A 54736-nucleotide genomic window follows, 5' to 3' on the forward strand; every position below is an offset into this window, starting at 1 on the left:
TCCGCGCACTACATCGCTCATCCCGGCCTGCGCAACGCCGTTGCCGATTATCTCAGGCGTGAACGCCGCGAGGTGGAGCGGATGAGCGAATATCTCGAGGGGCACACCCCGTTCCGCAAGGATCTGGAGGAGTAGCAACAGGGCTGCCTGACGAGCAGGGCTGACTTCGCCCAATCGTCTTGTCGATTTTCCACCGTTTCGCTACACGAAAGGCACAATCCGGAGCGTTCACCATGACAGAGGCCGCCTACGATACCGACAACATCTTCGCCAAGATCCTGCGCGGCGAAATTCCTTCGCACCGCGTCTACGAGGACGAAGCGGTCATCGCCTTCATGGATGTGATGCCGCAGGGGCCGGGCCATACGCTGGTGGTGCCGAAAGCGCCGTCGCGCAACCTGCTCGACGCCGATCCGTCAATTTTCGGCCATCTCTTGGGCGTCGTTCAGAAAGTGGCGCTGGCAGTGAAAAAGGCCTTCGACGCCGACGGCGTCACCATCATGCAGTTCAATGAGCCGGCCTCGGGGCAGACCGTGTACCACCTGCATGTGCATGTGATCCCGCGCTTCAACGGCGTCCCGCTGAAGCCGCACACGGGCGGGATGGAGAAGCCGGAAGTGCTGGCGCAGAGCGCCGAAAAGATACGGGCGGCGCTGCAAAGCTGACGCCGCAATCGCCGGCCATGCAACACCTCATATTCCAATGAAAAAGCCCCGTTTCCGGGGCTTTTTCGACTTTCATAAGGCTCAGTTCTTTCGGGGCAGTTGCGGCACGAGGCTGCGCTTGCCGCCGTCCTTGCCCTTGGCTTCGGGCTTCTGCGCCACCAGCTTCTTGGCCGCGGGCTTTTTCGTCACGGCCTTTCTGGGCTTCGGTGTTTCTTCCGGCTCTTCCTTCTTCGGCTTCACCGGCGCCTCGTCGGCGAGTGATTCGAGCTTCAGGCCGGTCTCGCCGGTTTCCTTCTTCTCGACGGTGACACGCACCGTGCCGCCCTTCTTGAGCTTGCCGAACAGCACCTCGTCGGCCAACGGCTTTTTGATGTGCTCCTGGATCACACGGCCGAGCGGCCGCGCTCCCATGCGCTCATCATAGCCCTTGTCGGCGAGCCAGGCGATCGCATCCGCCGACAGGTCGAAGGTGACGCCACGCTCGGAAAGCTGGGCCTCGAGCTGCATGACGAACTTCTGCACCACCTGATGAATGACCGGCACCGGCAACGAGCCGAACGGGATGATCGCATCGAGACGGTTGCGGAATTCCGGCGTGAACAGCCGGTTGATCGCCTCGACATCGTCGCCTTCGCGCTTGGTCGAGCCGAAGCCGATCGCCGCGCGCTGCGCATCCGACGCGCCCGCATTGGTGGTCATGATCAGGATCACATTGCGGAAGTCGATCTGCTTGCCATTGTGGTCGGTCAGCTTGCCATGGTCCATAACCTGCAACAGGATGTTGAACAGGTCCGGATGCGCCTTCTCGACCTCATCGAGCAACAGCACGCAATGCGGATGCTGGTCGACGCCGTCCGTCAGAAGACCGCCCTGGTCGAAGCCGACATAGCCGGGAGGAGCGCCGATCAGCCGCGAGACGGTGTGGCGTTCCATATATTCCGACATGTCGAAGCGGATAAGCTCGACGCCGAGCGAGGCGGCCAACTGCTTGGCCACTTCGGTCTTGCCGACGCCGGTCGGGCCGGAGAACAGGTAGGAGCCGATCGGCTTCTCCGGTTCGCGCAGGCCGGCACGTGCCAGCTTGATCGCCGAGGTCAACGCGGTGATCGCGGTGTCCTGGCCATAAACGACGCGCTTCAGCTCGATATCGAGACCCTGCAGCACCTTCTCGTCATCGGCCGAAACCGTCTTCGGCGGGATGCGGGCCATGGTGGCGATCGTCGCCTCGATCTCCTTGATGCCGATCGTCTTCTTGCGCTTGGCTTCCGGAACCAGCATCTGCGAGGCGCCGGTCTCGTCGATCACGTCGATCGCCTTGTCCGGCAGCTTGCGGTCGTTGATGTAACGTGCCGACAGCTCCACCGAGGCCTTGATCGCCTCGTTGGTGAACTTCACCTTGTGGAACTCCTCATAATAGGGCTTGAGGCCCTTCATGATCTCGATGGCGTCCGCGATGGTCGGTTCGTTGACGTCGATCTTCTGGAAGCGCCGCACCAAAGCACGGTCCTTCTCGAAGAACTGGCGGAATTCCTTGTAGGTGGTCGAGCCGATGCAGCGGATCGCACCCGATGACAGCGCCGGCTTCAACAGGTTGGACGCATCCATGGCGCCGCCTGAAGTAGCCCCTGCGCCGATGACCGTATGGATCTCGTCGATGAACAGCACGGCACCGGGATAGTCCTCGAGTTCCTTGACGACCTGCTTCAGCCGTTCCTCGAAATCGCCGCGATAGCGCGTGCCGGCGAGCAGCGTGCCCATGTCGAGCGCGAAGATGGTGGCGTTGTGCAGCACTTCGGGAACGTCGCCCTCGACGATGCGCTTGGCCAGACCCTCGGCGATCGCCGTCTTGCCGACGCCGGGATCACCGACATAGAGCGGGTTGTTCTTCGAGCGGCGGCACAGCACCTGAATGGTGCGGTTGATCTCGGACTCGCGGCCGATCAGCGGGTCGATCTTGCCGGCCTTGGCCTTGTTGTTGAGATTGACGCAATAAGCCGTCAGCGCATCCTGCTGCTGCTTCTTCTTGCCGCCTTCATCTTGTGGCTCGGCGCCGTTCTGGCCGCCCTGCTCGTCATCGGCACCGCGCGGCGAGCGTGTCTCCGATGCGCCCGGACGCTTGGCAATGCCGTGCGAGATGTAGTTGACCGCGTCGTAGCGGGTCATCTGCTGTTCCTGCAGGAAATAGGCGGCATGGCTCTCGCGCTCGGCGAAGATGGCGACGAGGACGTTAGCGCCCGAAACCTCCTCGCGGCCAGACGACTGCACATGGATCACCGCGCGCTGGATGACGCGCTGGAAACCGGCGGTCGGCTTGGAGTCCTCGTCGTAACCGGTGACGAGGTTGTCGAGCTCGGTGTCGATATAGGTGAGAACCGTGTGCTTGAGCTCATCGAGATCGACATTGCAGGCGCGCATGACGGCGGCCGCCTCGGTGTCGTCGATGAGCGCGAGCAGCAGATGTTCTAGGGTTGCATATTCATGGTGCCGCTCATTGGCGAGCGTCAGCGCCTGGTGAAGCGCCTTTTCCAGGCCTTGGGAGAAAGCCGGCATGTTACCTCACTTCTTCTCCATCACGCATTGCAGCGGATGCTGATTCTGTCGGGCGAAATCCATGACCTGGGACACTTTGGTCTCGGCCACCTCGAATGTATAGACCCCGCACTCGCCCACTCCATGATTGTGAACATGAAGCATGATGCGTGTGGCGGCTTCGCGATCCTTCTGGAAAAAACGCTCCAGCACGTGAACCACGAACTCCATCGGAGTGTAGTCGTCGTTGAGGATGAGGACCCGATAAAGGCTGGGCTTCTTGGTCTTGGTTTTGGTGCGCGTGATGACGGCCGTCCCACGGCCGGCCCCATTGCCGTTACCGTCGCCGTCTTGCATCCGCACCACTTGTCTCGTGGCAGTCAAACCGATCGTCACGTATTCCTGCCTCTTTCGATTCCCCATGCGAGTTCGACATGTAGGTGTTCGATGTACGATTTTAAGCCCTTCTGGTTAGCTGACAATATGGCTAGGTCACCAAACTTGGACGATTTTCGCAATCGTGAAGGGGCGCGAGGCTCTGGAACGGAAATTGACACGAAAAAGCCCGGCCGCGTTTCCGTGGCCGGGCTTTTTCTCGGGTTCAAAGGCTGAATCTGGGGTCACGTCAGGCGAAATCAGTTCGCCCGGGCAAAATTACTTTGCCTTGGCAACGATCGATTCGAATGGCTTGTAAGCTTCCTTGGCGAGTTCGGCATAGAGATCGCCGATCTTGGTGGCCTCGGCGACGAACGCCTCATAGGACTGCTTGGCGTAGTCCGACTGGATCTCGATCGCCTTTTCCAGCGACTTGGCTGAAAACAGCTTCTCCACAGTGGCGCTGCCGGTTTCAAAACTCTTCTTGGTGTATTCACCAGCTTCGGTGGCAATCGCCTGCGCGCCCTTGGACAGCGACGCAAAGCTCTTCAATCCGGTGTCGGCGAACTCTTTGCCGTATTTGCTGAAGTCCTCATAGGTCTGGGTCATTTCACGATTCCCTTGACGGTTGAAGCGTCCTTCTTCGGGGCGCCCTTGTGCGATGCAAGATAATATATTGTGCGCCGCACAAAAGTCAAGATTTCGGGGGCTTGCGGACCCGCCTGCGCAGCCAATGGCTAAAAATCGAATAAAGAGAGCTTCAAGCCCGAAGAAAATGGTGAACGCGGCGGTTACCATAAACGGATTGGTAACGCTGCGCCGGTAGCTTGACCGGAAGCGAGGCAGGACCCTTTGCCGCCTCCAACGCAACGAAGAAATCCAAGGGAAGTACCAGTGCGTAAGGCGTTGTTGGGCATCGTTTCCAAATCCACCTCCCCTCTCAAAACGATGATCATCATCGCCCTGGCGATGACATTCGTTTTTGGCGACGTTGCCTCGTCGCTGGCGGCCAGGCAGGCGGCCATCGTCGTGGATGCCAAGACCGGCAAAGTGCTCTACTCCGCCGACGCCAACGGCAGGCGCTATCCGGCTTCGCTGACCAAGATGATGACGCTGTATCTGACCTTCGAAGCGATGGCGAAGGGCAAGATCAGCAGGAACACGCCAGTGGTGTTTTCCGCCAAGGCCTCCGCCGAGGCGCCGACGAAACTTGGCGTGAAGCCGGGCGGTTCCGTCACGGTCGAGACCGCGATCCTGTCGATCGTCACCAAGTCGGCGAATGACTCGGCCACCGCGCTCGGCGAAATGCTAGGCGGCAATGAAACCACTTTTGCCCGCATGATGACCGCCAAGGCGCGTGCGCTGGGGATGAACGGCACCGTGTTCCGCAACGCCAATGGCCTGCCCGACCCCGGCCAGTTCACCACCGCGCGCGACATGGCGACGCTCGGCATCGCGCTGCGCGAGCATTTTCCCCAGTATTACGGCTACTTCTCGCAGCGCTCCTTTCTCTACGGGCGCCAGCGCATCAACGGCCACAACCGTCTGCTTGGACGCATCAAGGGCGTCGACGGCATCAAGACGGGCTACACCCGCGCCTCCGGCTTCAACCTCGTCTCATCGGTTTCCGATGGCAATCGCCGCATCGTCGGCGTGGTCATGGGCGGCACCTCGGGCGGCAGCCGCGACAATCAGATGGCCAGCTTGATCAACACCTATCTGCCGAGGGCGTCGACTCGCGGTGGTGGCGATCTGGTCGCCAAGGCCGGTGGCAACAACCCGATCACCGCCCTTGCCAAGGTTCTCCTGCCCAAGCATGACGCTCCGACACCGGACGACAAGCCTGTCATAGCGCAGGACGATGCCACCGTTGCCGAGGACGCCACGGTCGCGGAAGACGATACCGCGCAGGCCGAAGAAGCAGCCCCCGTCGTCAAGACCAGAAAGGTCAAGACCGTCATCGTTTCAGCCCCCCAAGTCGCGACGGCCCAGGTTGTAGCGGCCTATGCCGAGCCGACGCCGGCGGCTGTCGACCCGGTCAACACCGCGTCGGTGCCTTCGGGTTGGGCCATTCAGGTCGCCTCGTCGCCCAAGCAGTCCGAGGCCCAGGCCTTTCTCGACAAGACCACCAAGCAGGCGCCCAAGGTGCTGGCGGACGCTTCCGGTTTCACTGTCGCCTTCGACAAGGATGGCGTCACCTACTACCGCGCCCGCTTCGGTGGCTTCGGTTCGAAGACCGCCGCCTGGAAGGCCTGTACCGCTTTGAAGAAGAAGAACATCGAGTGCTACGCCGTCCAGCAGTAGGACGGCGTGCAAGCCATCTCCCGGAAAAATTCTGCGTCGAAGGAGACTAGTTGTGATTGGAGAGCAAGACGTCCTTGGCTTCGTTAATCCGCGCCGCCAGGAAAGACGTGCCGCCGACATCGGGGTGCAGGCGCTGCATCAGGCGGCGGTGCGCCTTGCGGACATCCGCCGCGGCGGCCCCCGCTTCAAGACCAAGGACCTTGTAGGCCTCCTCCTTAGTCATGGCGCCCGGACCTGGCGCAACACCCAGCCCTTCGCCACCGTTCGTCTCAGCGTTTTTGCGCCAGACGGGAAATCTGCCGTCAAGATACGTCTCTAGCAGCTGTCGGCTCTCCGGATCGCCGGAGAGTTCGCGGTAGAGGTGTTGCAATTCCGCCAGCCCCATCGCGCCAAGCATCTTGCCTTCGTGGCGGCCAGCCAGGACCAGTCCTTCGAGGCCGCCGGTATCGTGATCGAGTTCCATTTCCAATGCCGCTGTGCGCACCGTCGAGCGTTTGCCCGGTGCAAGCCCGGCCGGCTGGCGTTTCATGCGCATGGAACCATACCAGGCAATTGCGCCGGTGAGAATCATGCCGCCGATGCCTTCCCGGCCGACCACAAGCACGGCGACGCCGACAAGTGCCAGAAGAGCCGGCCCGAGCGTTCGCAGCGTGCTCGCCAGTTTCGCCGGCTCGGCACGCAGAAAGATCGTCACCGCGCCGAGGAGCAGCAGAAGCAACGCTACAAAAGCGATGATTGCGCCCATTATTTTCCGCCGCCCCGCAGATGCTCGATCATCAGCCGGTCTTCCGGCCTGCCCCTGGCTTCGAGCGCCTTCAACCCGCCGGTCGCAAACACGGCGACGGCCGAAAGCAGTCCTGCCAGGGTCGCGGCAGCCCGCCGATCAAATCGGAACCAAGCCCCCTTGGACAGCCGCGCAATCTCTTTGAACGCCTTTTCTGCACCGGAATCATGGCCTTCCTGAAACACGAAGACGGGAACGCCATGAAGGCCGAGGCTGCCGGCCTTTTCGGCCAGATCGTCGATATTCTCTTCCATCGCATCGCCGATGTAGACCAGCGCATTGACCTTGGCGGCCGCCGTCTGTTTCAACGCATGCGTCAGGACCTTGCCGATCTGGGTGTGGCCGCTGCGGCATTCGATCCGCGTCATCAGCTGCTTCAAGGCATTGGTGTCGCTCACGAAAGCGGACGAACGGCACTCGCCGAGACCACGAAAATAAACCAGTTGCACGCTGAGGGTTCCGGCCTTGCCGACAGCGTCGAACATCTGGCCCTGCAGCGTGCAGGCCAGATCCCAGGTCGGCTGGCGGCTCATCGTCGCGTCGAGGGCAAGGATCAGCCTGCCCGAACCGGTCGCCGACGCGGCAAGTGTCCTCGCCTGACGAATGAAGGCGTCGATCTCGCCGGCGTTGGATTGAGGCTTGATCGGCGCAGGATTGGTCCTCGCTGGCACAGGCTGCTTCTTATCGCTCATGAAAAACAAGATGTGGCGTTGCCACATCGCTTGCAAGCCCCACATCGGGCAGTGCAAAGGGCCAGGCGGTGATGCCACCTGGGGTCAGAGCAGACCGAGATCGGCCAGCTCGCGCCTGAGTTTCGGCGGCATCTCGATCAATCCGGCCTTGCCCTTACCCAGATCGAGCGGCGCGTCCGCCGGCTTCAGGTAGCGCCAGCCCTGAAAAGCCCGGCGCGGCTGCCAGTCGGTGCGTACAACCTCGGGGTCGAGTAACAGATAGCAACGGCCTATGCCTTCACTGTCGGTGAACGGCCGGATTTCGGTGATCAACTGGCGGCACTGCACATTGCCTTTGATCACCCAATAGAGCGAACCGCCATCGGTAACCTCGGCGCCGCGCGTCGGCATCATACGGGTGGTGTGATACTGCTCGACCGGCTCACCGGCGCGCCGCCGCTCGTCGAGGCGGAAGGCGATCCACTCTTCGAGATCCTCGACGCTGTCGCAGCCGACACAAAGTTTTATGAGATTGAGAGACATCGCTTAAGGTTAGTCCTGCACGCGAACGCGTCAACGACCGGATCGACTTCTCCACAGTGGCGGTTTAGGCCAGCCTTCAGCACTCCACGACGTTGACTGCAAGCCCGCCAAGGCTGGTTTCCTTGTACTTCTCGTTCATGTCGAGGCCGGTCTGGCGCATGGTCTCGATCGCCGCATCGAGCGGTACGAAATGGATGCCGTCGCCCTTGATGGCCAGTGACGCTGCCGTCACCGCCTTGACCGCGCCCAGCGCATTGCGTTCGATGCACGGCACCTGCACCAGCCCGCCGACCGGATCGCAGGTCATGCCGAGATGATGTTCGAGCGCGATCTCGGCGGCATTCTCGACCTGCTCGGGCGTGCCGCCCATGACGGCGCACAGGCCGGCCGCCGCCATCGCCGATGCCGACCCGACCTCGCCCTGACAGCCGACCTCGGCGCCCGAGATCGACGCGTTGGTCTTGATGATGCCGCCAACGGCGGCAGCCGTCAGCAGGAAATCACGAATGCTCGGCTGGTCCGCCTCGGGATGGAAATGCAGCCAGTAGCGCAGCACCGCCGGCAGCGTGCCGGCAGCGCCATTGGTCGGCGCGGTGACGACGCGGCCGCCGGCGGCATTTTCCTCGTTCACGGCCATGGCGTAGATCGACAGCCAGTCATTGGCGAGCAAAGGATTGGGCTTATTCTGCTGCCACTGCTCCTGCAGCTTATCGTGCAGCATGCGGGCACGGCGGCGCACCTTCAGCCCACCCGGCATGATGCCATCCTGCGACAGGCCACGGTCGATGCAGCCCTTCATGGCGCTCCAGATTCCGTCGAGGCCGGCGTCGAGCGCCTCGCGCGTCATCTGCGTCTCCTCGTTGACGCGTTTCATGTCGGCGATGGAAAGGCCGCTTTTGCCGGCCATGGCCAGCATCTCGACCGCATTCTTGAACGGATAAGGCACTTTCTTGCCTTCGGTTGTCACCGAACCCCTGGCTTTCATCCGCTGCAGTTCTTCTTCGGAAACCACGAAGCCGCCGCCGATCGAATAATAGATGCGCTTGAGCAGCAGGCGGCCGCCGGAATCATAGGCGTAGAACGCCATGCCGTTGGCGTGACCGGTGAGCGGCGTTTTGCGGTCCAGCACCAGATCGGTGGCCGGATCGAAGCGATAGGCGGGATGGCCGGGCGGCGAAATGCGCTTTTCGGCGGCGATGCGGCTGGCAATGCCATCGGCCTGGTCGGGATCGACCGTCTGCGGCGTCAGGCCGGCAAGGCCGAGCATGACGGCGCGATCACTGCCGTGGCCAATACCGGTGTAGGCGAGTGACCCGTGCAGACTTGCGCCAAGCCGGTCGACCTTGACGCCCGCCGGACGCGGCCAGTCATTTCCCGCGACCTCGTCGAGAAACCGCGCAGCGGCGGTCATCGGCCCCATCGTGTGCGAACTCGAGGGTCCTATGCCGATCTTGAACAGGTCGAAAACCGAAAGGAACACGCGGCGTTGTCTCCTGGCGTCAGGTCGATGACTACATATAGGAATTCCCACGATGTTTCCGCTCTTTTGGAAATCGCGGCGCTGCATCCGCCGACCTTGTTTGCTCCGGCAGCGACATTGGTGCCTATCGCTGTAGGCGGACATCGAAGCGATCGCGCTGAATGTGCTAAATTCAGGCCATGGGCGATTCCCTCGATCTTTCGACAGCCGATCTCGCGGCGCTGGCCTTCTTCCTCGTCGCGTGGCTGCTGCACACGTTCGCCTCCGACGGCAAGCTGGTCAGCCGCATGTCGCTGACGACGGCGATGAATGCACAGCGGCAAGCCTGGATGCGGACCATGGCCGAGCGCGAGATCCGCATCGTCGACACCGCCATCATGAGCGGGCTGCAGCAAGGCACCGCCTTCTTCGCCTCCAGCTCGCTGATCGCCATCGGCGGCTGTTTTGCCCTGCTCGGCGCATCCGACCGGGTTCTTGAAGTGCTCAGCGACCTGCCCCTGGGTGGCGCGCCGTCGCGCGCGGCCTTCCAGATAAAGGTGTTCGGGCTGGTGCTGATCCTGGCGTTTTCGTTCTTCAAATTCGGCTGGGCGTACCGGCTGTTCAACTATTGCACGATCCTGATCGGCGCCGTGCCGATCCCGCATGGCGAAGCCTCACGCAATCCGGTCACCGAAACGGCGGTGTGGCGTGCGGCGCAAATGAACATGCTGGCCGGAAAGCACTTCAACTCCGGCCTGCGCGGCGTGTTCTTCTCGATCGGTTATCTCGGCTGGTTCGTCGACCCGATGGTGTTCGTGTTGTCGACGCTGTTGCTGCTGGCGGTTCTGGTGCGGCGCCAGTTCTTCTCGGCCGCCAGGCAGGCGGTGATCGGTCAGCCGCCTGGAAAAGGCTGATCGATCCGGCCTGACAGCCAGTAGGCAAAAAGCCCGATCCATTCGCGGATGGCCATGGTGGTGGCCTGCAGCGAATCGGCTGGATTGTCGCGGAACAGGCCGATGCCTTCTTTGCCCGAGGTGCGATAGTCGACCGGCCAGGGAACAGTCGCAAAGCCGGCCTTGTCGAACAGCGCCTTGGCGCGCGGCATATGGAAGGCCGAGGTCACCAGCAGCCAGGTCTCGCCGGGCTTCGGCGTTAGCAACTCCTTGGTGAAGACCGCGTTCTCATAGGTGTTGCGGGACTTGTTCTCCAGGATCAGACGATCGGCGGCCACGCCAAGCGCGGTGAGCAGGCGCGGCGCGGTTGCGGCATCGCCCTCGCCATCGAGAAACAACGCGCCGGTGCCGCCGGAGACGACCACCTTGGCGGTAGGAAAGCGCCGGGCCAGAACTGCGGTCTCGACCATCCGATCTCCGCTGCTGTTCAACTCATAGCCGCCGCGCGCCAGATTGATGGCGCCCTCGAAGCCGCCGCCGAGCACGACGATGCCGTCGACCTTTGCCGGCAGCGGCGGGCGCGCGAAGCGCTCTTCCAGCGGATTGAGCATCATGGCGCCGAGCGACGTCCACGCTGACAGCGCAAGGACCAGAAATGCCAGCACGCTGCCGGTCGCCGCCAGCCGCCGGCGCCCGATCATGGCCGCGAGCAATCCCGCCAGCAGCAGGAAGATCGCCAGGTTCAGCGGCTGGATGAAGAACCAGAAAATCTTGGACAGGTAGAAGAACATCGCTCACCCCATTGCAGCGCCGCACGGGCGTGGGTGCTCAAAGGACGCTAACACTTTGATTTTGCGCAGGATCCTTTCGAAAATCGATCCGACTTTCAGGGCACGCGCTAGACGAGCGACGTCCCTACCACCACTTCTCCGGCTGGAACGTGCCTGCGGCCTGCTCGATGACGGCAGCGGTTTGGAAAAGGGTTTCCTCATCGAACGGCCGGCCGATCAGCTGCAGGCCGAGCGGCAGGCCCTTGGCGTCGAGCCCGGCGGGCACAGCGATGCCCGGCAGGCCCGCCATGTTCACAGTGACGGTGAAGATGTCGTTCAGGTACATCTTGACCGGATCGGCAGCCATGTCCTCGTCGGCGACGCCGAAGGCGGCGGACGGCGTTGCCGGGGTCAGGATGACATCGACGCCGGCGGCGAAGACAGTCTCGAAATCCCGCTTGATCAGATTGCGCACCTTCTGCGCCTGCAGATAGTAGGCGTCGTAATAGCCGGCCGACAGCACATAGGTGCCGATCATGATGCGGCGCTTGACCTCGCGGCCGAAACCGGCGGCACGGGTCTTCTCATACATGTCGACGATATCCTTGCCCGGCACGCGCAAGCCGTAGCGGACGCCATCATAGCGGGCGAGGTTGGACGAAGCCTCGGCCGGCGCCACGATGTAATAGGCGGGCAGCGCGTATTTCGTATGCGGCAGGGAAATGTCGACGATCTCGGCGCCGGCGTTCTTCAGCCAGGCAATGCCCTTCTGCCACAGCGCTTCGATCTCTTCGGGCATGCCGTCGACGCGGTATTCCCTGGGAATGCCGACCTTCATGCCCTTGATCGGCTTGCCGATCACCGCCTCATAATCCGGCACCGGCCGGTCGACCGACGTCGTGTCCTTCGGATCGACGGAGGCCATCGACTTCAACAGGATCGCGGCATCGCGTACGTCGCGCGCGATCGGGCCGGCCTGGTCGAGCGACGAGGCGAACGCGACGATACCCCAGCGTGAGCAGCGGCCATAGGTCGGCTTGATGCCTACCGTCCCGGTGAAGGCGGCCGGCTGGCGGATCGAGCCGCCAGTGTCCGTCGCGGTCGCGCCGGCGCACAGGAAGGCGGAGACTGCCGTGGCCGACCCGCCAGAAGAGCCACCCGGCACCAACTGCGCATTGTCCAGGCTGCGCACGGTCCTCGTGCCGCCGGCCGAAACGAAGCCGCCGTCGCCCTGATGCGTCGTCGGCATCACCGCAGTATCGAGGCGCGAGCGCCGCCACGGATTGATGACCGGGCCATAGTAGGACGTCTCGTTGGACGAGCCCATGGCGAACTCGTCCATGTTGAGTTTGCCGAGCATAACGGCGCCGTCGGCCCACAGATTTGACGTAACGGTCGATTCGTAGCGTGGCTTGAACCCGTCGAGTACATGGCTGCAAGCCTGCGTGTGGACGCCTTCGGTGCCGAACAGGTCCTTGATCCCCAACGGAATGCCTTCCAGCGCACCGCCCTCGCCCTTGACCAGCCTGGCGTCGGACGCCTTGGCCATGTCGCGCGCCTTGTCGCCGGTCACGGCGACATAGGCATTGAGCGCCGGATTGGCGCGCTCGATAGCGCCGAGATAGGCCTCGGTGATCTCGGTCGCGGTGATTTCCTTGTCGCGCAGCTTGGCGCGGGCCTGTGAAATCGTCAGCTGGGTCAGGTCGCTCATCAAAGGCTCTTTTCGTAAAACACCGACCACTCAGAATCGGGATAATCCAGCACCGGGCCGCAGCGCGAAAACCCGGCGCGTTCGTAGACTGTCCACGCCGCGGGATGACGATCGCCCGTCTCCAGCACCAGGCGCTTCAGCCCCTCGTTGCGCGCCAGCGATTCGACCCGCTCAACGATTTTCGCGCCGATCCTCTGCCCGCGATGCGAGGGCCTGATATACATGCGCTTGACCTCGCCAATGGCGCCGTCATGACGCTTCAGCGCGCCGCAGCCAATGGCCAGGCCATTATCGCGGGCGATGAAAACCGTCGTGTCCTCACCGGCCATCTGCTCGACCGTCAAATGGTAGCAATGCTCCGGCGGCGTCAGTTCGAGCAAGGTCTCGTTGAGTTCCGTGACCAGCCTGCGCACGTCGTCCTGGAGCGGCTTCTCAATGGCGATCTCGATTGCCATCGGCCGGTTTACTCCACGACCTTCGGAACGAGGAAGAAGTTCTCTTCGGTCGCCGGCGCGTTAGCGACGATGTCGGCCGCCTTGCCGCCGTCGGTAACGACATCGCTGCGCTTCTTCATGTCCATCGGCGTCACCGAGGTCATTGGTTCGACACCGGAAACATCGACCTCGTTCAGCTGCTCGACGAAGCCCAGAATGGCGTTCAGCTCGCCGGTCATCCGTTCGGCATCTTCTTCGCTCACCGCGATGCGGGCGAGATGCGCGACGCGCTTCACTGTCTGAAGATCTACGGACATGTTTTTGCCTCGGGGAAAACCAGTTCGGGCTATAGCGGCGCCGCGCGCGCTGCGCAACATGCATCGTGCGAGAGACCAGGCTGTGCCGGCGGCCCGCCCGTGGGCCCTCAGAATACGTCTATGGCAGAGCAACGCCTTCGCACAGATAGTAGCTGCCGCTGTTGCCGCTTGCTTCGCTTTCGTCGTCGACGGGCCGAACCGACACGAGATCGATCTGCTTGGCGTTCATTTGCGTCACGGAGAGAACGTCGGGAAAGACATAACCCGGTTCCTGGCAGATGGCCGTCACCGCCCAGCTCGGCGAAGCCGTGGCCTTGCTGATCTGCAGAAACTCGCAATTGTATTCGACGCTCTGCAGGCCGTGCGCCGAAAGCACGATGTTGCCTGCGTCGATCAGCGTTTGCAGCGTGTCCTTTTTGGCCTGTTTGCAAAGCTCCTCGGATTGCAGGTAGAGGCCCTCGATGAAATCATCCGCAGCGAGCGCGGGCGACGCCGCGACCAACATCGATACACAAAGAGATTTCCTCAAAGCCATGGTCTTATTCCGCTTTCGCCACGCCTAGATCGTAATCGTCTCACCGATATCAGGCGATGCCACCGTCACGCCGGACCCTTCCATGCCGGCCTCGAACTTGTCGGCGGTGGGGTCGATCATCGGAAACGTGCCGAAGTGACAGGGAACCACGGTATCGAATTTGAAGAAGCGCCGGCAGGCAAGTGCAGCCACAGCGCCGCCCATAGTGAAGCGGTCGCCGATCGGCACCAGGCCGACCTTGGGTTCATGCAACTCGTTGATCAGCGCCATGTCGGAGAAGATGTCGGTGTCGCCCATGTGATAGAGCGTCTTGTCTTCCGGGAAATGCAAGACGAGGCCGCCCGGATTGCCGAGATAGGTGTTCTGGCCGCCCTCGCCGGGGAACGAGGATGAGTGCAGCGCCTGGACAAAAGTGGTGGTGAAGCTGCCGCAATCGACGGTGCCGCCGATGTTGCCCGGGTTGATCTTCTTGTCGCTGACCCCCTTGCCGACCAGATACATGCAGATCTCGAAATTGGCGACCAGCTGCGCGCCGCTTTTGCCGAGCACTTCCACGGCGCCGCTGATGTGATCGCTGTGGCCATGCGTCAGCAGCACATGGGTGATCCCCTCGGCCGGTCCCTCCCAGCCGCCCGTCCAGGACGGATTGCCGATCAGATAGGGATCGATAAGGATCTTGGCATTAGCGGTCTCGATGCGAAAGGCCGAGTGGCCGTACCAGGTCAGTTTCATGAACGCATTCCTCGATTTTTGGCTTGCCAAAGGATAGAACGCCGATGGCCCCGAGATCAAAGGGTACTTGTCCGCCACGCGTTTGACAAAACACCTGGTGGTGAAAGGCGAAGGACGGCCGGTGGGCATTATCACGATCGAGGAATTGCCGGCGCGGTTGACCGGCGGCAAGACGCTGGCGGGGCTTGACCTCGGCGACAAGACGATCGGCGTCGCGGTCTCGGACCAGAGGTTTTCCTTCGCCCATCCGCGCCCGGTGATCATGCGAAGGAAATTCTCGCTCGATGCGGCGGTGCTGCTCGCCTTGCTGCACAAGGAGAATGCCGGCGCGGTGGTGATTGGGCTGCCGATCAACATGGACGGCTCGGAAGGTCCGCGTGCGCAGAAATCGCGCGCCTTCGTCCGCAACATGGCCCAGATGAGCGACCTACCGTTCGTGCTCTGGGATGAGAGACTATCGACGGTCGCGGCCGAAAGGACGCTGATCGAGATGGATTTCTCGCGCCGCAAGCGCGCCGGCAAGATCGATTCGGCGGCTGCCGCGTTTATTCTGCAGGGAGTTTTGGACCGGCTTCAGTCGCTCCACGCATCCGCTCGAACGGAACCGGACCCGCCCAGCGCTGTCTGACCCAGCCGGCGATTTCGCGGCGACGGCGGAAGGCCCAAAGCGCCATCAGCAGCAACCCGTCGAAGACGCACGTCTTCGCCACCATGCCGGGAATGATCGCCGGATCGATGCCGAGCATCTGACCATAGAGCTGGAAGAAGAAGTCGTGCATCTGTCGGCTGAGCATCGTGTAGCCGAAATTGATGTCATTGGCCGACAGATAGAACCAGCCCCAGAAAATCGCCATCGGCGCCGCCCAGAATCCGAAGATGTAGCGCATCAGCGGCCTCCCCTGGGATGGGAGCCGGTCTTGGACACCGTTCGGCCTGATATGAGTGAAAGCAGCGAATTGTGGGCCGCGGCTTTTGCCATGCCGTGCGCGATGGCATGGATCTCGCCTTCGCCCGAAGCCGCTGTCGCAACCAAGGATCGCCGTTCGGCAAGCATGGCGACATAGGACGCCAGAAGTGCCGCCAGTTGCACGGCGACAGCCATGAACAGCCCGTTGATGCCTTGTGCGGCGCCACCGATGACGATCAGCGACAACACGCCGGACGCGCAGATGAAGGCGATGCGGGCGACGCTGTCGGCGCCCGCGCTGGTCGCGTCGTTGACCAAGGCTTCGACAAAGGCCCAGAAAAACAGAACCGCGACGACAAGCAATGCGGTGGCGAGCGGCGCCACGACGACGAAATTGTCGAGGTCGACGAAGCGGGTACTCTCGATCGTGGCACCCAGCACGCCGAGCGCCGCCGCCACACCCCGGTTTCCGTCGATGCAGATGAGCGCAAGCAGGGCGAAAACTATCGCCCAGTGCAAGGCCAGAAAAGAGGTCAGTACCTGTCGCATCGGCGTTCCTGCTTCGCAGAGCAAGAGACGGCCAATCTGAACCATTCCCTGCTTGTACTGGGACAGTGGGCCTTGCCGTCCGCCATCGCAACGGAAACCATTTGTTAAGGTTAACGGCGATTAGCCATACGCGTGAAGATGCCCGCCAACGCGTCAAAACTGTGGATGGCGCCGGTTTTTGCGATGCTCGCGGCTCAGTTCACCGGCGGATAGAGCGTGTCGATGATCATGCGTGCATCGTGGCGCGAATCGATCATGCCATAGGTGTTGCGCCATTGGCCGGCCAAACGCGTCTCGACGAAAGCGTCGGCGATCCGCCCTGCCCCCAGACGGCGCAATTCCGCCGCCGCAGCCGACAGCGCCAGCTGCTCGGTCAGCAGCCGGGCAGAACCTTCGTCGGTTGAAGCAACCTGCATCGCCGCCTTCAGCACGCCGATCGTACCGCGTCCGCCGGCGCCGAGATCACGGTCGATGCCGGCCAGCACATCCTCGAACAGGCCGGGCGCACGGCCGAGCACGCGCAGCACATCAAGCGCCATGACATTGCCCGAGCCTTCCCAGATCGCGTTGACCGGGGCCTCGCGATAGTAGCGGGCGAGTGGCGCCTCCTCGACATAGCCGTTGCCGCCGAGGCACTCCATCGCCTCATAGAGCAGCGGCGGCGCGATCTTGCAGACCCAGTATTTGACGACGGGCGTCATGGCGCGGGCAAACGCCGCCTCGCCGCGATCGCTGGCCGCCTCGTCGAAGGAGCGCGCCAACCGGAACGACAGCGCGGTGGCGGCGGCGACATCGAGCGCCATGTCGGCCAGCACGCGCTGCATCAACGGCTGCTCGATCAAGGTTGAACCGAACACCTGTCGGTGGCGGGCGTGATGAACGGCCTCGGCGAGGCCCGCGCGCATGATCGCCGACGATGCGATGGCACAATCGAGCCGGGTCAGGGTGACCATGTCCATGATCGTCTTCACACCGGCACCGGGTTCGCCGACCATCTCGCCGATGGCATTGACGAATTCGACTTCGGAGGATGCGTTGGAACGGTTGCCGAGCTTGTCCTTCAGCCGCTGGAAGCGGAAGCCGTTGCCCGAGCCGTCACCGAGAACGCGCGGTACGAGGAAGCACGACAGCCCCTCCGGCGCCTGTGCCAGCACCAGGAAGGCATCCGACATCGGCGCCGACATGAACCATTTGTGCCCGGTCAGGCGATAAAAACCGCTGCCGGCGCGTTCCGCCCTCGTCACATTGGCGCGCACATCGGTGCCGCCCTGTTTCTCGGTCATGCCCATGCCGAGCGTCAGCCCGGTCTTCTCGACCGGTGGTTTCTGGCTCTGGTCGTATTTGCGCGTCGTCACGCGCGGCGCCCATTCGCGAAACAGTTTCGGGCTGGCCATCAAGGCCGCCAGCGAAGCGTTGGTCATGGTGATGGGGCACAGATGCCCGGTCTCCAGCTCCGCCGTCAGATAAAACCGGGCGGCACGGACCTGATGGCGGCGGCCGATCTCGGTGTCGCCGTTCTCCCACACCGAGGAATGCAGCCCGTTGGCCACTGAGCGGCGCATCAAGGCGTGATAGGCGGGGTGGAACTCGACCACGTCGATGCGCCGTCCCTGGCGATCATGCGTCCTGAGCTTCGGCGTCTCGACATTGGCGAGGCGCGCCAATTCCTGCGCCTCCTGCGTCAGCACAAAGCGGCCGAGACCGTCGAGATCTTTGCGCACCGGATCGGAAAAACGCTCCGCTAGCTGGATCAGCAACGGATCGCCCCGCCAGGCGTTGCCGCCCGTCAGCGGCGGCGGCTGGTTCGTCACGTCGTCGGTCACGCCCAATCCTTCTATCGTCAGAAAGCCACGAATCCGAGGCTGTCGGCTAGATATAGCCAAGCCATGCAGCGCGCGCGATGAAAATACCGGCCGATACAATCGGCCATCTACACGAAAAAATTGAGGAGAACGGCTGCAATGCAAAGCTGGTGCTTGCAGCCGCAAAGTCTCCACCCTATAGCAGCGCCTTGAGATGACCGACGCTTCGTCCCCCTATCCTCATCGCCATCTTCTGGGCATCCGCGACCTTTCCCCCGCCGATATCGAGCTGTTGCTCGACAGGGCGGACCGGGCGGTCGCGATCTCGCGGCAGTCCGAGAAGAAAACCTCGACGCTGCGCGGCCGCACACAGATCAACCTCTTCTATGAAGCCTCGACGCGCACGCAGTCGTCGTTCGAGTTGGCCGGAAAGCGGCTTGGCGCCGATGTGATGAACATGTCGGTGGCAAGCTCTTCGGTGAAGAAGGGCGAAACGCTCATCGACACGGCGATGACGCTGAACGCCATGCGGCCCGACATCCTGATCATCCGCCACCAATCGGCCGGTGCCGCCGCGCTTCTGGCGCAGAAGGTCGGCTGCTCGGTGGTCAATGCCGGCGACGGCGCGCATGAACACCCGACACAGGCGCTGCTCGACGCGCTGACCATCCGTCGCGCCAAGGGTCCGCTGTCGAAGCTCATCGTGGCAATCTGCGGCGACATCCTGCATTCGCGCGTGGCGCGTTCCAACATCATGCTGCTCAACGCGCTCGGCGCGCAGGTGCGCGTCGTCGCACCGTCGACGCTGCTGCCCACCGGCATCGAGAAAATGGGCGTCATCGTCACCCGCTCGATGGCCGAGGGCCTCAAGGACGCCGATGTGGTGATGATGCTGCGCCTGCAGCGCGAGCGTATGGAAGGCGCGTTCGTGCCTTCGGTGCGCGAGTATTTCCGCTATTTCGGCCTCGATGCGGAAAAACTGAAGGCGGCCAAGGACGATGCGCTGGTGATGCACCCCGGGCCGATGAACCGCGGCGTCGAGATCGCTTCGGAAATCGCCGACGGTCCGCAAAGCGTTATCCAGGAACAAGTTGAAATGGGCGTTGCTGTGCGCATGGCCGTCATGGAAGCGCTGCTCGATCCGCGCCGCAGCCACGAGGGCCGTGAGGCATGAGCATAACGGTCTTTGAGCGCGCCCGCATTATCGACCCCTCGCGCGGCATCGATGAAGTCGGCGCCGTCTTCATCGACGGCCGCAAGATCGTAGCCGCCGGCAAAGCAGCGCTGAACCAGGGCGCGCCCGAGGGCGCCACCGTTATCGATTGCGCCGGCAAGGCGATCATTCCAGGCCTGATCGACGGCCGCGTCTTCATCGGCGAACCGGGCGGCGAGCATCGCGAGACTATCGCGTCGGCAAGTGTCGCGGCGGCGGCCGGCGGCGTCACCTCCATCGTCATGATGCCCGACACCGATCCGGTGATCGACAATGTCGCGCTGGTCGAATTCGTGCTGCGCACCGCCAAGGACACGGCCATCGTCAACGTCTTTCCGGCCGCGGCGATCACCAAGGGCCTCGACGGGCGCGAAATGACCGAGTTCGGCCTGCTGCGCGAAGCCGGCGCCGTCGCCTTCACCGATGGCCGCCACACCATATCGAGCGCGCTGGTGATGCGCCGCGCGCTGACCTATGCGCGCGACTTCGGCGCCACCATCGTGCATGAGACGCAGGATGCGGACCTCGGTTCATCCGGCGTGATGAATGAAGGCCTCTACGCCAGCTGGCTCGGCCTCTCCGGCGTTCCGCGCGAAGCCGAATCCATCCCGCTGGAGCGCGATCTGGCCTTGGCCCGGCTGACGCGTGGTTCGTACCATGCAGCAAAGATCTCGACGGCGATGGCGGCAAACGCCATAACGCGTGCGAAAGCCGACGGCGCGACGGTGACGTCAGGCGTGGCGATCCACAATCTGTCGCTGAATGAAAACGATGTCGGCGAATACCGCACCTTCTTCCGCCTGACGCCGCCTTTGCGCGCCGAGGAAGACCGGCTGGCGATGATCGAGGCGGTCAGGGACGGCACGATCGACATCATCGTCTCCTCGCATGATCCGCAGGATGTCGACACCAAGCGCCTGCCCTTCGCCGATGCGGAGGCCGGCGCCATAGGGTTGGAGACGCTGCTGGGCGCCGCACTGCGGCTCTACCACAATGGCGATGTGCCGTTGCTCCGGCTGATCGAGACCTTGTCCACCGCTCCCGCAAAACTGTTCGGCCTGCCCGGCGGCACGCTGAAGCCGGGCGCTGTCGCCGATCTTGCGCTTGTCGACCTCGACGAACCCTGGATCGTCAGCGAAAGCGGCATTCGTTCGCGGTCGAAAAACACCTGTTTCGAAGGCGCGCGACTGCAAGGCAAGGTCTTGCAAACGCTGATTGCGGGCCGCACAGTGTTTTCCGCCTGAACCGGCCACGGCGCACCGCGCCTGATCCGGCCGAACTAGGGAAATGCGGGGGAAACAATGATTTACAGCCTCATCCCAGCGCTCGTGTTCGGCTATTTGCTTGGCTCGATTCCGTTCGGGCTCCTGCTCACCCGCGCGGCTGGCTTTGGCGATGTGCGCAAGATCGGCTCCGGCAATATCGGCGCCACCAACGTTCTGCGCACCGGCAACAAGGGCCTTGCCGCCGCGACGCTGCTACTCGACGCGCTGAAGGGCACGGCCGCCGTGCTGATAGCAGGCCATTTCGCGCCTGACCTGGCGATCTGGGCCGGTCTCGGCGCCTTTCTCGGTCATCTCTTCCCGGTCTGGCTCGGTTTCAAGGGCGGCAAGGGCGTCGCCACCTATCTCGGTGTGCTGATCGGCCTTGCCTGGCAGGTGGCGCTGATCTTCGCCGTCGCCTGGCTGGTGATGGCATTCCTCTTCCGGTATTCCTCGCTTGCGGCGCTGACAGCGGCGGTCATCGTGCCGATCGCCCTCTATGTGCTGAGCACCCCACAGAATGCGGCCTTGTTCGTGCTGATGAGCGTCATCGTTTTCATCAAGCACCGGGAAAACATTTCGCGCCTGCTTGCCGGCACCGAAGGAAAGATCGGAGCCAAGGGTTGAGCGATCACGCCACCGTGGTGAGTGAGCCGACCGCCGGGCCGCGGCTCAGCGACCGGCAGCGGCTGAGCTGGCTGCGGCTGATCCGCACCCAGAATGTCGGCCCCGCATCCTTTCGCGACCTCATCAACCGTTTCGGTTCGGCCGAGGTGGCGCTGGAGATATTGCCGGAACTGATGATTTCGGGCGGCGCCATCCGGATCGCTCGCATCCCTTCCGTTGCCGAAGCCGAGGCGGAACTGGAACTAGCCGGAAAGGCCGGCGCCCGCTTTGTCGGGATCGGTGAGACAGACTACCCACCCCTGTTGCGCAACATGGACCATCCGCCGCCCCTGCTGGCGGTAAAGGGCAACGCAGCTGTTTTCCGGCTGCCGAGTGTCGCCATCGTCGGGGCACGCAACGCGTCGCTGGCCGGCATCAAGATGGCACGCATGCTGGCAGCCGACCTCGGCCGCGACGGCTACGCAATCGTCTCCGGCCTGGCGCGCGGCATCGACACGGCGGCGCATCAGGGCAGTCTTGCGACCGGCACGATCGGCGTCCTGGCCGGCGGCCTGGACCTGCCCTACCCGCCTGAAAATGCCGGGCTGTGCGACGAGATTGCCGAGCGCGGCGCCATCATTTCGGAGATGCCGTTCGGCTGGCAGCCGCGCGCCCAGGATTTTCCGCGCCGCAACCGCCTTGTTGCGGGTGCGGTTCTTGGGCTGGTGGTGGTCGAGGCAGCGCAACGCTCGGGCTCCCTGATCAGCGCCAGGCTTGCCGGCGAAATGGGCCGGCTGGTCTTTGCCGTGCCGGGCTCACCGCTCGATCCACGCGCCGCCGGTACCAACGGCCTGCTCAAGGATGGTGCCACCCTGGTCACCGAGGCATCGGATATTTCCAGGGCGATCGCCCCGCTGACCGGCATGCGGGCGCCCGACGTGCCGCCGTTCGAAGAGCCGCCCGACTTCTCGGCCACACCACCGCCCGGCGAAAGCGACCGCGCCCGCGTCATCGAGGCGCTCGGCCCGACGCCCGTGCCGGTCGACGAGATCATCCGCCACACCGGCCTGCACCCGGCCCAGGTCTTCATGGTGCTGCTGGAACTCGACCTCGCCGGCCGGCTCGAACGCCACGCCGGCGCCAATGTTTCGCTCGTGTTCGGGGAGCCTTCGGTCTGACGCTGTTCGCATTTTCGCGCCGCCGAACTCCTTCGAAAAGCTCGGCGAGGATGGCCTTTTCAGCCGGCTTTCCGCTTTGCCGCGCCTGTGCTCATCTGTTCGACGCCAAGACCGGCCGGCGGATTGTAGGGCAAAGGTCTGATATCCTGAGGCAAAGGTCTCAAGCAAAAGTTGGCTCTTGCCACTCGCGTCCGTTGGCACCAATCTCGCTCAGCCGCTCATCGGTGGATGTCGGCATGACAGGATCTTGCCATGACCCGCGATCAGATGCTCGCCCACCTTCGATCCGCCGACGCGGTCGCGCGCGAGGCGGCGGATCATGGGCATCATCCGTTTGGTTGCGTGCTGGTCGGGCCGGACGATCGGGTGCTGATGCGGCAAGGCAATCTCGACACGGTGCGCCACGCCGAGACGGAGCTCGCCCGGCGCGCCGCGGCAGCCTACGAGCCGGAGTTCTTATGGCAATGCACGCTGGTCTCAACCGGTGAGCCCTGCGCGATGTGCACCGGAACGCTCTACTGGGCGAATATCGGCCGGCTGGTCTACGGCTTCGAGGAGACCGAGCTGCTGGCGCTCACCGGGGATCACGCAGAGAATCCGACGATGAGCCTCTCTTCGCGCACCGTCCTCGAGTCCGGCCAGAAAAAGATCGAGGTCTTTGGCCCCTTCCCCGAAATCGCGGACGAGTTGCTCGCACCACACCGCGATTTCTGGAAGCGCTGACGGCTTCCCCACCGGTTGTGGTGTGCCCTTCCCGAGAGATGGGTGACAGTTCATTGCGTGGATTTGGTGAGCGCGATGGGATTCGAACCCATGACCTACTGATTAAAAGTCAGTTGCTCTACCGGCTGAGCTACGCGCTCCCGCGGGCGAAAGGCGGCCCTCGAAATTGCGCGGAACATAGGGAGAGTGCCTCGACCGGTCAACCGGAAAAAGAGGGCTCGCAAACACGGGCGGCTTCGCCCTGTCGCGACACTTGCCAGCCGCGCCATCGGTGGGAGAACAGCCAAGGGAACACTGGCATTTCTGCCCGACAGCGGCATCCAGTCTGGGGAACAATTGTATGCGCCGCTCGTTTTCCCGGCACAGGGACGTCCGCCAAACTATCGAGGAGAAGACCAATGAACAGAATCACAACGAGCCTGCTGGCGGCCACTCTCTCCGTCACATTCGTTGCGGCGGAGGCGGTGTCCGTTAATGCCCAACCGAACTATGTGCCGCAATCCCAGGTCGCGGTGCCGGATGTGCAGACAGTCCAGTACCGGGAGTGGCGTAAGGACCGCCACAATCGCAATTTTTCGCGTGACCGCAGTTTTTCGCGTGACCGCAATTTTTCCCGCAATCGCGGCGCATATTGGAACGGCCATCGCGGCTATCGCGAATATCGCCCCGGCTACCGTCGTCACGGCGATTATTGGTTCCCGCTTGCCGCCTTCGCTACTGGCGCGCTGATTACCGGCGCAATCATCAACAACGAACGCAATCGCGTCTATGAGGGCAATTCGCATGTGCAGTGGTGCTACGACCACTATCGCAGCTACCGCGCTTCGGACAACACGTTCCAGCCGAATTACGGCCCTCGCAAGGAGTGCCGTTCGCCCTATTGATTGAGTGAGTGGAAGTAGTGATAGTGCTGCATCGAAGACCCGTGCCAGAAGTGGCGCGGGTCTTTCTTTTCGGTCAGCCCGCCCAACTGATGCTCTTGATGATGTAATAACGCGCATCGCCTTCCGCGCTCGGTGATCGATATGCTCCAAGGGCGTCGCAAATTCGAACCGCTACTGCGCTCAGCTCCCACCCAAGCACTTCCAGGTCATCATCCACATCCCTAACGTAAGTCTGGGTCAGTTCGTCGATGCTGTTCGTCTCGCCGAAGGATCGAACCCGCTTTGCATCGATCATGACATTGTCGGGCCAATTTGAATTTGCCCAAGCCCAGAGCCAACTCTGTGACTTAGCGCTCGTGGAACCGGCAATCTGGACCTCTGCGGTCACTTTGACATCCCCGTCTTTGGCAAACAAAAGCCTTCTGGTCGCTATGTCATAGTCATAGCGCGACCAACTGCCGAGGCGGAATTCCTTTTGCAACCGGTCATTCTTGGCATTCAGCTGTTCGATAGCCTCGTCGCGCCACGCAGGATACCAGTCTGGCTTCATCCCCTCGCCCCATCACTCATCACCTGATAGCTGCTTATTGCACGCTCAGCGTCCTTCGCACAGCATCGCGCCAGCCAGCAAGCTTGGCTATGCGCACGGAGCCATCCATGTCCGGCTGGAATCGTCGCTCGAGTGCCCAGCTTTTCGCGAACTTCTTGGCATCCGGCCACACACCTGCCTTCGAGCCAGCCAGCCATGCGGCGCCCAGCGCGGTCGTCTCCAGAATGGTCGGGCGGTCGACCGGTGCATCGAGGATGTCGGCCAACCGCTGCATGGTCCAGTCCGACGCCACCATGCCGCCATCGACCCTGAGCACTGTCCTGGCCGAAGCCCCCTTCCAGTCCTTGCGCATGGCGTCGAGCAGGTCGCATGTCTGGTAGGCCACGGCTTCCAGGGCCGCGCGGGCAAACTCCGCCGGGCCGGAATTGCGGGTCAGCCCAAAGATGGCGCCGCGTGCTTCGGCATCCCAATGCGGCGCGCCCAGCCCGACGAAGGCGGGCACCAGATAGACATTTTGCGTGGGATCAGCCTCGGCCGCCAATTTGCCGCTCTGCTCGGCCTTGCCGATCACCTTGATGCCGTCGCGCAGCCACTGCACCGCGGCCCCTGCAATGAAGATAGAACCTTCCAGCGCATAGGTCGTCTTGCCGTTCAGCCTGTAGGCGATGGTGGTCAGCAGCCGGTTTTTCGAGCGCACCAGGTCGCTGCCTGTGTTGAGCAGCGCAAAACAGCCGGTGCCATAGGTGGATTTCATCATGCCTGGCTCGAAACAGGCTTGGCCGATCGTCGCGGCATGCTGGTCGCCGGCCACGCCGAGGATTTTTAGCTCGGCGCCAAAGAGATTTTTCTCCGTGATTCCATAATCATCGGCGCAGTCTTTTACCTGGGGAAGCATTTTTGCCGGGATGTTGAGAATGGCCAGCAGCTCGTCGTCCCAGGCATTCTCAGCGATGTTGTAGACCAGCGTGCGCGAAGCATTTGTGGCGTCCGTGGCATGGACCTTGCCGCCGGTCAGCCGCCAGATCAGGAAGCTGTCGATGGTGCCAGCCAGCAATTCGCCTTTCTCGGCGCGCTTTCTGGCGCCCTTCACCTTGTCGAGCATCCAGGCGATCTTGGTGCCGGAAAAATAGGGATCGAGCAGCAGGCCGGTCTTGCGGGTGAACTTCTTCTCCAGGCCCTGCTTTTTCAGTTTCTGGCACAGTGGCGCGGTGCGCCGGTCCTGCCAGACGATGGCGTTGTGGATCGGCTTGCCGGTCGCCCTGTCCCAGATGACGACGGTCTCGCGCTGGTTGGTGATGCCGAGCGCGGCCACCTCGGAAGCATTCCGGCCGGCTTTCTTCAGGGCCGCCTTCACGGTAGACACGACACTCGCCCAGATATCCTCGGGATCGTGCTCGACCCAGCCGGAAGCCGGATAATGTTGGGTGAATTCCTTCTGCCCGCTGCCGACGACCTTCATCTGGCCGTCGAACAGGATCGCCCGTGTCGAAGTCGTTCCCTGGTCGATTGCCAGCACAAAACCGCTCATTCCAGCGCCCTCCGTCTCGATACAAAGAGGGGAGACGGCAACGAGCCGCCTCCCCCAATTTCACACGGGCGCGAACGCCCGCATAGACAATGCTACTTCTGCCAGCTTTTCACCAGTTCGTCGTAGTTGATGGTGATCGGCTTTTCCTTCTCGTTCTCGATCTTCAGCTGAGGAGCGAGATTGCCTTTCTTGACCGCGTCGGCGTTCCAGTAGGCGAGGTCATGCTCTTCGGCCATCTTCGGGCCGATATCGCCCTGGACGCCCGACTTCTCGATGCGGCTCATCACCTTTTCCTGCTCACCGCAGAGCGAGTCCATCGCTTCCTGCGCCGTCTTGGCGCCCGACGAAGCATCGCCGATCGCCTGCCACCAGAGCTGTGCCAGCTTCGGATAGTCAGGCACGTTGGTGCCGGTCGGCGACCACTGGACGCGCGCCGGCGAGCGGTAGAACTCGATCAGGCCGCCGAGCTTCGGAGCGCGCTCGGTGAAGCTCTTGTCGTGGATCGTGCTCTCGCGGATGAAGGTCAAGCCGACATGGCTCTTCTTCACGTCGACGGTCTTCGAGGTGACGAACTGCGCGTAAAGCCAGGCGGCCTTGGCGCGGTCGGTCGGGGTCGACTTCATCAGCGTCCAGGAACCCACGTCCTGATAGCCGAGCTTCATGCCGTCCTTCCAGTAGACGCCATGCGGCGACGGCGCCATGCGCCACTTGGGCGTACCGTCGTCGTTCAGCACTGCCTTGGCGCCGGCATCTACCATCGAAGCCGTGAAGGCGGTGTACCAGAATATCTGCTGCGCGACCGCACCCTGAGCCGGCACCGGGCCGGATTCGGAGAAGGTCATGCCCTGGGCTTCGGCCGGAGCGTAGGCCTTCAGCCAGTCGAGGTACTTCTGGATCGAATAGACGGCCGCCGGGCCGTTGGTGTCGCCGCCGCGCGCCGTGCAGGAGCCGACCGGTCGCGAGTTCTCGTCGACCTTGATGCCCCATTCGTCGACAGGCAGACCGTTCGGGAGGCCTTTGTCGCCGTTGCCGGCCATCGACAACCAGGCGTCAGTGAACCGCCAGCCGAGCGACGGGTCCTTCTTGCCGTAGTCCATGTGGCCATAGACCTTCTTGCCGTCGATCTCGCGGCCGGTGAAGAACTCGGCGATGTCCTCATAGGCAGACCAGTTGACGGGAACGCCGAGGTCGTAGCCGTACTTGGCCTTGAAGTCGGCCTTGTTCTTCTCGTCGTTGAACCAGTCGTACCGGAACCAGTAGAGGTTCGCGAACTGCTGGTCGGGAAGCTGGTAGAGCTTCTTGTCGGGCGCGGTCGTGAACGAGGTGCCGATGAAGTCCTTCAGGTCGAGGTTCGGATTGGTGACATCCTTGCCGTCGCCCGCCATCCAGTCGGTCAAATTGCGCACTTGCTGGTAGCGCCAGTGGGTGCCGATCAGGTCGGAATCGTTGACCCAGCCGTCATAAAGGTTCTGGCCGGTCTGCATCTGGGTCTGGATCTTCTCGACGACGTCGCCTTCCTGGATGACGTCATGCGTGATCTTGATGCCGGTGATGGCGGTAAAGGCCGGCGCCAGCACTTGCGATTCATACTGGTGCGTGGCGATGGTTTCCGAAACGACCTTGATGTCCATGCCGGCGAAAGGCTTCGCGGCATCGATGAACCACTGCATTTCGGCTTCCTGGCCGGCGCGGTCGAGCGTCGAAAGCGGACCGATTTCCTTGTCCAGGAAGGCTTTCGCCTCGTCCATACCAGCATAGGCGTTGCCAACCCCAAGCAATAGGACAAGCGCAGTCGTTGATGTTAAAAATTGCCGTCGCATTGTGTTTCCTCCACTGTTTTAAGGTTTCAAGTGCGATCTGGAGCGGCCGCCGGCACGCGGTCGCTCCAACAGTTTCCCCCTCTATACGTAGCGGAACACGCCGACGGCGTAGACCACGGAGAGAGCGAGAGCCCACCACAGGTTGGGTCCGACAAGACCCAGCCAAGCGAGATGGATAAAGGCGCTGCCAAGCAGCGACAGGAAGAGACGGTCGCCACGCGTTGTCTCGAAGCGCAGCACGCCGATGCGCGGATTGCCGCCCGGCGAGGCATATTCCCATGCCGCCATGCCGCACAGCAGCAGAAGGATGGTCCCGAAGAAGGCCGCGGTCGGCCAGGTCCATGCCATCCAGGTGAGGTCGAAATTCATAACCAAACCCTCCCCGGGGTGAAGCCCTTGGCGATGGTGCGCACGAACTTTTGCTTTCGTTTCATCAAACCCTCCCCAGGGCGAAGCCCTTGGCGATGTAGTTGCGCACGAACCAGATGACGAGCGCGCCGGGGATCAGTGTCAGCACGCCGGCAGCGGCGAGCAGGCCCCAGTCCATGCCGGCGGCCGAGACCGTGCGGGTCATGGTGGCGGCGATCGGCTTGGCGTCGGTCGTGGTCAGCGTGCGGGCGATAAGCAGTTCCACCCACGAGAACATGAAGCAGAAGAAGCAGGCGACGCCGATGCCGCTCGCGATCAGCGGCATGAAGATCCTGACGAAGAAGCGCGGGAACGAATAGCCGTCAATATAGGCGGTCTCGTCGATTTCCTTCGGCACGCCTGACATGAAACCTTCGAGGATCCACACCGCCAATGGCACGTTGAACAGGCAATGCGCCAGCGCGACGGCGATGTGGGTGTCGATCAGGCCGAAGGCCGAATAGAGCTGGAAGAAGGGCAGCGCGAACACCGCCGGTGGCGCCATGCGGTTGGTCAGCAGCCAGAAAAACAGGTGCTTGTCGCCGAGGAAGCGATAACGCGAGAAGGCGTAGGCCGCCGGCAGCGCCGCTGCCACCGAGATCACCATGTTCATCACCACATAGGTGATCGAGTTGATGTAGCCCGAGTACCAGGATGCATCGGTGAAGATGGTGACGTAGTTGGCGATCGTAGGCTGATGCGGATAGAGCGTCAGCGAGGAGACGATCTCGGCATTGGTCTTGAAGCTCATGTTGATGAGCCAGTAGATCGGCAGCAACAGCACGATGATGTAGACCGTCGGCACGATCCACCACCAGCGCGATTCCTCGCCGCGACGGCGCATCAGCCGCGCGATCTGGTCCTGCGACATTGCGCTGGCAAGTCCTTCCGAAGCCGTCGTTTCGCTCACTCTTTCCTGCCTCGTCGTTCTTTCGTTGGCGCCGCTCATCTCAGCGCTCCGCGTCGTAGTTGGTCATCACGGTGTAAAACACCCATGACAGCAGAAGAACGATGAGGAAGTAGACCAGCGACATGGCCGCGGCCGGGCCGAGGTCAAACTGGCCGAGGGCCGTCTTGACCAGGTCGATCGAAAGGAATGTCGTCGAGTTGCCCGGTCCGCCGCCCGTCACCACGAAAGGCTCGGTGTAGATCATGAAGCTGTCCATGAAGCGTAGCAGCACGGCGATCAGCAGCACCCGGTTCATCTTCGGCAGTTGGATGTAGCGGAACACCGCCCAGCGCGAGGCACCGTCGATCTTGGCCGCCTGATAGAAGGCATCCGGAATGGAGACCAGGCCCGCATAGCAGAGCAGCACGACGAGGCTGGTCCAGTGCCAGACGTCCATGATGATGACGGTGACCCAGGCGTCGAACGAATCCTGCACGTAGTTGTAGTCGATGCCGAGCGCATTGACGTAATAGCCGAGCAATCCGATGTCGTTGCGCCCGAAAACCTGCCAGATAGTGCCGACGACGTTCCACGGGATCAACAGCGGCAGTGCCATCAGCACCAGGCAGACCGGTACGCCCCAGCCCTTCTTGGGCATGTTGAGGGCTATGAAGATGCCGAGCGGCACTTCGATGGCGAGGATGATAAAGGAGAAGATCAGGTTGCGGACCATCGCCTCCCAGAAGCGGCTGGAAGAGAGCAGTTCCTCGAACCACTCGGTGCCGGCCCAGAAGAAGACGTTGTTTCCGAACGTGTCCTGCACCGAATAGTTGACGACGGTCATCAGCGGGATCACCGCCGAGAACGCCACCAGCACCAGCACCGGCAGCACCAGGAACCAGGCCTTGTTGTTCCAGGTCTTTTCCATCTATGCCCCCATCTCGACGCGCGCCATCTCAACCAGCCAGGAATCGGCATAGATGTTGATGCCGGCCGGGTCGAACCGCATCTTTGGTTCAGCGGGTACGGTTTCGTCCTCACCGATCACGGCAGCGATGTCGCGGCCTTCGAGCTTGGCGCGCACCACCTTGTGGCGGCCGAGATCCTCTATCTTGCTGACCTGCACGGCCATGCCGTCCCGGCCGAGCCGGACATATTCGGGACGAATGCCAAGCTCGATGGCGCCGCTGGCTGCCTTGGGTGCGCCTGGCAGTTCGATCCGCTGGGCCCCAAGCATCGCAGTCTTGCCGTCGATCGCCACCGGCATGACGTTCATGCCCGGCGAGCCGATAAAATAACCGACAAAGGTATGGCGTGGCCGTTCGAACAGTTCGGCTGGTGTGCCGATCTGCACGATGCCGCCATCATACATAACCACGACCTGCTCGGCGAAGGTCAGCGCCTCGGTCTGGTCGTGGGTCACATAGACCATGGTGTAGCCAAAGCGGCGGTGCAACTGCTTCAGCTGCGAGCGCAGCACCCACTTCATGTGTGGATCGATGACGGTCAGCGGCTCGTCGAACAGGATGGCGTTGACGTCGGAGCGCACCAGCCCGCGGCCGAGCGAGATCTTCTGCTTCTGGTCGGCGGTCAGGCCCCTCGCCTTCTTCTTCGCCCAGGACGCCAGATCGATCATCTCCAACGTCTCGCGAACCTTGCGGTCGACATCGGCTTCCGGCACGCCGCGGTTGCGCAGCGGGAAGGCCAGATTGTCGTAGACGGTCATGGTGTCGTAAATGACCGGGAACTGGAACACCTGCGCGATGTTGCGCTCCTGCGTCGACAGATTGGTCACGTCCCTGCCGTTGAACAGCAGCTGGCCGTGCGAGGGATGAAGCAGGCCCGAAATGATGTTGAGCAGCGTGGTCTTGCCGCAGCCCGAGGGCCCAAGCAGCGCATAGGCGCCGCCGTCCTCGAAGGTGTGATGCACTTCCTTGAGCGCGAAATCGGCGTCCTTCTGCGGGTTCGGCAGGTAGGAATGTCGGACATGGTTGACGTCGATGCGTGCCATCTCTTTGCCCTCAAGCCGCCAGCTTCGGCGCAGTCACGGCGCTGCCGTGCTCGTCGAAAACCATGATGTGGCGCGGATCGATGAACACCTCGACCACCTCGTCTGGCTCGAAATGCCTGATACCATGGGTCAGCATGACCCAGCGCGCATCGGCGAAATCGAGATGGATGAAGCTCTCCGATCCGGTGATCTCGGTGATCGTCACCTTGGCACGCACCGGCACCGCCGCCGCATTGGGCCGCTCGAGCGACAGGTGGTGCGGTTGGAAGCCAACCGTATAGTTCGCGTCGGCAATGCCGACGAGTTCGGCAGGCACCGGCAGCTTGACGCCGCCTTCGAGCAAAAAGTCCGGACCCTTCTTGGCCAGCACGATGGTGTTGAGCGGCGGGTCGGCGAAAGTCCTGGCAGTCACCAGATCGACCGGCTTGCGGAACACGTCGATTGTCGGGCCGAACTGGGTGATGCATCCTTCGGAAAGTGTCGCCGTATTGCCACCGAGCAGCAGCGCTTCGTGCGGCTCGGTCGTGGCATAGACGAAGATGGTGCCGGCGGCGGCGAATATCCTCGGCAGTTCGGCGCGCAGTTCTTCACGCAATTTGTAGTCGAGATTGGCAAGCGGCTCGTCGAGCAGCACCAGGCTGGCATTCTTGACGATGGCGCGCGCCAGTGCCGTGCGTTGCTGCTGTCCACCCGACAGGCTGAGCGGCGTGCGGTCGAGGTAAGGTGTCAGTTTCAAAAGTGCGGCGGCTTCACGCACCTGGCTGTCGATCCTGGCCTGCTCGACGCCGGCCACCCGCAGTGGCGAGGCGATGTTCTCATAGACGGTCATCGCCGGGTAGTTGATGAACTGCTGGTAGACCATGGCGATCTTACGCTTCTGCACCGGCACGCCGGTGACGTCCTGACCGTCGAACCAGATCGAACCGGAGGTCGGCACATCAAGGCCGGCCATCAGCCGCATCAGGCTGGTCTTGCCGGAAAGCGTGGGGCCGAGCAGGACGTTGAGCGAGCCATGCTGGAGCGTCAGCGACACGTCGCTTATATGCTCGATCGCGCCAACCTTCTTGGTGACGTTCCTCAGTTCCAGCATGACGCCTCCTCCCAGGCTTTCCGCATCAGCTCAAACCCCTCTTCATTCGGCAGCAGCGACATGTCGCCGGCTTATGCCGTGCATGAATTCATCGAGAGCCGCCACCTGCTCGCGGCTGAGGTGCAGACCGCGCTTGGTCCGGCGCCACAATACATCTTCGGCGGTGACGGCCCATTCGTTTTCAACGAGGTAGCGTATCTCGGCCTCGTAGAGATCGGCACCGAAATTGCGGCCGAGATCGGCATTCGACTTGGCAAGGCCCAGAAGAACCTGCGCACGCGTTCCGTAGAGCCTGGTCAGCCGGCGGGCCAGGCGCGCGTCGAGGAACGGATAGGCCGATTTCAGTCTCGCCACCTGCGCATCGAAACCGGTGGCCGGGAAATCTCCGCCCGGCAGTGGCGCGTTGGCCGTCCACGGCTTGCCGCGCTTGCCAAGAAAACCTTCGATCTTTTCCAGCATCGATTCCGACAGCCGGCGATAGGTGGTGATCTTGCCGCCAAAGGCATTGACGATCGGGGCAGCGCCCTCGCCGCCATCGGCCTTGAGCACATAGTCGCGCGTTGCTTCCTGCGCCTTGGAGGCGCCGTCATCATAGAGCGGACGAACGGCCGAATAGGTCCAGACGATGTCCGAGCGCTTGACCGGTTGCGCGAAATATTCGCTTGCCGCGGCACAGAGGTAATCGATCTCGGTGTCGCTGATCTTCACGTCATGCGGATCGCCGGGATAATCCTGATCGGTGGTGCCGATCAGGGTGAACTCTTCCTCATAGGGAATAGCGAAGATGATGCGGCCATCCCGGTTCTGGAAGAAATAGGCGCGCGGATCGTCGAACTTCTTGGCGATGACGATGTGGCTGCCCTGCACGAGGCGGACATTGTGCACATCGTTGAGACCGACGACGCCGGAAAGCACGTGATCGACCCAGGGGCCGGCGGCGTTGACCAGCAGTCGCGCCTTGATCTCCTCGGTCTCGCCGGTCTGCAGATCCTCGATCTGGATTGCCCACAGGCCGTTTTCGCGGCGCGCGCCGGTCACTTTCGTGCGGGTGCGGACCGTTGCGCCGCGGTCGGCGGCGTCACGTGCGTTCAGCGCCACCAGCCGCGCGTCATTGACCCAGCCATCAGAATATTCGAAGGCCTTCTTGAACAGCGGCTTCAAAGGCTTACCGGCCGGATCCCTGGCCATGTCCAGCGTCCTGGTCGCCGGCAGCAATTTGCGCCCGCCAATGTGGTCGTAGAGAAAGAGACCGAGCCTGATCAGCCAGGCCGGACGCAGGCCCTTGGCATAGGGCAGCACGAAGCGCATTGGCCAGATGATATGCGGCGCGTTCTTCCACAGAACCTCGCGTTCCATCAGCGCCTCGCGCACCAGGCGGAATTCGTAGAATTCGAGATAGCGCAGGCCGCCATGGATCAATTTGGTCGAGCCTGAGGAGGTTCCGCTGGCGAGGTCGTTCATCTCGGCGAGGAAGACGGAAAAGCCACGCCCAACGGCATCACGGGCGATACCGCAGCCATTGATGCCGCCACCTATGACGAAAATGTCACGGATCGGAGATGCGCCCACAAATTCCTCCAACGATTTCGCATTGCACCATTTTTGGCCTTTTACGAAACCGTGTCGGAATTATTTCGAAATGATAACGAATGTCAAACGAAATATCACAAGCCCGTGATACCAAGATCGAAACCGCCTAGGCGGGCGACGTCTCGATCAGCTGAACCTCGGCCTCCTGGCAGATCTTGCGCACTGACGGGATGTCGCAACGGTCGGTGATGAAGGTGTTGACCTGCGACAGGTGGCCGATGCGCACCGGTGCGGTTCGCTCGAATTTGGTCTGGTCGGAAACCAGGATGACATGCCTTGCATTGGCGATGATCGCCTGCGCCACTTTGACCTCGCGGAAATCGAAGTCGAGCAAGGCGCCGTCATGGTCGATGGCCGATGCGCCGATCACCGCGTAATCGACCTTGAACTGCCTGATGAAGTCGACCGCCGCTTCGCCGACCACCCCGCCATCGGAACCGCGCACAACGCCACCGGCGATCACCACCTCGATTGACGGATATATCCGCATCCTATTGGCAACATTGATATTATTGGTGATGACCATGAGCCCGTTGTGATCGAGCAGCGCCTTGCTGACCGACTCCGTCGTGGTGCCGATGTTGATGAAAAGCGAGGCGTTGTCGGGGATCAGCCTGGCTGCCGCCCGGCCGATCGCCTCCTTCTCGTCCGCAGCGATCTTGCGCCTGGCCTCATACTCCATGTTCTCGATGCCGGACGGGAACAACGCGCCGCCATGGATGCGCGAAAGCAGCCGCTGGTCGCACAAATCGTTGAGGTCCTTGCGTATGGTCTGCGGCGTCACATTGAAGTGGGTGGCCAGATCATCGACCAGCACGCGGCCATGATCCTTGGCCATCTGGATAATCTCGGCATGGCGCGGCGACAGATACATGGGCAACCTCCCGTTTTCGTTTTTCTTGTCTATAGTCGAAAACGAAACCGATGAAAAGGCATAAGCCGGCTAACGAAATCAGCGATCCAAGCCACGTGCGATATCAGTAATCACCACAAAAGCCATATCGACATCGGCGGCGGTCGCCTCGAACTGGCCGACCTGGAAACGGATTGCCATCAGTCCATCAACCTTCGTCTGCGTCAGGTAGATGCGGCCATCGTCGTTGATCGCATTGACCAGGCGCAGATTGTGCTCGTCCGCATCGGTTGCGGTCTTGTGTCGGAACGAGAACAACGACAGCATCGGTTCGCTGACGATCTCGAAATCCGGCTCCCTTGCCAGCCGCGCCGCCAACCCTTCGCTCCACGCGACATGATTGCGGATCATCATGCGCAGGTTTTCCAGACCATGGGCGCGCAGCAGGAACCACAATTTCAGGGCGCGGAAGCGCCTGCCGAGCGGCACCGACCATTCCGAATAGTTGATGATGCCGTCATGACCGTGCGTCTTCAGATAATCCGGCTTGATGGCCAGCGTCTTCACATGGCTTTCGGGGTCGCGCAGGAACTGGATCGAGCAGTCGAACTGGGCGCCCAGCCATTTGTGCGGGTTGAAGACGATCGAATCGGCGCCTTCGACGCCTGTCCAGAAATGCCGATACTCCGGACAGATCATCGCCGACCCCGCCCATGCGGCATCGACGTGGAGATAGAGCCCATGCCGCCGCGCCACCTCTGCCACCGCGGCGATGTCGTCGGTGCCGCCGGTGCTGGTGCTGCCGACGCAAGCGATGATGCCCGCCGGCAGCATACCCGCTTCCCGGTCGGCGACGATTGCCGCCTCGAGCGCTGCTGTATCCATGGCGCGAAAGCGGCCGCCGACGGGAATGCGCACGAGATTGTCCTCGCCGATGCCAGACACCCAGATCGCCCGGTCGATCGACGTGTGCACCTGGTCGGAGGAATAGATGCGCGGCCGCGCCTGCCCTGCCAGGCCCTGTTTGTTGCCTTGCCAATCGAGCGCCCGCTCGCGCATGGTCAGCACCGCGGCCAGTGTCGCCGACGAGGCTGAATCCTGGATCACCCCGGAAAACCCTTCGGGCAGACCGAGCGCCTGGCGCATCCAGTCGACGGTGCGCGTTTCGAGTTCGGTCGCTGCCGGTGACGTCTGCCACAGCATGCATTGCGCGGCCATCGCCGAAACCAGATATTCCGCCACCACCGAGACCGGCGCCGCATTGGCCGGGAAATAGGCGAAGAAGCGCGGATGCTGCCAATGCGTCATTCCCGGCAGGATCTTCTCTTCGAAGTCGGCGAAGATCCGGTCCATCGGTTCGGCGTCTTCGGGCGGCGAAACCTCAATGCTTCCAGAAATGGCGCCGGGTTCTACCAGTGGCCGCACGGGGCGGTCGCGCAGATTGTTGCGATAGTCGGCGCCCCAGTCGGCGGCGCGCCGCGACCATTGCCGGAAATCATCGTTGTTCATCCTGTCCTCCCGACATGATCGACCGCCACCATCCATCGCGGCTGGTCTCTTTATTAATTAACGCGTGAAATAGATGCAACCGGCAATGGATGCCGCACGCCTCAGCCAGGGAAATCCGGCAGGCTGGCAAAGGCGGTCTTCAGCGCATTCGACCAGCCGTCGGAGATCGTGCGGTAATACTGGTCATCCTGGCCGATCCGCTTCTTCAATCCGACCTTGAAGGCGTCCTTCTCCAGGAAGAGCAGGTCGAGCGGCAAGCCGACGGACAGGTTCGACTTCAACGTCGAATCGAACGACACCAAAAGCAGCTTCACCGTCTCGGCCAGGCTCATCGTCCTTTCGTAGGCGCGGATGATGATCGGCTTGCCGTATTTGGTCTCGCCGATCTGGAAGAACGGCGTGTCATCGGTCGATTCGATGAAATTGCCTTCGGGATAGATCATGAACAGGCGCGGCTCGCTGCCCTTGATCTGACCGCCGAGGATGAAGGACGCATTGAAATAGGAATCCGCCTTTTCCCCAGCGGGTGACGAATTGGCGATGACCTCCTTGACCGTGTCGCCAACAATGCGGACCGTTTGGTACATCGACGGCGTTTCGAGCACCGTGGAATGCCTTTCGGAGATCGCCTTGGTGCGCTCGTCAAGCAGGCTGACCACGGCCTGCGTCGTCGCCAGATTGCCCGCCGACATCAAAACGATGACGCGCTCGCCCGGCTCTTCCCAGACATGCATCTTGCGAAAGGTGGAGATGGAATCCATGCCTGCATTGGTGCGCGTGTCCGACATGAACACGAGCCCGCGATCGATCTTCAGGCCAACGCAATAGGTCATGGAATCTCTTCTAGAGCAATTCCAGGAAAAGTGTGAAGCGGTTTTCCGTCCGGAATTGCGTTAAAACAAGGGGATAGAGCGGTTCGGCGTTTCCTTGAAACGATGAATCGCTCGGCAGCAATCTTGCGGAGGATTACTGCTCCACCGTGACGGTGACCGCAAGCCGTTCTTCCGCCTGTCCCAGCCGAATTCCCGACACCGGCGTGGCGTCGCGGTAATCGCGGCCCGTTGCCACCTTTACATAACGCTCGTCGGGTGAAATGCCATTGGCGGCATCGAAGGCAACCCAGCCGAGACCCGAAACATGCGCTTCGGCCCAGGCATGGCTGGCCGCCTGCTCGACCGTGGCATCCAGCATCAGATAGCCGCTGACATAGCGAGCCGGAAAGCCCATGGCGCGGGCGGCGGCGGCAAAGATATGGGTGTGATCCTGGCAGACACCGGTTTTCAGCGCCAAGGCTTCCTCCGCCGGCGTCGTCGCATTGGTGGTGCCGGGCGTGTAGACAACGCGCTCGCCGATGACAGCCATCAGCCGGTGCAGCCTTTCAATGTCGGTGCCCTTGCCGACCGATGCGGCGAGATCGCGGATACCGCTGCCGATCGTCGTCAATGGTGTTTCATGGCTGTACAGCCAGAGCGGCGTAAAGCCCTGATGTGGCCCTGAGACACCCGCGGTGTCGCGCGTCACCACTTCGCCCGACGCCTCCACCGTGATGAAGTCGCGCTCGCCCTCGACGCTCAACAGCCTTGTGTCGTTGCCGAAATGGTCGACGAAGCGGACCTCTTCGCGCGCGCCTTCGATCGCCAGAGCCCAGGACAGAACAGTCTGCGTCGATCCGCTGACCGGAAGCAACCGCAGCCGCTGCAACAGATAGTGCACCGGCGCATCGTAGCGGTACTCGGTCCGGTGGGTGATCTTCAGCCGCATGCTTCTATTCCGTTTGTGAGCACGATCTCCAGACAAACGGTTTCGTTTGTCTGAGAAAACCGGCTCCACCTTTCGGGACCATGCTCAATTGAACCGATAATCTTGTGCGATCTCTTCGCCCAGCTTGGTGTTATCGCGAATGAAATTGGCCAGGAACTCATGCAGGCCGGCGTCGAATATGCCCTTGATCGACCCGGCTCTCAGCATTGTCTGCGTCTTCTCGGCCGTTGCGTGGCAGGCATGGCGTTCGCCGTAATCGTCGCCGAGGAATTTCAGATGCTCCGACAGAAAGCGATAGCAGAACATCAGCGAGCGCGGCATGCGGACATTGAGGATCAGATAATCGGCAATGTTGGTCGGCTTGTAATCGGCATCGTAGACCCAGCGATAGGAGCGATGCGCCGAGACCGAACGCAGGATCGATTCCCACTGGTAGTTGTCGAGCGTCGAGCCGACCCAGGAGATCGATGGCAGGAGCACGTAGTATTTCACGTCGAGGATGCGCGCCGTGTTGTCGGCGCGCTCGACATAGGTGCCGAGCTGCGAGAAGTCGAAGATCTCGTTGCGCAGCATGGTGCCGTAGAACGAGCCGCGGATCAGCGCCGTCTCGCGTTTGATCGCGTCGAGCACGCTTGGCAGGTCGCGCTCGTCGATCGGCCTTGCCAGCATCCGCTTCAGCGACATCCAGGCTTCGTTGATGCTTTCCCAGGTCTCGCGCGTCAGCGCGGTGCGCACCATGCGGGCATTGTTGCGGGCTGTCTCGATCGACGCCATCGTGCTCGACGGGTTCGACGTGTCGCGCAACAGGAAGTCGGCGACATTGGCGGCGGTATAATCAGAATATTTCTGGCTGAAGGTGATGTCGGAACCAGCGCTGAGCAGCACCGAATTCCACTCTTCCGAAGCGCTCTGCGTGCGGGTCAGTGCCATGCGCAGGCCGGCATCGACCAAACGCGCCATGTTTTCCGCCCGCTCGATATAGCGATTCATCCAATAGAGCCCGTTGGCGGTGCGGCCTAAAAGCATATCAGCTTGCTCCGGTGTCGGGCGAATAGCGAATAGCGAGTAGCGAATAGGGAAGAATGCGTCTCATGATTGCTGCGTCCCCCTGCTCGTCTCAATCATCCAACACCCAAGTATCTTTCGTCCCGCCGCCCTGCGACGAGTTCACAACCAGCGAACCTTCCTTCAGCGCGACACGTGTGAGGCCCCCGGGCACGATCTGGATGCGATCGGAGACCAGCACATAAGGCCTGAGATCGACGTGGCGTGGCGCGAGCCCCTTTTCCGTCAGGATAGGGCATGTCGACAGAGCCAGTGTCGGTTGGGCGATGTAATTCGAGGGTTTTGCCGACAGTTTCTTGGCAAAGGTCTCGCATTCCTTTTTGGTCGCTGCCGGCCCGACCAGCATCCCGTACCCGCCGGAACCATGCACTTCCTTGATCACCAGCTCGTCGATGTGTTCGAGCACGTATTTCAGGCTGTCTGGCTCCGAGCAGCGCCAGGTCGGAATGTTGCCGAGGATCGCCTTGCGGCCGGTGTAGAATTCGATGATCTCGGGCATGTAGGAATAGATCGCCTTGTCGTCGGCGATGCCGGTGCCCGGCGCGTTGGCGATGGTGATGTTGCCGGCCCGATAGACATCCATGATGCCGGGTATGCCAAGTGCGGAGTCCGGCCGGAAGGTCAGCGGGTCGAGGAAGGAATCATCGACGCGGCGGTAAAGCACATCGATCTGCTTGTAGCCTTCGGTCGTGCGCATCGCGACATGGCCGTCGACGACCCGCAGATCCTGGCCTTCGACCAGTTGTACGCCCATCTGGTCGGCGAGGAAGGCGTGTTCGAAATAGGCGGAGTTGAAACTGCCGGGCGTCAGCACCGCAATGGTCGGCGCACCCTTTGTGCTTTGCGGCCGCACTGCCGCCAGCGACTGGCGCAGAAGCTGAGGGTAGTTTTCCACCGGCCGCACCTTGATCTTCTGGAACAGCTCGGGGAACAGCTGCATCATCGTCTCGCGGTTCTCCAGCATGTAGGAGACGCCCGACGGTGTGCGCGCATTGTCCTCCAGCACGTAGAATTCGTCCTCCGAGATGCGGACGATGTCGACGCCGATGATATGGGTGTAGACGCCGGCCGGCGGCCTGACCCCGATCATCTCCGGCAGGAAGGCCTCGTTCCTGGCGATCAGCTCCCTGGGAACGCGGCCTGCGCGCAGAATCTCCTGGCGATGATAGATGTCGTCGAGGAAGGCGTTCAGCGCCTGCACGCGCTGCTCTATGCCCTGCGTGAGGCGCCGCCATTCATTGCCTGAAATGATGCGGGGAACGATGTCGAACGGGATCAGCCGCTCGGAGGCTTCCTGCTCGCCATAAACGGCGAAGGTGATACCGGTCTTGCGGAAGACGCGCTCGGCGTCCTGCATCTTCTCGGTCAACCTGGCTGGGTCCTGCTCCTTCAGCCAGCGATCATAAGCCGAATACGGTCTTCTCAATCCGGAGACTTCCGGAAGCATTTCATCGAACGCTGCCAATCGCATACTCCCCTGTGACGCCATTTCACTGGCGTCGCCGGAGAAAATCAAGCGCAATCGGTGATTTGGGAGATACGGGCGATCAGTATGTTGCGCCTGCCCAAAATTGAGGCAGGTGAAATATGACCTTGGTCAGGCTTTGCCTCGTGCCCGGGCAAATGCGTTTGCCAGCTAGAAAGCGCGGAACGTGACGACGGTGAACGTGTCCTTGATGCCGGGGAGAATCTGCACCTTCTCATTGACGAAATGGCCGACGTCTTCCTCATCGTCGACGTAGAATTTGGCGAGCAGATCGTAATTGCCGGCGGTGGAGTAGATTTCCGAGGCGATCTCGGCATCGGCAAGCGCGCTGGCAACCTCATAGGATTTGCCCAACTCACATTTGATCTGCACGAAAAACGCCTTCATGGCTTCGTCCCGCTAAACGTCCAAGTCCAGCGGCCCTTCTGGCAGACTGGAGGCGGGCTTTCAAGCGCTGGAATCCGTACTTAGCCGGCCCAGGCCTGGGCTGCGATCTTCCGCAGCTCTACACCAGCATGCAACCTGCCGCCGATCGCCAGCGATTATTCGCAATCGCTGAAACCGCGATGCGCTGCCAAGCGTATGTTATGATGCGCCTTCGGACAGCGCCATTTCGAGGGAAGATATTTCGCGGGACAACGGAGACAGGCCATGCGCCGCGCCTTTTTCGCAATCGCAGTCGTTCCATTCCTCTTCGCGTCGTCGGCATTGGCCGGCGATGCCGAGATCAAGGCAGGCCAGTCCGTCATCGACGGTCAGCTAAAGGCCCTCATCGCCAATGACGGCGCCACCGCCTACAGCTTCGCCGCCCCGAATGTGAAGCGGATCTTCCCGACCGTCGACGCTTTCATGAACATGGTGACCAACGGCTACCCGCCGGTGCGCAAGCCGCGGACCTATTCCTTCGGCAAGGTCGAGGAGACCGCTCCGGGTTCGATCGTCCAGCAGGTGCTCATCGTCGGCCCCGACGGCAAGGACTACGAGGCGGTCTACACGCTGCAGCAACAGCCCGACGGCACGTTCCAGATCACCGGCTGCAGCCTGCGCGCCTCCAATTCGCTCAGCACTTGAGGCCTCACAACAACGGGATATCGCCCCTTGCCCAGCCCTCGGTAATTTCCGCGCCGCGCGCCTCGAAGGTGCCGGCCTCGATCGCAGCGCGGATGTCTTGCATCAGGTTCTGGTAGTAGGACAGGTTGTTCCAAGTCAAAAGCATGGCGCCGAGCGCTTCTTGCGAGCGCACCAGATGGTGGAGATAGGCGCGGGAATAGTCCCGCGCCGCCGGGCAATCGCTTTCCTCGTCTAATGGCCGCGGATCGTCGGCATGGCGGGCGTTGCGCAGATTGACCTTGCCGCGCCTTGTATAGGCAAGGCCGTGCCGGCCGGCCCGTGTCGGCATAACGCAGTCGAACATGTCGATGCCGCGCGCCACCGATTTCAAAATATCGTCCGGCGTGCCGACACCCATGAGGTAGCGCGGCTTGTCCGCTGGCAGTTCCGGGCAGGTGATGTCGAGCATCTCGAGCATCACCGCTTGCGGTTCGCCGACGGCCAGGCCGCCGACCGCATAGCCCTTCAGCTCCATCGCGCTCAGCGCCTGCGCCGAACGCACCCGCAGCACCGCATTGTCGCCGCCTTGGACGATGCCGAACATCGCCTTGCCCGGCTGATCGCCGAACGCCGTCTTGCAGCGTTCGGCCCAACGCAGCGACAGCTCCATGGCGCGCTCGATCTCCTTCATCCCGGCCGGCAGCGCCGTGCATTCGTCGAGCTGCATCTGGATGTCGGAATCAAGCAGTCCCTGGATCTCGATCGACCGCTCCGGCGACATCTCGTAGGCAGCGCCATCGATATGCGAGCGGAAGGTGACGCCCTTTTCGGTCAGCTTTCTCAGCTTCGACAGCGACATCACCTGGAAACCACCGCTGTCGGTCAGAATTGGATGCGGCCAGCGGGCGAACTCGTGCAGGCCACCGAGCCGCGCGACGCGCTCGGCGCCGGGCCGCAGCATCAGATGATAGGTGTTGCCCAGGATGATGTCGGCGCCGACACCGCGCACCTGGTCCATATACATCGCCTTGACGGTGCCGCCGGTGCCGACCGGCATGAAGGCCGGCGTGCGGATTTCGCCGCGCGGCATGTCGATCACGCCGCGTCGCGCCTTGCCGTCGGTTGCCAGAATCTTGAAGCTGAACGGCTTAGCCATTGAATTCCTTGTCGTGGACCGGAGCGCCCGGTGCCTGCTTGTCGAGCGACTGGCGGTAGTGGACGCAGCCGCGTATGAATTTTGGCCAGGGCGGCACGGCGATTGCCGGTTCGGTTTTTTCTGGCAGAAGGTCCCATAGATCAGGGTGATGCCAGCACAATTCATGGCCGGTGGAATCGCGGTGCTTGCGAATGCCATCGCGCAGCTTTTTCACTTCCGCAATCAGCGCAGGGCGGTCAAAGGCTTGCAGATCATCGTCCATCGCTCGTCTCCGCTCGGAAAAGCAGGCTTGCGTCGCCATAGGAATAGAATCTGTAACGGTTCTCGATCGCATGGGCATAGGCCGCACGCATCGTGTCGAGGCCGCTGAAGGCCGAGACCAGCATGAACAGCGTCGAGCGCGGCAAATGGAAATTGGTCATCAGCACGTCGGCGGTGCGAAAACGGTAACCGGGCGTGATGAAGATATCGGTCGGACCGGACCACGCAGCCAGAGTACCGTCCTCACGCGCCGCACTCTCCAGCAGACGCAGCGAGGTCGTGCCGACAGCGACGATGCGCCCGCCCCTTGCTCTTGCGGCATTCAGCGCGTCGGCTGTTTCTGCGCTGACCGAACCGGTCTCGGCATGCATCTTGTGGTCGGCAGTGTCGTCCGCCTTCACCGGCAGGAACGTGCCGGCGCCGACATGCAAGGTGACGAAGCGGCGTTCGATGCCCTTGGCGTCAAGCGCTGCAAAAAGCTCCGGCGTGAAATGCAGGCCCGCTGTCGGAGCCGCGACGGCGCCTTCCTCGCTTGCATAGATGGTCTGGTAGTCGGCCCGGTCACGTTCGTCGTCGTCGCGTTTCGAGGCGATGTAGGGCGGCAGCGGAATGTGGCCGACCGCGTGCAGCGCCTCGTCGAGGAAGGGCCCCGACAGGTCGAAGCCAAGCAGCGCTTCGCCGCCCTCGCCTTTCTCGATCACCGTGGCGTCGAGCTGACCGAGGAAACAGGAATTGCCGTCATGGCCGAAATGGATGCGATCGCCGGCTGCGATGCGCTTGCCCGGCCGCATGAAGGCCAGCCAGCGGTCCGGCGCCATGCGCATATGCAGCGTGGCTTCGACCTGCGCCGTCGCCTCACCCCGCCGCCGGATGCCTTTGAGCTGCGCTGGAATGACCTTGGTGTCGTTGAACACCAGCACGTCGCCGGCCCTGAGCAACGATGGGAGGTTGCCAACCGTCCGGTCGTCGAGCCCTTCGCCTGACTTGACCACCAGCATCTTGGCGCTGTCGCGCGGCTCCGCCGGGCGAAGCGCGATGCGCTCCTCCGGCAGGTCGAAGTCGAAGAGATCGACGCGCATCAGTAGAGCCGGACGAGCAGCGCTCCGACCAGCAGCAGCACCGCGCCGGCGATGCGGCCGAGCGAGATTTCACGCACCGCGACGCCGAGGAAGCCGATGCGGTCGATGAGCATGCCGGCCAGCAACTGGCCGGCGACCAGAAACGCCATCAGCGCGGCCGCACCGATGCGTGGCGTGAGAATCGTCGACAGCGTGACATAGAAACCGCCCAGCATGCCGCCGGCCACGAACAGCCAGGGTGCCGGCGCTTTCCAGTCGAGCGAGATGCCTTGCAGCTTCACCACCGTGACGGAGATGATGCCGAGCACGATCGCGCCCGACAGGAACGAAAACGCAGCCGCCGCGACCGGGAGACCCAGGCCGCGCGCCAGCTGCGAATTGATCGGGGCCTGAATGGCAATGAAGGCGCCGGACAGGATGCCGAGAAGCGACCAGACGACGCCCATCATTGTCGTCTGCCCTTACTTGACGTCGGCCGCGACCTTCAGCGACACGATCTTGTCGGGATCCTGCACCGGCTCGCCGCGCTTGATCTTGTCGACATTGTCCATGCCTTCGATGACCTGGCCCCAGACCGTGTACTGGCGGTTGAGGAAGGCGGCATCGTCGAAGCAGATGAAGAACTGCGAATTAGCCGAGTTCGGGTTCTGCGAACGGGCCATCGAGCAGGTGCCGCGAGCATGGTTGGCGTTGGAGAATTCAGCCTTCAAATCCGGCTTTTCAGAGCCGCCCATGCCCGCGCGGGACGGCGCGAAAGAAGGCTTGCTCGAATTGCCGAACTTGACGTCGCCGGTCTGCGCCATGAAACCCTCGATGACGCGGTGGAAGACCACGCCGTCATAGGCGCCTTCCCTGGCCAGTTCCTTGATGCGGGCGACATGGCCAGGCGCCAGGTCGGGGAAAAGTTCGATGACCACATTGCCCTTGGTCGTTTCCATGATGAGCGCGTTCTCGCGGTCCTTGATTTCGGCCATGTCAGATATCCTTTTTCAGAAAAACAGAGTTAGTTGACAACTTTACTTGTCGGCGGCGATGCGCACCTTGATCATCCGGTCGGGATCGGAGACCGTGCCGTTATCCGCCTGGTCGCCCTTCTTGATGTGATCCACCAGTTCCATGCCGCTGACGACATTGCCGACGATCGTGTACTGGCCATCGAGGGGCGGTGCCGGAGCGAACATGATGAAGAACTGCGAATTGGCCGAATTGGGGTCCTGCGAGCGGGCCATGCCGACCACGCCGCGCTTATAATGTTCGGTCTGTGAGAATTCGGCGGGCAGGTCGGGCAGGTCGGAACCGCCGGTGCCAACGGCCTCGGCGCTGAAACCCTTTTTTATATTGCCGAACTTGACGTCGCCGGTCTGCGCCATGAAGCCGTCGATGACGCGGTGGAAGGCGACGTTGTCATAGGCGCCTTGGCGCACCAGCTTCTTGATCTGCTCGACATGCTTTGGCGCCAGATCGGGCCTCAGCGCAATGGTGACGTCGCCGTCCTTCAGCGTGATGATCATTGTGTTTTCCGGGTCGGCGGCGAAAGCCGAGACCGACGCAGCCACAAGACCGGCGAGCACGACAAGGAACGAGGCTAGCTTTTTCAGCTGCATGGTTTTCTCCGAAAACTTACTTCTTGAACTTGGCTGTGAGCGCACCGGCAACCGCCGCCGGCACGAAGGGGCGAATGTCGCCGCCCATCGAGGCAATCTGGCGAACAAGTGTGGCGGTAATGGTGCGTACCGAAGGACTGGCGGGCAGAAAAACCGTCTGCAGTTGAGGCGCCATGGTCTCGTTCATGCCGGCCATCTGCATCTCATAGTCGAGGTCGGTGCCGTCGCGCAGGCCGCGGATCATGATCGAGGCGCCCTGCTTCTTGGCCGCGTCGATGACCAGCCCGTCGAAAGCGACGACCTTGATACGGGCGCCGTCGCTGCCGAATTCCGCCTTCGTCGCCGTCTCAATCAGCTTCACCCGCTCCTCGAAGGAAAACAGCGGTTGCTTGCCCGGATGGATGCCGATCGCCGCATAAACGATATCGGCCACGGCCAGCGAGGCCTTCAGCACATCGAGGTGGCCGTTGGTCAGCGGGTCGAAGGAGCCGGCATAGAGGGCGATGCGTTCAGTCATGGCTGGTGCTTCTAATGCATGATCCCAAAAAGTGGAAACCGGTTTTTGCGGACAAACGGTTTTTCGTTTGTCCTAGAGATCATGCTCAAATGAAAGCTAGAGCCTGTTCCATCTTCCGTCCATCAAGATGGAACAGGCTCTAGCGAGCCTCTCTCGCAAAGGCAAATCCCGATCGGCGCGCTGGCCATGAACCTTTTCCGGCACATGAACGACAGATGAACACGCTGATCACGAAGCCTTCACGCAGCGTTCACTAGGTTGCACCTTAATAAGATGAAACCAAAATCCCATCTATCCGTTGTTAGGCGCAGGAGAACACGCACATGCTGATCTACATGCTCGCCACCGCAATGACCGTCGCCATGCTGATCGCCACCGTCTTTGGGCTGCATCAGGAGGCACAACGCATCCGCGTCAAGGCAAACACCAAGCGCTTCGAAGGCTTCGGCCCGCGCAAGCCATATCGCCACTACTGATAAAGCCTGAACTTGCTGCCGCGCCGGCCAACTGGCCGGCGTTGCTATGTCAAAAACCTGGATTCCGGACTTAGTCCGCCCCCTCAGGACCGGCGTCAGGCGCCAGAGCGACATCAGCGCCGCCCTCAACGGTCTCTTCGATTTCCTCGTCCGATTGCGGCTCAGAGATCCGCTCGACCGAAACCACCTTTTCACCTTCAGCCGTGTTGAAGATGGTCACGCCCTTGGTGGCGCGGCTGGCGAAACGGATGCCGTTGACCGGCACCCGGATGACGGTGCCGCCGTCCGACACCAGCATGATCTGGTCGTCATTGCCGACCGGGAACGTCGCCACCAGCCTGCCAATCTCGGCTGCCTTCGACACGTCGGTGGCGCGGATGCCTTTACCGCCGCGTCCAGTCAGCCGGAAATCATAGGACGACGAACGCTTGCCGTAGCCGAACTCGGTCACCGTCAGCACGTATTGTTCGTGCGCCTTGAGCTCTTCGTATCGGCTTTCGGAAAGCTCCGTCTCCTCGCCGATCTCCTCATTGGTCAGCGCGATCTCTTCCTCTTCGCCTGCCGTTTCTGTGGCAAGACGCCGCTCCGCCGCCGCGCGCTTCAGGTAAGCGGCGCGTTCCGCCGGCGAAGCATCGACATGCTCTATCACCGACATCGAGATGATGCGGTCGGTCTCGGCCATGGTTATGCCACGCACGCCGACCGAATTGCGGCTCTGGAAGACGCGCACGTCGCCGACGGAGAAGCGTATGCACTGACCGGAACTGGCGGTCAGCAGCACGTCGTCCTTGTCGGTGCAGGTCTCGACGCCGAGGATCTCGTCGCCTTCTTCCTCCAGCTTCATGGCGATCTTGCCGTTGCGGTTGACCTGGACGAAGTCGGATAGATCGTTGCGGCGCACGGTGCCACGCGTGGTGGCGAACATCACGTAGAGTTCGCCCCAGCTGGTCTCGTCCTCGGGCAGCGGCATGATGGTGGTGATGCGCTCGCCCTGCTCCAGCGGCAGCATGTTGATCAGCGCCTTGCCGCGCGACTGCGGGTTGCCGATCGGCAGGCGCCAGACTTTTTCCTTGTAGACGATGCCGCGCGACGAGAAGAACAGCACCGGCGTATGCGTGTTGGCCACGAACAGCCGGGTGACGAAATCCTCTTCCTTGGTCGACATGCCGGAGCGGCCCTTGCCGCCGCGGCGCTGCGCCCGGTAGAGCGACAGCGGCACGCGCTTGATGTAGCCGGAGTGGCTCACCGTCACGACCATGTCCTCGCGCTGGATCAGGTCCTCGTCTTCCATGTCCGCCCCACCATCGGTGAGCTCGGTGCGGCGCGGCGTGCCAAACTCGTCGCGTACGGCGGCAAGCTCGTCCTTGACGATCTGCTGGACGCGCGCGCGGGACGACAAAATGTCCAGATAATCGATGATTTCGGCGCCGATCGTGTTCAACTCGTCGGCGATTTCGTCGCGGCCGAGCGCGGTCAGGCGCTGCAGGCGCAGTTCGAGGATGGCGCGCGCCTGCTCCTCGGACAGATTGTAGGTGCCGTCCTCGTTGATGCGATGGCGCGGATCGTCGATCAGAAGGATCAGCGATTCGACGTCGCCGGACGGCCAGCGGCGCTCCATCAACTGTTCGCGCGCCGTCTGCGGATCCGGCGCGGTGCGGATCAGCTTGATGATCTCATCGATGTTGGCGACGGCGATGGCGAGACCGACCAGCACATGGGCGCGGTCGCGCGCCTTGCGCAGCAGGAATTTCGTGCGCCTTGTGATCACCTCCTCGCGGAAAGCGACGAACGCCTTCAGCATGTCGGTCAGGTTCATCACTTCCGGCTTGCCGCCGTTCAGCGCCACCATATTGGCGCCGAAGGAGGTCTGTAGCGGGGTGAAGCGATAGAGCTGGTTGAGGATGACGTCGGCAACGGCGTCGCGCTTCAGCTCGATGACGACCCGGTAACCCTGGCGGTCGCTCTCGTCGCGGATATCGGAAATGCCCTCGATGCGCTTGTCGCGCACCAGTTCGGCCATCTTCTCGATCATCGACGACTTGTTCACCTGATAGGGAACTTCGGTGATGATGATCGACTCGCGGTCGTTGCCGCGCTGTTCGATGTTGACACGCCCACGCATGACGATGGAGCCGCGGCCGGTCGAATAGGCACTGTAGATGCCGGAACGGCCAAGCACGATGGCGCCGGTCGGGAAATCCGGCCCCGGAATGATCTCCATCAATGCCGGCAGGTCGATCGCCGGGTTGTCGATGAGGGCGATGGCGCCGTTGCAGATCTCGCTGAGATTGTGCGGCGGGATGTTGGTCGCCATGCCGACGGCGATGCCGCCCGAGCCGTTGACCAGCAGGTTGGGAAACCGTGCCGGCAGAACCTTGGGTTCGCTGCCCGACGCATCATACGTATCCTGGAAATCGACGGTGTCCTTGTCGATATCCTCCAAAAGCTCGTGTGCGACCTTGGTCAGCCGCGCTTCCGTGTAGCGCATCGCCGCCGGCGGATCGCCGTCGATGGAGCCGAAATTGCCCTGCCCGTCGATCAGCGGCACGCGCAGCGACCAGTCCTGCGCCATACGCACCAAGGCGTCATAGATGGAAGCGTCGCCATGCGGATGGTATTTACCCATCACGTCGGCGACCGGACGCGCCGACTTCACATATTTGCGGTTCCAGTGGTAACCGCTCTCATGGGCGGCGAAGAGAATGCGGCGATGCACCGGCTTCAGGCCGTCGCGCACATCGGGCAGCGCACGGCTGACGATCACGCTCATGGCGTAATCGAGATAGGAGCGCTGCATCTCCTCGACGATGGATATCGGCTCGATGCCGGTGGGGCCGCCGTCGGCGCCGCGCGGTGTCTTCTGGTCGGTCAAATCGGATCACAATCTAATCAGGAATCACTTGGTGCTTATATAGGAAGCAAGGCTGAAACTCCAACATGTCAGGCACTTTTCCAGTGTCATTTTTGGTGGTAATTTCAAATGGATACCACTGATTGCGACGATATGGCCAAGGCGGTTTCGCCGCCATCGACGCAAAAGCCTGCAATGGACGTTTTCCCTGAGCGAAAGCCCCGAGTGCGATGGATTGGACCCTGTGGCCGCCCTTGCGAGCACCTGAGCCGATTCACGAGACGCGAACACCCATTGCGCCACGGCGGGCGCGATACTTGCCGGGCGTTTCGCCCATGACACGCCGAAACCGGCGGTTGAACGTCGACAGATCGTTGAAGCCGGCCTCGAAGGCGATGGCCGAGACCGCATCATCCGACATGTGCAGCCGCACCGCCGCCCTGTGCAGCCGCGTCTTGAGCAGGAACTGATAGGGCGTCATGCCCGCGACCTGCCGGAAAACACGCAGGAAATGGTAAGGACTGGTCGCAGTTTCATCCGCAAGCGCTGAGAGCGAGACCGGTCCGTCGGCATCCAGCTCTATCCGCCGCACAGCCTCGGCAACCCGTTTCTGATCGCGACGGCTCGGCGTGCGCCTGACATGCGTGGCGCCGGTGGCAGCCGTCACGGCAGCACTGGCTATGCGCAGCCCGAGTTCCTCGAAGGCGTCCAGGTCGGCCATCTCGCGCGCGGTTTCCGCCTCGGTCAGCAGCGGCGCCAAAGCGGATAAAGGCGGCAGGCGCGGCGCCTCGAAAGCGAGCTTCCTGGCGCCCTGCACGCCAGCCACGATCCGTTCCATGTAGGACGGTCCGAAATGAAACGACAGGCAACGGTCGCCGCTGCCATGCTCGTGCCCGCACTCGTAGCATGTGCCGGGATTGCCGAGCAGGAGCGCGCCGGGCGCCAGCACCGCCGTGCCTTGTTGCGCACGGTAGCGGAACGTGCCGCTGGTGACGGCAGCGACGCAGAAATCCTGATGTGCTTCCTCGAACGGCCGGTCGCCGGCGCCGGCCGTGCAGATCACGTCCGCCACGCGCCAGCCCGGGCCGGATGCAAGCGTATGCGTTGTCGCTGTCATGGCCGAAATATAGCAATTTTTCCCAAGTCCAGAACCCCGTCACCGCCTACTCTTCCCGGTCTCCTGACAAGAAGAGGGCTGAACCATGTTTGACCAATCCTCCTTTGCCGAAGCCTTGCACAGTCCCGGACCTATCGACGGGCTTGCCGAAAAGCTGAACCTTTACGGGCGCTTCGCCGGCGCCTGGGCGTTCGATGCCTCGCGCCATCTCGAGGACGGCACCGTGCTGACCGGGCGTGGCGAGGTGCATTTCGGCTGGGTGCTCGAGGGCCGGGCGATCCAGGACGTCTGGATCCTGCCCGCGCGTGACGCCGGCCCCTCGCCCTCGCTGGGCGCATGGACATTCTACGGCACGACACTACGCGTCTACGACCCCGGCGCGGATGCCTGGCACATCTTCTGGAGCGATCCGCGCAACCAGTATTTCAGCCGCCAGCTCGGCCGCGCCGAGGGCGACACGATCGTGCAAGTCGGCGCCGACGACACCGGCTCTTCGGTGCGCTGGAGTTTTTCGCGCATCACGGAAAACTCCTTCCGCTGGCTCGGCGAGCGCTCGCACGACAATGGCGCGACATGGCGGCTGGAGGTCGAGTTTCTGGCGCGGCGGGCAACAGCAAGCTGACATCGCAAAGCGTTGTAACGATGGAGAAAATCATGTTCGATCATATCTCGATCGGCGTCCGCGACGCCGCCGCCGCCAAGCGCTTCTATGATGCCGCACTGAAGCCGCTCAGCTACAGCTGTCTGAGCCAGTCACCGGGCTCGCTTGGTTATGGCGCTCAAAACGTCGTGTTATGGGTGAACGAGGCAGCTCGGCCGGTGCCACCAGACGACAAATCCGGTCTGCATTTCTGCTTCGCCGCACCAACGCGGGCCAGCGTCGACACTTTCCATGCCCGCGCTCTGCGCGAAGGCGGCAGTGACAATGGCGCTCCGGGCCTGCGCGCCGACTATGGCGACAACTACTATGCCGCCTTTGTCGTCGACCCGGACGGCTATCGCATCGAGGCCTATTGCGGCAGTGCCGGCTAAACCCAGTTTCGCTGTCCTGACAGTTCCCACCGACCGGGCTTTGCTCTACCAATATCCTGGTACGGGCTCGGCCCGGCGGGAGGGGTCAGAGATGCCGAGTTTCGACAGCCTGTTCAATGCCTTCGTTACCATTCTCGTGACCATCGATCCGCCTGGCCTGGCGCCGCTGTTCCTCGCCGTGACGCGCGGCATGAACCGCGAGGAGCGCCAGCAGGTTTCTGTCCGCGCCTCGATCATCGGTTTCCTGGTGATGGCGCTGTTTGCGGTTGCCGGCGCCTCGATCCTGTCGGTGTTCGGCATCACGCTGCCGGCCTTTCGCGTCGCTGGTGGCTTCTTGCTGTTCTTCATCGCTTTCGAAATGGTGTTCGAGCGAAGGCAGGACCGCAAGGAGAAGATCGGCGACGTCGCCATCACCAAGGACATGATCCACAACATCGCCGCCTTTCCGCTGGCGATCCCGCTGATCGCCGGCCCCGGCGCCATTTCGGCGACGGTGCTGCTTTCTGGTTCGTTCGAGGGCTTTGCCGCGCAGGCGGCGCTGGTCGGCATCATCTTCGTCTGCCTCGCCATCACCTATCTGGTGTTCGTGCTGTCGGAACGCATCGATCGCATCCTCGGCCAAACCGGGCGTTCGATCCTCACGCGGCTGCTCGGCGTCATCCTGGCGGCACTGGCGGTGCAGTTCGTGGCGGACGGCATCAAGGCGCTGATGGCGGGCTGAACGGCAGACACTTCCTATCTAGTTCGGTAGCCGCAGCCGAGGTCGGCCATCATCAATGCTGACATCGCCGCCTTGCAAGGCGTACCAGTTGCCACGCAAAGCCGGTGCGGCCACTTCGGTCCAAGCTAGAGGGCCATTTTCGCTGCTGATATAGCCTGTTCTCTCCAGCAACGTCGCCAATCGGGGAACTGACGATTCAAAAACGGCCGGCAGTTCCGCGCGCGCTCCTGTATATCCGTCCGGCAACGTCGAGCCGACTACCTGTTTAAGTTGTTTTTCCGAGTCCCATTCGCTGCTATCGTTCAATATTTTTGCGAACTCGACCAAGAGATACATCGACTGCTCGACTACATCGAGATATGCACTCAAGACATAATCCAGAGACGGGAAAATACGTGACACCTCGTTAGCTGCCACGGCAGCTATGTAATCGACATCGTGCTGAAGTTGATAGTAAGGCCTCATGCTGCCGGGATCTCGAACTATGGTCCAATGTGCACCAGCCTGCTTGACAGGCTCGGCTATCTCAAGTGCCCAGAGGACGAAAGAAGCCCTCTCGAAGGCCGACGTGAAGTTGTGACAGAAAACACTTCCCTTTCGGCCGACTTCAGCTCTATCTGTTTGTTTCCTATCAACAAATTTTCCTTCGGAAGTCAGCTGTATTGGTTCGTTCTGCGCGGCAATTCGCGCTATTTCAGCGACAAGGAGGCCGTAGAGTGATGCCTTGGGCGAAGCTGCTATGGACATCGGCCCGACCCTCACTCAAGCAGCAGTATCGACCACTTCAAAATCATGCGTGATCGTCGCCGTCTTGGCCAGCATCGCTGAAGCCGAGCAGTATTTCTCGATCGAGAGATCAATCGCCCGTTTGACCTTGTCGGGCGAGAGCGCTCGGCCCTTGACGACGAAATGCATATGAATGCGGGTAAACACCCTAGGCTCGGTTTCGGCCCGGTCGGCGTCGAGTTCGACGACGCAATCCTCGACCGCTTCGCGGCCCTTTTCGAGGATGTGGACGACATCATAGGCCGAACAGCCGCCGGTGCCGATCAGCACCAGCTCCATCGGGCTCGGCCCCGGCGTGTTGCCTTCCGGTCCGAGCGCGGTTCCGAGCACGACCTTGTGGCCGCTACCGGACTCGCCGACAAAGGTGCGCTCCTCGACCCATTTTACGCGTGCTTTCATCGAACTCGTCCTTCGCCATATTTCGTTGATCGCCAAGGCAGCGCTCAATTCGACAATGCAAAACCCCGAAAGTCCATGAGGGACTCTCGGGGCGCAATGTTTGACTTAAGCCAAAATAGTATCTGCCATTGCGATCAAAACGGGATTTCGTCGTCCAGTTCGCGCGACGAACCGCCACCGCCGCCACTCTTGGCACCACCGCCGCCGCCGCGATTGAAGCCTTCGCTCGGGCTGGACTGGCCGAAATCGGAACCACGGCTGCTGCCGCCGGAATAGCCGCCGACCTGACCGCCCTCGCCCTGTCCGCGCGCGTCGAGCATCTGCAACTCGCCACGGAACTTCTGCAGCACGACTTCCGTCGTGTACTTGTCGGCACCGGTCTGATCCTGCCATTTGCGCGTCTGCAGTTGGCCCTCGACATAGACCTTCATGCCCTTCTTCAGATACTGCTCCGCCACCTTGGCGATGCCCTCATTGAAGATGACGACATTGTGCCACTCGGTTTTTTCCTTGCGCTCGCCGGAATTCTTGTCGCGCCAGCTTTCCGACGTCGCGATGCGGATGTTGACGACCGGCTCGCCCGAATTCAGCCGGCGGATTTCAGGATCCGCACCGAGATTGCCGACCAGAATGACCTTGTTGACGCTACCCGCCATGATATTTCTCCGCGCTCATCCGAAACAAATTTTTGTCGCAGCACCTTACAGGCTGCAGACGCCAGCCGCCTGCTATGGCTGGCTTTTCCCACAAGGTTTTTGTTCCCTTTTCGTTCCTATCTGCATCGCTGCTGGTTGTCAAGGAATGGCAGCAATGCACCAGCCCCGCATATGGGTCTGAAAAGAGCGCTTGCCAAATCAATAAGTATCGACTTATGCTTTTGCCATGATCGAAGCAGAGATTTTCCGCGCCCTTGCCGACCCAACCCGCCGCGCCGTCTTCGAGCGCCTCGCGACAAGCGAGATGAGCGTATCGCAGCTGCGCAGCGGCATGACTGTGTCGCAACCCGCCGTATCGCAGCATCTGGCGGTGCTGCGCGGCGCCGGCCTTGTGGTCGAGCGGCGAGCCGGCCGCAACGCCTTCTACCGCGCCGATCCGCAAGGGCTTGCCCCCCTGCTCTCCTGGATCGAACGCTACCGGACCTTCTGGCCGGAGCGCATCGAAAGGCTGAAGACGGTTTTGAAGGACATGGATCAATGATCGACGAGAGCCAGACCAAAGTCACCCTTGATGCGCTCGAATTCGAGTACGACCTTGCCGAGCCGCCAGAAAAGGTGTGGCGGG

Annotated in this window: 62 protein-coding genes and 1 tRNA gene (2 of these 63 only partly in view); 18 read left to right on the plus strand and 45 right to left on the minus strand. The window is 62.0% G+C overall.

Annotated features, from left to right (window positions below):
• Both NKH52_RS07380 and NKH52_RS07385 read left to right on the plus strand, forming a co-directional pair.
• On the plus strand, positions 1 to 135 hold the 3' portion of the coding sequence (locus NKH52_RS07380) for a GNAT family N-acetyltransferase (RefSeq protein WP_352735448.1). It extends 1080 nt beyond the left edge of the window; 135 of the gene's 1215 nt are visible here — the last part of the coding sequence; its start codon lies off the left edge, out of view; it ends in the stop codon at positions 133 to 135.
• A gap of 98 nt (positions 136 to 233) precedes the next feature.
• Positions 234 to 665, plus strand: a complete 432-nt coding sequence (locus tag NKH52_RS07385; RefSeq protein ID WP_352735447.1) for an HIT family protein — start codon at positions 234 to 236, stop codon at positions 663 to 665.
• A gap of 81 nt (positions 666 to 746) precedes the next feature.
• Here the strand turns inward: NKH52_RS07385 and clpA are convergent, their stop codons facing one another.
• The 3 genes from clpA to NKH52_RS07400 all read right to left on the minus strand — a co-directional run bounded on the left by clpA (position 747) and on the right by NKH52_RS07400 (position 4178).
• Positions 747 to 3215, minus strand: a complete 2469-nt coding sequence (gene clpA, locus NKH52_RS07390) for an ATP-dependent Clp protease ATP-binding subunit ClpA (protein WP_352735446.1) — start codon at positions 3213 to 3215, stop codon at positions 747 to 749.
• 6 nt (positions 3216 to 3221) lie between these two features.
• Positions 3222 to 3551, minus strand: a complete 330-nt coding sequence (gene clpS / locus NKH52_RS07395; RefSeq protein ID WP_023812950.1) for an ATP-dependent Clp protease adapter ClpS — start codon at positions 3549 to 3551, stop codon at positions 3222 to 3224.
• A 297-nt stretch (positions 3552 to 3848) separates the two neighbouring features.
• Positions 3849 to 4178, minus strand: coding sequence for a phasin family protein (locus tag NKH52_RS07400; RefSeq protein ID WP_013531776.1), 330 nt, complete (start codon positions 4176 to 4178; stop codon positions 3849 to 3851).
• A 285-nt stretch (positions 4179 to 4463) separates the two neighbouring features.
• Here NKH52_RS07400 and NKH52_RS07405 point away from each other — a divergent pair, with 285 nt between their 5' ends.
• Complete coding sequence (locus tag NKH52_RS07405) at positions 4464 to 5873, plus strand: SPOR domain-containing protein (RefSeq protein ID WP_352735445.1); 1410 nt, start codon at positions 4464 to 4466, stop codon at positions 5871 to 5873.
• A gap of 46 nt (positions 5874 to 5919) precedes the next feature.
• Here the strand turns inward: NKH52_RS07405 and NKH52_RS07410 are convergent, their stop codons facing one another.
• The 4 genes from NKH52_RS07410 to NKH52_RS07425 all read right to left on the minus strand — a co-directional run bounded on the left by NKH52_RS07410 (position 5920) and on the right by NKH52_RS07425 (position 9351).
• Entirely contained in the window at positions 5920 to 6618 is a 699-nt protein-coding gene (locus NKH52_RS07410; protein WP_127295566.1) for a DnaJ domain-containing protein, read from the minus strand.
• The gene (locus NKH52_RS07415; RefSeq protein ID WP_352735444.1) at positions 6618 to 7349 is read right to left on the minus strand and encodes a vWA domain-containing protein; all 732 of its coding nucleotides are present in this window, start codon (positions 7347 to 7349) and stop codon (positions 6618 to 6620) included. The genes NKH52_RS07410 and NKH52_RS07415 overlap by 1 nt, the downstream gene beginning before the upstream one ends.
• Positions 7350 to 7433: 84 nt before the next feature.
• A complete protein-coding gene (locus NKH52_RS07420) occupies positions 7434 to 7871 on the minus strand; it encodes a DUF1489 family protein (protein ID WP_352735443.1) in 438 nt (145 codons plus the stop codon).
• A 76-nt stretch (positions 7872 to 7947) separates the two neighbouring features.
• Positions 7948 to 9351, minus strand: coding sequence for an L-serine ammonia-lyase (locus NKH52_RS07425; protein ID WP_352735442.1), 1404 nt, complete (start codon positions 9349 to 9351; stop codon positions 7948 to 7950).
• A 179-nt stretch (positions 9352 to 9530) separates the two neighbouring features.
• Here NKH52_RS07425 and NKH52_RS07430 point away from each other — a divergent pair, with 179 nt between their 5' ends.
• Positions 9531 to 10244: a DUF599 domain-containing protein gene (locus NKH52_RS07430; RefSeq protein WP_027161543.1), complete on the plus strand. Its 714-nt coding sequence runs from the start codon at positions 9531 to 9533 to the stop codon at positions 10242 to 10244.
• Here the strand turns inward: NKH52_RS07430 and NKH52_RS07435 are convergent.
• From NKH52_RS07435 to NKH52_RS07460, 6 genes are all read right to left on the minus strand, one after another.
• A complete protein-coding gene (locus NKH52_RS07435) occupies positions 10223 to 11014 on the minus strand; it encodes a YdcF family protein (RefSeq protein WP_352735441.1) in 792 nt (263 codons plus the stop codon). The genes NKH52_RS07430 and NKH52_RS07435 overlap by 22 nt on opposite strands.
• A 124-nt stretch (positions 11015 to 11138) precedes the next feature.
• Entirely contained in the window at positions 11139 to 12704 is a 1566-nt protein-coding gene (locus tag NKH52_RS07440) for an amidase (protein ID WP_352735440.1), read from the minus strand.
• Positions 12704 to 13159 (minus strand): GNAT family N-acetyltransferase, encoded by a 456-nt coding sequence (locus NKH52_RS07445; protein WP_352735439.1) that lies wholly within the window; start codon positions 13157 to 13159, stop codon positions 12704 to 12706. The genes NKH52_RS07440 and NKH52_RS07445 overlap by 1 nt, the downstream gene beginning before the upstream one ends.
• An 8-nt stretch (positions 13160 to 13167) precedes the next feature.
• Positions 13168 to 13455, minus strand: coding sequence for an Asp-tRNA(Asn)/Glu-tRNA(Gln) amidotransferase subunit GatC (gene gatC, locus NKH52_RS07450; protein ID WP_023812958.1), 288 nt, complete (start codon positions 13453 to 13455; stop codon positions 13168 to 13170).
• Positions 13456 to 13573: 118 nt separating this feature from the next.
• Complete coding sequence (locus NKH52_RS07455) at positions 13574 to 13960, minus strand: hypothetical protein (RefSeq protein ID WP_352735438.1); 387 nt, start codon at positions 13958 to 13960, stop codon at positions 13574 to 13576.
• A gap of 54 nt (positions 13961 to 14014) precedes the next feature.
• On the minus strand, positions 14015 to 14722 hold the full coding sequence (locus tag NKH52_RS07460; protein WP_352735437.1) for a metal-dependent hydrolase: 708 nt from the start codon (positions 14720 to 14722) through the stop codon (positions 14015 to 14017).
• 121 nt (positions 14723 to 14843) lie between these two features.
• On the opposite strand from NKH52_RS07460, the gene ruvX reads away from it, so the two are divergent.
• Positions 14844 to 15350: a Holliday junction resolvase RuvX gene (gene ruvX, locus NKH52_RS07465; protein WP_128308140.1), complete on the plus strand. Its 507-nt coding sequence runs from the start codon at positions 14844 to 14846 to the stop codon at positions 15348 to 15350.
• Here the strand turns inward: ruvX and NKH52_RS07470 are convergent.
• The 3 genes from NKH52_RS07470 to NKH52_RS07480 form a co-directional block, all read right to left on the minus strand.
• Positions 15268 to 15609 (minus strand): DUF6105 family protein, encoded by a 342-nt coding sequence (locus NKH52_RS07470; RefSeq protein WP_023812962.1) that lies wholly within the window; start codon positions 15607 to 15609, stop codon positions 15268 to 15270. The two genes, ruvX and NKH52_RS07470, sit on opposite strands and share 83 nt — an antisense overlap.
• Positions 15609 to 16178 (minus strand): hypothetical protein, encoded by a 570-nt coding sequence (locus NKH52_RS07475; RefSeq protein ID WP_352735436.1) that lies wholly within the window; start codon positions 16176 to 16178, stop codon positions 15609 to 15611. The genes NKH52_RS07470 and NKH52_RS07475 overlap by 1 nt, the downstream gene beginning before the upstream one ends.
• Positions 16179 to 16372: 194 nt before the next feature.
• Positions 16373 to 18001, minus strand: a complete 1629-nt coding sequence (locus NKH52_RS07480; RefSeq protein WP_027036690.1) for a DNA alkylation response protein — start codon at positions 17999 to 18001, stop codon at positions 16373 to 16375.
• Between the two features lie 193 nt (positions 18002 to 18194).
• Here NKH52_RS07480 and NKH52_RS07485 point away from each other — a divergent pair, with 193 nt between their 5' ends.
• From NKH52_RS07485 to NKH52_RS07505, 5 genes are all read left to right on the plus strand, one after another.
• Positions 18195 to 19154, plus strand: coding sequence for an aspartate carbamoyltransferase catalytic subunit (locus NKH52_RS07485; protein ID WP_352735435.1), 960 nt, complete (start codon positions 18195 to 18197; stop codon positions 19152 to 19154).
• Positions 19151 to 20437, plus strand: coding sequence for a dihydroorotase (locus NKH52_RS07490; protein WP_352735434.1), 1287 nt, complete (start codon positions 19151 to 19153; stop codon positions 20435 to 20437). The genes NKH52_RS07485 and NKH52_RS07490 overlap by 4 nt, the downstream gene beginning before the upstream one ends.
• 57 nt (positions 20438 to 20494) lie before the next feature.
• A complete protein-coding gene (plsY, locus tag NKH52_RS07495) occupies positions 20495 to 21082 on the plus strand; it encodes a glycerol-3-phosphate 1-O-acyltransferase PlsY (RefSeq protein ID WP_352735433.1) in 588 nt (195 codons plus the stop codon).
• A 17-nt stretch (positions 21083 to 21099) separates the two neighbouring features.
• Positions 21100 to 22239: a DNA-processing protein DprA gene (dprA, locus tag NKH52_RS07500; RefSeq protein ID WP_352735455.1), complete on the plus strand. Its 1140-nt coding sequence runs from the start codon at positions 21100 to 21102 to the stop codon at positions 22237 to 22239.
• A gap of 252 nt (positions 22240 to 22491) precedes the next feature.
• Positions 22492 to 22962, plus strand: coding sequence for a nucleoside deaminase (locus NKH52_RS07505; protein ID WP_352735432.1), 471 nt, complete (start codon positions 22492 to 22494; stop codon positions 22960 to 22962).
• Between the two features lie 64 nt (positions 22963 to 23026).
• Here the strand turns inward: NKH52_RS07505 and NKH52_RS07510 are convergent.
• Positions 23027 to 23102 (minus strand) — tRNA-Lys (locus NKH52_RS07510).
• A gap of 258 nt (positions 23103 to 23360) precedes the next feature.
• On the opposite strand from NKH52_RS07510, the gene NKH52_RS07515 reads away from it, so the two are divergent.
• Positions 23361 to 23846 (plus strand): BA14K family protein, encoded by a 486-nt coding sequence (locus NKH52_RS07515; protein WP_352735431.1) that lies wholly within the window; start codon positions 23361 to 23363, stop codon positions 23844 to 23846.
• A gap of 73 nt (positions 23847 to 23919) precedes the next feature.
• Here the strand turns inward: NKH52_RS07515 and NKH52_RS07520 are convergent, their stop codons facing one another.
• From NKH52_RS07520 to NKH52_RS07595, 16 genes are all read right to left on the minus strand, one after another.
• Positions 23920 to 24396 carry a DUF6882 domain-containing protein gene (locus tag NKH52_RS07520; RefSeq protein WP_352735430.1) on the minus strand — a complete coding sequence of 159 codons (477 nt, stop codon included), beginning with the start codon at positions 24394 to 24396 and terminating at the stop codon, positions 23920 to 23922.
• 34 nt (positions 24397 to 24430) lie between these two features.
• Entirely contained in the window at positions 24431 to 25924 is a 1494-nt protein-coding gene (glpK, locus tag NKH52_RS07525; RefSeq protein WP_352735429.1) for a glycerol kinase GlpK, read from the minus strand.
• 92 nt (positions 25925 to 26016) lie between these two features.
• A complete protein-coding gene (locus NKH52_RS07530) occupies positions 26017 to 27744 on the minus strand; it encodes an ABC transporter substrate-binding protein (RefSeq protein WP_352627831.1) in 1728 nt (575 codons plus the stop codon).
• Between the two features lie 81 nt (positions 27745 to 27825).
• Complete coding sequence (locus tag NKH52_RS07535; protein WP_352735428.1) at positions 27826 to 28113, minus strand: DUF2160 domain-containing protein; 288 nt, start codon at positions 28111 to 28113, stop codon at positions 27826 to 27828.
• A gap of 64 nt (positions 28114 to 28177) precedes the next feature.
• Entirely contained in the window at positions 28178 to 29101 is a 924-nt protein-coding gene (locus tag NKH52_RS07540; protein WP_352627832.1) for a carbohydrate ABC transporter permease, read from the minus strand.
• Position 29102: 1 nt separating this feature from the next.
• The gene (locus tag NKH52_RS07545) at positions 29103 to 29969 is read right to left on the minus strand and encodes a carbohydrate ABC transporter permease (protein ID WP_023759298.1); all 867 of its coding nucleotides are present in this window, start codon (positions 29967 to 29969) and stop codon (positions 29103 to 29105) included.
• A complete protein-coding gene (locus NKH52_RS07550) occupies positions 29970 to 31052 on the minus strand; it encodes an ABC transporter ATP-binding protein (protein ID WP_352735427.1) in 1083 nt (360 codons plus the stop codon).
• A 10-nt stretch (positions 31053 to 31062) separates the two neighbouring features.
• Positions 31063 to 32142 (minus strand): ABC transporter ATP-binding protein, encoded by a 1080-nt coding sequence (locus NKH52_RS07555; RefSeq protein ID WP_352735426.1) that lies wholly within the window; start codon positions 32140 to 32142, stop codon positions 31063 to 31065.
• A 42-nt stretch (positions 32143 to 32184) separates the two neighbouring features.
• Positions 32185 to 33711, minus strand: coding sequence for a glycerol-3-phosphate dehydrogenase (gene glpD / locus NKH52_RS07560; protein WP_352735425.1), 1527 nt, complete (start codon positions 33709 to 33711; stop codon positions 32185 to 32187).
• 127 nt (positions 33712 to 33838) lie between these two features.
• The gene (locus NKH52_RS07565; RefSeq protein ID WP_352735424.1) at positions 33839 to 34606 is read right to left on the minus strand and encodes a DeoR/GlpR family DNA-binding transcription regulator; all 768 of its coding nucleotides are present in this window, start codon (positions 34604 to 34606) and stop codon (positions 33839 to 33841) included.
• 78 nt (positions 34607 to 34684) lie between these two features.
• Positions 34685 to 36094 carry a pyridoxal phosphate-dependent decarboxylase family protein gene (locus NKH52_RS07570; RefSeq protein WP_352735423.1) on the minus strand — a complete coding sequence of 470 codons (1410 nt, stop codon included), beginning with the start codon at positions 36092 to 36094 and terminating at the stop codon, positions 34685 to 34687.
• Between the two features lie 101 nt (positions 36095 to 36195).
• Positions 36196 to 36927, minus strand: coding sequence for a proteasome-type protease (locus tag NKH52_RS07575; RefSeq protein ID WP_023812981.1), 732 nt, complete (start codon positions 36925 to 36927; stop codon positions 36196 to 36198).
• Between the two features lie 133 nt (positions 36928 to 37060).
• On the minus strand, positions 37061 to 37855 hold the full coding sequence (locus NKH52_RS07580; protein WP_352735422.1) for a transglutaminase family protein: 795 nt from the start codon (positions 37853 to 37855) through the stop codon (positions 37061 to 37063).
• A gap of 84 nt (positions 37856 to 37939) precedes the next feature.
• Positions 37940 to 38881, minus strand: a complete 942-nt coding sequence (locus NKH52_RS07585; protein WP_352735421.1) for an alpha-E domain-containing protein — start codon at positions 38879 to 38881, stop codon at positions 37940 to 37942.
• Between the two features lie 91 nt (positions 38882 to 38972).
• Positions 38973 to 40385: a circularly permuted type 2 ATP-grasp protein gene (locus NKH52_RS07590; protein ID WP_352735420.1), complete on the minus strand. Its 1413-nt coding sequence runs from the start codon at positions 40383 to 40385 to the stop codon at positions 38973 to 38975.
• A 171-nt stretch (positions 40386 to 40556) separates the two neighbouring features.
• Positions 40557 to 40793, minus strand: coding sequence for an Lrp/AsnC family transcriptional regulator (locus NKH52_RS07595; protein WP_010909609.1), 237 nt, complete (start codon positions 40791 to 40793; stop codon positions 40557 to 40559).
• A gap of 264 nt (positions 40794 to 41057) precedes the next feature.
• Here NKH52_RS07595 and NKH52_RS07600 point away from each other — a divergent pair, with 264 nt between their 5' ends.
• A complete protein-coding gene (locus tag NKH52_RS07600) occupies positions 41058 to 41477 on the plus strand; it encodes a DUF4864 domain-containing protein (RefSeq protein WP_352553052.1) in 420 nt (139 codons plus the stop codon).
• A 4-nt stretch (positions 41478 to 41481) separates the two neighbouring features.
• Here the strand turns inward: NKH52_RS07600 and tgt are convergent, their stop codons facing one another.
• The 7 genes from tgt to coaD are packed head-to-tail and all read right to left on the minus strand — an operon-like array spanning position 41482 to position 46073.
• Positions 41482 to 42612 (minus strand): tRNA guanosine(34) transglycosylase Tgt, encoded by a 1131-nt coding sequence (gene tgt / locus NKH52_RS07605; RefSeq protein ID WP_352735419.1) that lies wholly within the window; start codon positions 42610 to 42612, stop codon positions 41482 to 41484.
• A complete protein-coding gene (locus NKH52_RS07610) occupies positions 42605 to 42874 on the minus strand; it encodes a hypothetical protein (RefSeq protein ID WP_352735418.1) in 270 nt (89 codons plus the stop codon). The genes tgt and NKH52_RS07610 overlap by 8 nt, the downstream gene beginning before the upstream one ends.
• A complete protein-coding gene (queA, locus tag NKH52_RS07615; protein ID WP_352735417.1) occupies positions 42864 to 43952 on the minus strand; it encodes a tRNA preQ1(34) S-adenosylmethionine ribosyltransferase-isomerase QueA in 1089 nt (362 codons plus the stop codon). Before queA ends, NKH52_RS07610 begins: the two co-directional genes overlap by 11 nt.
• Positions 43952 to 44401: a DMT family transporter gene (locus tag NKH52_RS07620; RefSeq protein WP_352442598.1), complete on the minus strand. Its 450-nt coding sequence runs from the start codon at positions 44399 to 44401 to the stop codon at positions 43952 to 43954. Before NKH52_RS07620 ends, queA begins: the two co-directional genes overlap by 1 nt.
• A 12-nt stretch (positions 44402 to 44413) precedes the next feature.
• Entirely contained in the window at positions 44414 to 44926 is a 513-nt protein-coding gene (locus tag NKH52_RS07625) for a peptidylprolyl isomerase (protein ID WP_352442597.1), read from the minus strand.
• A gap of 42 nt (positions 44927 to 44968) precedes the next feature.
• Positions 44969 to 45556, minus strand: a complete 588-nt coding sequence (locus NKH52_RS07630) for a peptidylprolyl isomerase (RefSeq protein ID WP_352735416.1) — start codon at positions 45554 to 45556, stop codon at positions 44969 to 44971.
• Positions 45557 to 45572: 16 nt separating this feature from the next.
• On the minus strand, positions 45573 to 46073 hold the full coding sequence (coaD, locus tag NKH52_RS07635; RefSeq protein WP_127295887.1) for a pantetheine-phosphate adenylyltransferase: 501 nt from the start codon (positions 46071 to 46073) through the stop codon (positions 45573 to 45575).
• A gap of 323 nt (positions 46074 to 46396) precedes the next feature.
• On the opposite strand from coaD, the gene NKH52_RS07640 reads away from it, so the two are divergent.
• A complete protein-coding gene (locus tag NKH52_RS07640) occupies positions 46397 to 46549 on the plus strand; it encodes a hypothetical protein (RefSeq protein WP_081714296.1) in 153 nt (50 codons plus the stop codon).
• Between the two features lie 70 nt (positions 46550 to 46619).
• Here the strand turns inward: NKH52_RS07640 and gyrA are convergent, their stop codons facing one another.
• Both gyrA and NKH52_RS07650 read right to left on the minus strand, forming a co-directional pair.
• Positions 46620 to 49421: a DNA gyrase subunit A gene (gene gyrA, locus NKH52_RS07645; protein ID WP_352735415.1), complete on the minus strand. Its 2802-nt coding sequence runs from the start codon at positions 49419 to 49421 to the stop codon at positions 46620 to 46622.
• 253 nt (positions 49422 to 49674) lie between these two features.
• Positions 49675 to 50517, minus strand: a complete 843-nt coding sequence (locus tag NKH52_RS07650) for a helix-turn-helix transcriptional regulator (RefSeq protein ID WP_352735413.1) — start codon at positions 50515 to 50517, stop codon at positions 49675 to 49677.
• An 85-nt stretch (positions 50518 to 50602) separates the two neighbouring features.
• On the opposite strand from NKH52_RS07650, the gene NKH52_RS07655 reads away from it, so the two are divergent.
• The 3 genes from NKH52_RS07655 (at position 50603) to NKH52_RS07665 (ending at position 52270) form a co-directional block, all read left to right on the plus strand.
• Positions 50603 to 51139, plus strand: coding sequence for a hypothetical protein (locus NKH52_RS07655; protein ID WP_352735411.1), 537 nt, complete (start codon positions 50603 to 50605; stop codon positions 51137 to 51139).
• A gap of 32 nt (positions 51140 to 51171) precedes the next feature.
• The gene (locus tag NKH52_RS07660; protein WP_352735409.1) at positions 51172 to 51549 is read left to right on the plus strand and encodes a VOC family protein; all 378 of its coding nucleotides are present in this window, start codon (positions 51172 to 51174) and stop codon (positions 51547 to 51549) included.
• A gap of 91 nt (positions 51550 to 51640) precedes the next feature.
• Positions 51641 to 52270, plus strand: coding sequence for a MarC family protein (locus tag NKH52_RS07665; protein ID WP_352735407.1), 630 nt, complete (start codon positions 51641 to 51643; stop codon positions 52268 to 52270).
• Positions 52271 to 52288: 18 nt separating this feature from the next.
• On the opposite strand, the gene NKH52_RS07670 is transcribed toward NKH52_RS07665, so the two are convergent.
• From NKH52_RS07670 to NKH52_RS07680, 3 genes are all read right to left on the minus strand, one after another.
• A complete protein-coding gene (locus NKH52_RS07670) occupies positions 52289 to 53017 on the minus strand; it encodes a hypothetical protein (protein WP_352735405.1) in 729 nt (242 codons plus the stop codon).
• Between the two features lie 15 nt (positions 53018 to 53032).
• On the minus strand, positions 53033 to 53455 hold the full coding sequence (locus NKH52_RS07675) for an OsmC family protein (protein WP_352735403.1): 423 nt from the start codon (positions 53453 to 53455) through the stop codon (positions 53033 to 53035).
• Positions 53456 to 53589: 134 nt separating this feature from the next.
• Positions 53590 to 54111, minus strand: a complete 522-nt coding sequence (locus NKH52_RS07680; RefSeq protein ID WP_352735401.1) for a single-stranded DNA-binding protein — start codon at positions 54109 to 54111, stop codon at positions 53590 to 53592.
• 226 nt (positions 54112 to 54337) lie between these two features.
• Here NKH52_RS07680 and NKH52_RS07685 point away from each other — a divergent pair, with 226 nt between their 5' ends.
• A complete protein-coding gene (locus NKH52_RS07685) occupies positions 54338 to 54652 on the plus strand; it encodes an ArsR/SmtB family transcription factor (RefSeq protein WP_352735399.1) in 315 nt (104 codons plus the stop codon).
• Positions 54649 to 54736, plus strand: partial view of an SRPBCC family protein gene (locus tag NKH52_RS07690; RefSeq protein ID WP_352735397.1) — the start only. It continues 413 nt past the right edge of the window; the window shows 88 of its 501 coding nt (coding positions 1-88); it begins with the start codon at positions 54649 to 54651; the stop codon falls past the right edge of the window. Before NKH52_RS07685 ends, NKH52_RS07690 begins: the two co-directional genes overlap by 4 nt.

Source organism: Mesorhizobium sp. M1066, assembly GCF_040318635.1.
Lineage (GTDB): Bacteria > Pseudomonadota > Alphaproteobacteria > Rhizobiales > Rhizobiaceae > Mesorhizobium.

Coding starts and splice junctions, on each gene's coding strand:
- NKH52_RS07385 (WP_352735447.1), top strand. CDS start 234: ATGACAGAGGCCGCCTACGATACCGACAACATCTTCGCCAAGATCCTG.
- clpA (WP_352735446.1), bottom strand. CDS start 3,215: ATGCCGGCTTTCTCCCAAGGCCTGGAAAAGGCGCTTCACCAGGCGCTG.
- clpS (WP_023812950.1), bottom strand. CDS start 3,551: ATGCAAGACGGCGACGGTAACGGCAATGGGGCCGGCCGTGGGACGGCC.
- NKH52_RS07400 (WP_013531776.1), bottom strand. CDS start 4,178: ATGACCCAGACCTATGAGGACTTCAGCAAATACGGCAAAGAGTTCGCC.
- NKH52_RS07410 (WP_127295566.1), bottom strand. CDS start 6,618: ATGGGCGCAATCATCGCTTTTGTAGCGTTGCTTCTGCTGCTCCTCGGC.
- NKH52_RS07415 (WP_352735444.1), bottom strand. CDS start 7,349: ATGAGCGATAAGAAGCAGCCTGTGCCAGCGAGGACCAATCCTGCGCCG.
- NKH52_RS07420 (WP_352735443.1), bottom strand. CDS start 7,871: ATGTCTCTCAATCTCATAAAACTTTGTGTCGGCTGCGACAGCGTCGAG.
- NKH52_RS07430 (WP_027161543.1), top strand. CDS start 9,531: ATGGGCGATTCCCTCGATCTTTCGACAGCCGATCTCGCGGCGCTGGCC.
- NKH52_RS07435 (WP_352735441.1), bottom strand. CDS start 11,014: ATGTTCTTCTACCTGTCCAAGATTTTCTGGTTCTTCATCCAGCCGCTG.
- NKH52_RS07440 (WP_352735440.1), bottom strand. CDS start 12,704: ATGAGCGACCTGACCCAGCTGACGATTTCACAGGCCCGCGCCAAGCTG.
- NKH52_RS07445 (WP_352735439.1), bottom strand. CDS start 13,159: ATGGCAATCGAGATCGCCATTGAGAAGCCGCTCCAGGACGACGTGCGC.
- gatC (WP_023812958.1), bottom strand. CDS start 13,455: ATGTCCGTAGATCTTCAGACAGTGAAGCGCGTCGCGCATCTCGCCCGC.
- NKH52_RS07455 (WP_352735438.1), bottom strand. CDS start 13,960: ATGTTGGTCGCGGCGTCGCCCGCGCTCGCTGCGGATGATTTCATCGAG.
- NKH52_RS07460 (WP_352735437.1), bottom strand. CDS start 14,722: ATGAAACTGACCTGGTACGGCCACTCGGCCTTTCGCATCGAGACCGCT.
- NKH52_RS07470 (WP_023812962.1), bottom strand. CDS start 15,609: ATGCGCTACATCTTCGGATTCTGGGCGGCGCCGATGGCGATTTTCTGG.
- NKH52_RS07475 (WP_352735436.1), bottom strand. CDS start 16,178: ATGCGACAGGTACTGACCTCTTTTCTGGCCTTGCACTGGGCGATAGTT.
- NKH52_RS07485 (WP_352735435.1), top strand. CDS start 18,195: ATGACCGACGCTTCGTCCCCCTATCCTCATCGCCATCTTCTGGGCATC.
- NKH52_RS07490 (WP_352735434.1), top strand. CDS start 19,151: ATGAGCATAACGGTCTTTGAGCGCGCCCGCATTATCGACCCCTCGCGC.
- plsY (WP_352735433.1), top strand. CDS start 20,495: ATGATTTACAGCCTCATCCCAGCGCTCGTGTTCGGCTATTTGCTTGGC.
- NKH52_RS07505 (WP_352735432.1), top strand. CDS start 22,492: ATGACCCGCGATCAGATGCTCGCCCACCTTCGATCCGCCGACGCGGTC.
- NKH52_RS07515 (WP_352735431.1), top strand. CDS start 23,361: ATGAACAGAATCACAACGAGCCTGCTGGCGGCCACTCTCTCCGTCACA.
- NKH52_RS07520 (WP_352735430.1), bottom strand. CDS start 24,396: ATGAAGCCAGACTGGTATCCTGCGTGGCGCGACGAGGCTATCGAACAG.
- glpK (WP_352735429.1), bottom strand. CDS start 25,924: ATGAGCGGTTTTGTGCTGGCAATCGACCAGGGAACGACTTCGACACGG.
- NKH52_RS07530 (WP_352627831.1), bottom strand. CDS start 27,744: ATGCGACGGCAATTTTTAACATCAACGACTGCGCTTGTCCTATTGCTT.
- NKH52_RS07535 (WP_352735428.1), bottom strand. CDS start 28,113: ATGAATTTCGACCTCACCTGGATGGCATGGACCTGGCCGACCGCGGCC.
- NKH52_RS07540 (WP_352627832.1), bottom strand. CDS start 29,101: ATGAGCGGCGCCAACGAAAGAACGACGAGGCAGGAAAGAGTGAGCGAA.
- NKH52_RS07545 (WP_023759298.1), bottom strand. CDS start 29,969: ATGGAAAAGACCTGGAACAACAAGGCCTGGTTCCTGGTGCTGCCGGTG.
- NKH52_RS07550 (WP_352735427.1), bottom strand. CDS start 31,052: ATGGCACGCATCGACGTCAACCATGTCCGACATTCCTACCTGCCGAAC.
- NKH52_RS07555 (WP_352735426.1), bottom strand. CDS start 32,142: ATGCTGGAACTGAGGAACGTCACCAAGAAGGTTGGCGCGATCGAGCAT.
- NKH52_RS07565 (WP_352735424.1), bottom strand. CDS start 34,606: ATGTATCTGTCGCCGCGCCATGCCGAGATTATCCAGATGGCCAAGGAT.
- NKH52_RS07570 (WP_352735423.1), bottom strand. CDS start 36,094: ATGAACAACGATGATTTCCGGCAATGGTCGCGGCGCGCCGCCGACTGG.
- NKH52_RS07575 (WP_023812981.1), bottom strand. CDS start 36,927: ATGACCTATTGCGTTGGCCTGAAGATCGATCGCGGGCTCGTGTTCATG.
- NKH52_RS07580 (WP_352735422.1), bottom strand. CDS start 37,855: ATGCGGCTGAAGATCACCCACCGGACCGAGTACCGCTACGATGCGCCG.
- NKH52_RS07585 (WP_352735421.1), bottom strand. CDS start 38,881: ATGCTTTTAGGCCGCACCGCCAACGGGCTCTATTGGATGAATCGCTAT.
- NKH52_RS07595 (WP_010909609.1), bottom strand. CDS start 40,793: ATGAAGGCGTTTTTCGTGCAGATCAAATGTGAGTTGGGCAAATCCTAT.
- NKH52_RS07600 (WP_352553052.1), top strand. CDS start 41,058: ATGCGCCGCGCCTTTTTCGCAATCGCAGTCGTTCCATTCCTCTTCGCG.
- tgt (WP_352735419.1), bottom strand. CDS start 42,612: ATGGCTAAGCCGTTCAGCTTCAAGATTCTGGCAACCGACGGCAAGGCG.
- NKH52_RS07610 (WP_352735418.1), bottom strand. CDS start 42,874: ATGGACGATGATCTGCAAGCCTTTGACCGCCCTGCGCTGATTGCGGAA.
- queA (WP_352735417.1), bottom strand. CDS start 43,952: ATGCGCGTCGATCTCTTCGACTTCGACCTGCCGGAGGAGCGCATCGCG.
- NKH52_RS07620 (WP_352442598.1), bottom strand. CDS start 44,401: ATGATGGGCGTCGTCTGGTCGCTTCTCGGCATCCTGTCCGGCGCCTTC.
- NKH52_RS07625 (WP_352442597.1), bottom strand. CDS start 44,926: ATGGCCGAAATCAAGGACCGCGAGAACGCGCTCATCATGGAAACGACC.
- NKH52_RS07630 (WP_352735416.1), bottom strand. CDS start 45,556: ATGCAGCTGAAAAAGCTAGCCTCGTTCCTTGTCGTGCTCGCCGGTCTT.
- coaD (WP_127295887.1), bottom strand. CDS start 46,073: ATGACTGAACGCATCGCCCTCTATGCCGGCTCCTTCGACCCGCTGACC.
- NKH52_RS07640 (WP_081714296.1), top strand. CDS start 46,397: ATGCTGATCTACATGCTCGCCACCGCAATGACCGTCGCCATGCTGATC.
- NKH52_RS07650 (WP_352735413.1), bottom strand. CDS start 50,517: ATGACAGCGACAACGCATACGCTTGCATCCGGCCCGGGCTGGCGCGTG.
- NKH52_RS07655 (WP_352735411.1), top strand. CDS start 50,603: ATGTTTGACCAATCCTCCTTTGCCGAAGCCTTGCACAGTCCCGGACCT.
- NKH52_RS07660 (WP_352735409.1), top strand. CDS start 51,172: ATGTTCGATCATATCTCGATCGGCGTCCGCGACGCCGCCGCCGCCAAG.
- NKH52_RS07665 (WP_352735407.1), top strand. CDS start 51,641: ATGCCGAGTTTCGACAGCCTGTTCAATGCCTTCGTTACCATTCTCGTG.
- NKH52_RS07670 (WP_352735405.1), bottom strand. CDS start 53,017: ATGTCCATAGCAGCTTCGCCCAAGGCATCACTCTACGGCCTCCTTGTC.
- NKH52_RS07675 (WP_352735403.1), bottom strand. CDS start 53,455: ATGAAAGCACGCGTAAAATGGGTCGAGGAGCGCACCTTTGTCGGCGAG.
- NKH52_RS07680 (WP_352735401.1), bottom strand. CDS start 54,111: ATGGCGGGTAGCGTCAACAAGGTCATTCTGGTCGGCAATCTCGGTGCG.
- NKH52_RS07685 (WP_352735399.1), top strand. CDS start 54,338: ATGATCGAAGCAGAGATTTTCCGCGCCCTTGCCGACCCAACCCGCCGC.